Raw genomic sequence first — 54,942 nt, forward strand, 5'->3', positions numbered from 1 at the left:
TGTTCAGCACTTTGATGCCGTTGAAGTCGGTCTGCGACGTTACGCGGTTGATCTCTTCCATACGCTGGTTAACTTCAGCCTGGATGGAGTCGATGTCTGAGGCCGAGTTCGAGCTGTTCTGCGCCTGCACGGTCAGGTCACGCACACGCTGCAGGTTGTTGTTGATCTCGGACAGCGCGCCTTCAGCGGTCTGTGCCAGAGAGATACCGTCGTTGGCGTTACGGGCAGCAACGGTCAGGCCGTTGATGTTGGAGGTGAAGCGGTTAGCAATCGCCTGACCTGCAGCATCATCTTTGGCGCTGTTAATACGCAGACCAGAAGAGAGACGCTCAATAGCGGTACCCAGAGAAGCCTGAGACTTGGACAGGTTGTTTTGCGTGGTCAGCGACAATGTGTTGGTATTGATAACGGCCATGATAAATTCCTTGAGGCAATGAGTTGAGATTCTATCGGGCTTTTGGCCCGGGGCCATTCAGCTTGCTTTGGTTATCGTCGGTACCTGAGAAAACCTTAGCTATTTTTTTAAACCCCGAAAACAGGCCCTTATCCCTTCTTTATTTGCCTCATTGTTTTTTTATATTTTGTCTAATATTTTTCCGCTCACTGCCGATACCCTCCTCAGTGATTATCCACCTATAAAGGATTACAACATGGCAAGTGTAAGTAACCTCAATGCTGGTAATAGCCTGGGTTTGAGCGATCTGTATGACCAGCTTGAAACGGCAGAAAAAGCCAACCTGACGCCAATTACAAATCAGCAAACCTCTTATAAAGCCAAGCTGACAGCATGGGGCGTCGTGCAAACGGCACTGGCGAAAGTCCAGACAGCTGCCGCTGCGCTCAAAGACACGTCTGCAATTGCCTCAACAAAAGTCAGTAGCACCAATACCGCGTTCACCGCCACGCTGGCCAATGATGCGGCGGCCGGTAACTTTTCGGTTGAAGTCACCCAACTGGCTAAAGCGCAGTCGCTGCTGTCGAAAAGCGCGACCAGTAAAGATGGCGATTTAGGCGATTCCAGCCTCGCCTCGCGCACCATCACCATTACGCAACCGGGTCAGAAAGACCCAATGACCATCACGCTGAGCAAAGATCAAACCAGCCTGACGGACATTAAAGATGCGATTAACAAACAGCAGGGCAGCGTTACCGCCAGTATCATCAAATCCGATGACAATACCTATTATCTGGCCCTGACCTCGCGTGATACCGGCACCACCAATGAGATGACGGTTTCTACCGATGACAGCGCCCTGGCGCAGTATATTGGTTTTACCAAAGGTGGCAGCAGCAATGGTATGACGGAGCAGGTGGAAGCGGCCGATGCCAAACTGAGCATTAATGGCGTCGCCATCACCCGCAGCAGCAACACCATTACTGATGCGCCGGAAGGCGTCACGCTGAACCTGACCAAAACCAACACCGGCAGCCCGGAGACCTTATCCGTCACCAAGGATAATGCGCCGATGATCGCCGCGGTGCAGGCTTACGTTGACGCGTACAACTCGCTGCAGACCACCATCAGTAACCAGACCAAATACACCGCCGTGGATCAGGGCAGTACCTCGCAGGACTCCAGCAATGGCGATCTGTTAGGTGATGGCACGCTGCGTAACATTCAGACCAGCCTGCGCTCCAAGCTGTCCACCAGTGCCCAAAGCGGCGGCAGTATTTCCCTGCTGTCACAGATCGGCATTACCCAGGATGTGAATGGCAAGCTGACCGTCGACAGCACCAAACTTAACAAAGCGCTGGATGAAAAATCGGCGGATGTGGTCAGTTTCCTGTCCGGTGACGGCAAAACCACCGGCTTTGCGACGCAAACCAGTAACTATCTGGATCAGATTTTAGGCAGCAATGGCTCTGTACAGAACGCCACTGACGGCATCAATAAAACGCTGAAGAAACTGTCTGACGATTACGATCGGGTAAACGCACAGATTACCGCCACTATGGCGCGCTACAAGACCCAGTTCACGAACCTGAATACGCTGGTCTCATCCATGACCCAGACCCAGAACTATCTGACGCAGCAGTTCGCGAACATGAGCAGTTAACAGGAGTTAAATATGTACGCTAAATCGGGAACGCAGGCCTACGCACAGGTCGGTCTGGAAAGTGCCGTGTTAAGCGCCAGCCCACATCAGCTGGTGGTTTTACTGTTTGATGGCGCACTCAGCGCCATGAAGAAAGCCACCATTCTGATGGATCAGGGCGACATTCCCGGTAAAGGCCAGGCGCTGTCGAAAGCCATTAATATCATTACTAATGGCTTACGCGCCGGGCTGAATCATGAAGCCGGTGGAGAGATTTCTGCCAATCTGGATAATCTTTACGAGTACATGACCCGCCGTCTGCTGGAAGCCAACCTGCACAACGATCCGGCAGCGATTGCGGAAGTCGAGCGCTTGCTGAGCAACATTGCCGACGCGTGGAAACAAATTGGTCCACACGCCGTTCAGGAAGCGTAACCATGACTTCAGATAGCGACCTGCTGCAGGGGTATCAGCGTTTGCTCAGCCTGAGTAATCAGATGTTGAAACAGGCACGCCAGGGGCACTGGGATGATTTAGTGGCCAGTGAGGCAGCTTACGTGAGCAGCGTTACGCACGTAGCGCGCGACCGTGATACCTCCGCCCTGCCTGCTGCGCTGCGTGTCCAGTTACGGCCCATGCTGAAGCAGGTGATGGACAATGAGCTTGAGATTAAGCAGTTGATGGCGACCCGCATGGAAGAGCTGCGTTCGCTGGTCCAGCAAACCACGCAGCAACAGAAAGTCACCAACGCTTATGGTCGTTTTTCCAGTCAGGTGCTTTATCCCAGCGATTTATAATCCTCTCTGTCAGGGAGACGCTGTTCTCCCTGGATTTTTACCGCCCCCGCCATGCTAAGCGTTTAATTACCCCCTTAAACTGAGCCTTATTACCGCCTTGAATGATGGCAACTGTGGCACATTTAACGCAGACCTTTTCAGCCTTGCCGGCTGTATTCTCTCTTTATAAGGCAACGACATGCTCGATATCGCGGATTTAAAAGTTTTTTTTCAGGAGCCTGAAATACAGCAGCTCATCGATGACACCTGGGATAAGGTCGGTGATGCTCTGGCACAGGCGCAGGCAGAATTACCGGCAGAACTGGCCATGGCGCGCCGTGAGCTCTCTTTCCATAGCCATGTAAAATGCCTGGGTTATCTTTGCTGGTTACTCGAGCATAATAATGTAGCGGGTGACATCATTGAAATCGGCGTGTGGAAAGGGAAATCGACGGCTTTCATGAATGAGATTTGCCAGCATAAACGTCGCATTATCAGCATCGATCCCATGGAGCTGGCAAATCAGGAAAGTGAGCTGCGCTTTTATCACGAAAAGCTGTTTCCCCAGGTTAATCTCATCCGTGGCTACTCTGAATTAAGTATTGAGCGGGTGCAGGCCCTTAATCCGCGTACCGTATTACTGCATATTGACGGCGGACACGAAGGCCGCCATGTATTGCTCGATTTCCTGTTATATTCGCCCACCCTGGTGCAAGGCGGCTTTATCGTCTTTGACGATTATCGCGATCACCAGTATTCACCGCAGGTCGGTCCTGCTGTGGATTTATTACGCGCGGGTGGCTATTTTAATGGGTTCGATGTGATTGGCAGTTTGCCCGGCTTTGAAAACAGCTATTTATTGCAGAAGCGATAACCGTTCCAGCCTGATGAAATGTCCTCTCCCGCAGCCGGGAGAGGAAGAAAAGCATTTCAGCTCTGTCCTTTATTTCTCTGCCGTGACCGGCCTGAGAATCTGCGGCTCAATATCCTGAATCACCGCGTCGCCAGGACGCTTTGCCACTTCGTCCAGCGCCTGCTGACACTCGACGGTTGGGCGATCCACTTTACGCAGCGTCAGGCCATCGTAGTGCAGCTCACCGTTCTCCAGCGAGAGCGGCATCACGCGCGCCTGACGGTTAACGTTAACCCAGTCATCATCCAGGCGCGTCAGCTTGCCTGGTTTGGCAATCACCCGCTGCCACTGGCGGCAGTCAAGGGTAGTGCCATCAGCGCTGACGATCAGGCTGGCCATAGCCTCGCTGCTGATCAGCTTGCTCTGCGGCCCCATCGTCTGCCAGTTACCCTGCAGTTCCAGCGGTGCCGGGGTTTTTACCGCTTCGTCATAACTGTTGATTTGCGCACAGCCGCTCAGCGCCAGCGCGGCCAGTACCATCCACTTTTTCATCTTCGGTCCCTACACTCGCATCAATGGCGGCTACGTTATAATGTTTTCCCGGCGTGACGCAAGGTATCTGCGGTGGAATCCCCCTTCTCTTTCTCCGGCGCCCTCAAGCTGTTCAACTCTTCGCCGATAACCTGATGTGAAGTCTAAAGCACCTGCACCCATAACAATATTGACGACTTACTCACCCTGGTTTCGGAGAACGCTGTTATGCGATTGACCCTTCGCGCACGTCTGGCTGCGATTGTCAGCCTGCTGTGCCTGTTACTGATTATTGCTGCCGTCTGGGGAATTATCGGCCTGCGCGCTGCCGATCAGCGCGCGCAAAATGCCTATCAGAACGAGCTGCTCCCGCTGCAATACTCTTCACGCCTGTACCGCATGGTGCAGGAGCAATCCGCTACCCTGTTCGATGCGCTGCGCTACTGGACCGACAGCAGTGAAGTGGAAAAACGCCTGGCGCGCATTGCGCAGTACGGTCAGCAAATCAACGCCGATCGCCATACCTGGCAGCAGCTGGCGTTTGATGCGCAGACCAAACCGCTGAGCCAGCGCTTCCTGACCCATCTCGACGGCTGGCAGGGTGCGCTGCATGAAGCCGGTGAGCTGCTTAAAGGCGGTAACCCGTCCGCCGCACTGGTGGTCATTGAAACCCGCCTGCGCAGCGGTAGCCAGTTGCTGCAACAGGACATTGACCAGCTGGATACGCTGATGCGGCAGCATGCGCAGACGGCCTGGCAACAGGGCAACCGCGACTACCTGCTGGCACGCAATAGCCTGATCGCCATCCTGCTGTTGGGTCTGAGTCTGGCGCTGGTCTCCGGCTGGCTGCTGATCCGCTCGATTAACCGTTCCATCGCCCAGGCGCGCGAACTGGCGGATGCCATTGCCGGCGGCGAGCTCAATCACCGTATCGGTACGGTAACGCGCGATGAGATGGGTGAACTGATGCAGGCGCTGCTGCGCATGGATGTGCGGCTGGCGGAGATCGTGCGCGAGGTGGGCGAAAGTGCCCATGCACTGAGCGATGCGGCACGCCAGATGGCGGATGGCAACGACGATCTGTCGGAGCGCACCCATGCGCAGGCCAGTTCGCTTGAGCAGACTGCGGCCAGTATGGAGCAGATGACCGCCACGGTGAAACACAACGCGGACAACGCCGCACAGGCCAACGAGCTGGCAAGCGATGTGCGCCATCAGGCCGAGCGCGGTAGCGGTGTACTGCGCGACGCGGTGAGTGCGATGGAGGAGATTGAATCCTCCAGCAAGCGCATCGCGGATATCAACCGCGTCATTGATGAAATCGCCTTCCAGACCAACCTGCTGGCACTGAATGCGGCGGTGGAAGCGGCGCGCGCCGGGGAACAGGGACGCGGCTTCGCGGTGGTGGCGTCAGAGGTGCGACAGCTGGCGCAGCGTTCGGCCGGTGCCGCACAGGAGATCAAGGCGCTGATCGATGCCAGCGTAGGTAAAGTCGAAGCCGGCAGCGCGCTGGTGCAGCGCTCTGGCGAGATGCTCAACGACATCAATTACGGCGTGGCGCGCATGGTGGATATCGTTGGCGAGATCGCCGTGGCCAGCCGCCAGCAATCCAGCGGCATTGAGCAGGTGAACACCGCGGTAATCCAGATGGACGGTGCCACCCAGCAGAATGCATCGCTGGTGCAGCAGGCCAGCGCGGCCAGCCAGACGGTGAGCCAGCATGCCGGTTTGCTGGTGGAAAAAATGGCGTTCTTCCGCCTGCAGCAGCTATAAGGAGCCGCTATGAAGCGTACCATAATCGCGCTGCTGGCCGCGCTGCCGCTGCTTAGCCAGGCCGCCACTACGCTCAATATCGCCACCATTGCCAATGGTGACATGACCATCATGCAGCAGCTGTCGAGCCGTTACGAACAGCAGCATCCGGACGTGAAACTACAGTGGCACGTGATGGATGATGGCGCCCTGCGTCAGGCGGTGCTGGCAGCCATGAACAGCGGTGATGCAAAATTTGATGTGATTACCGTGGGTACCTATGAAGCGCCGCTGTGGGGTAAAAAAGGCTGGCTGGCGCCGCTCAATAACCTGCCACCAGAGTACGACAGCGACGATCTGCTGACGCCGGTGCGCAAAGCACTGTCCTGGCAGCAAACGCTGTACGCGCTACCGTTTTACGGGGAAAGCAGCATGACCTATTACCGCAAAGATCTGTTTGCGGCGAAAGGGCTGACCATGCCGGACGATCCCGACTGGACCGACATCAAAAATTTCGCGGCGAAACTCACCGATCCTCAGCACGGTATCTATGGCCTGTGCCTGCGCGGCCAGCCCGGCTGGGGCGATAACGTGGCCCTGCTCACCACCATGGCCAACGCCTATGGTGCGCAGTGGTTTGACGATCGCTGGCAGCCGACGCTGAATTCGCCAGAGTGGCGCGAGGTATTGACCGATTATCTGGCGATGGTGAAACAGGACGGTCCGCCAGATACGGCCAGCAATAGCTTTGGCCAGATCCTGCGTCTTACCGCACAGGGAAAATGCGCGATGTGGATCGACAGTACCGTCGCCGCCGGGCTGCTGATTAACCCGCAGATTTCGCTGGTGGCGGACAAGCTGGCGTTTGCACCGGCGCCGGGCGGCATTACGCGCAACGGCTCGCACTGGCTGTGGTCGTGGGCGCTGGCGGTACCGGCTAACTCACCGCAGCGCGCCGCCGCCGTGGACTTCATCAGCTGGGCGACCTCGCGGCAGTATATTCAGCAGGTTGCGGATACCGTCGGCTGGGGAGCAGTGCCACCCGGCAGCCGCAACTCCACCTACCAGCAGCCACACTACCAGCGCCTGGCGCCTTACGCCGCTCAGGTGCGCAGCGCGATTGAATCCGCCACCGTCGATCAACCGACATTGAACACCGTACCTTACACCGGTGTGCAGTACGTCAGTATTGCTGGCTTTGATCAGATGGGTAACGCCGTCGGGCAGAATCTGGCGGCACTGCTGCAGGGCAAGCTGACGGTGGACCAAACGCTGGAAAAAAATCAGCAGGACGTGACGCGCCTGCAGGCCGCACAGCAGTAAACATTCGGGGTTCCTGACAAGTCGCCGTGTGCGGGTTACACTAACGCGCAATTTGACCGGCAGGAACCCCCGAATGAAAACCCCTGAAGAGTATTACGCCCTGGCCCGCAGCCTGTTTTTCACCGCCCACCCTGATTTTCAGTCCGCGCTGGATGAACTGAGTGAGAGTGATGCGCGCACCGCCAATATGTCCCTGCGTGAACTGCGCGCGTGGCACGCCGAGCGCATCTATGCCGCGTTTCTGCGGCAGAAGAAGCTCGACGGCATGCTGTTCTCCATCCAGCTGGCGGAACCGGATAAAGCGGTTGCTGCACAAGCGATTGAAACCTATCTGAAATCTCACGCGGAAGCGCTGGGTATGACGTGGGAAGAGTTCTGTATTAAGAACGAGTTATAAACGATGCACTGATAAAAAGGCGATCGGAGAGAAATTTCCGGGGAAAAAGTTGTACAAGATGGAAAAAGTTGTATAACTTAATAATCACGACGACTGTCGTCGATTGTCCTTGAACGAAAGGTGCTATTGCACCGCCTCTGGAGGTGTTGCTGGATTTCCACCTCCAGAGGTTCGATTTTTTGCGTACGCCCTCTGCTTTTGCCCGCTTTGCTCCCCTGTCGTTGCAACTTTACTCCGCTCTGTTTCACCCGTATGAAAATAATTGCCGCCCTGCCGCTTGTCACTGGTTTTATTTACAGTAATATGACGCTCCCACTTTGATTACTGGAATGCCCTGATGTTTGTGGAGCTGATTTACGACAAGCGCAACGTAGCCGGTTTACCGGGCGCGCGCGAAATGATTTTGCAGGAGCTGGAGAAACGCGTGCAGCGCGTCTTTCCGGATCTGGAGGTGCGGGTTAAGCCGATGGAGCGTAACGCCATCGAAACCGATATGAGTAAAAATGACAAGGCGACGATTGCGCGTATTGTTGAAGAGATGTTCGATGAAGCCGAGATGTGGCTGGTGGCCGATTAGGCCACCAGCAGCCGCGTTTAGCTTTCCTGCTCGCTGTGATTGATGGCGATTTCCAGATCCTGAATCGCCTGATCGATATCATCCAGCAGCTGTCCCTGCTTGTTGATCAGCGCATCAAAACGCGTGGCGTACTCTTTATCCTTATACTCCCCGGCATCAAAGGCCAGCCAGTGGCTGGAAAGCGTCTCAGTGTTGGTCTGCGCATAGTGACGCATCTCTTTTAGCTGTGAGGTGACATCACGCAGGTAGTCAGTTTTGGTTTTGATTGCCTCTGTATCACTCATGCTATTTTCCTTTTTGCTGATAAAGCCAGTTAAAATAACGCCTGAGCAATTAAAGTTAGCAGATAATAGCGAAGCCGCCTGCAGAATTATCTTAACTTAGTCTCCATTCGTGGCTGATTGCGATGAATTGACGTCAGATTTAGCGCTTTTCTTCCGCTACAGACTGTTGCCTTCGCACCTATAATGGCACCCCAGCCCCGATCATCCGGAGAATGCATTGTGTCGACAGAACCTTTTAACCCTGGTTATTACACCGAACATGAGCTGAACAGTTTCGGCTTCAAACACGTCGGCAGGCAGGTCATGGTGGCCAAAAACTGCACCATTATTGGCCTGCACAATATCACTCTTGGCGATCACGTGCGCATCGACGGATTCTCGACCCTCGTGGCTGCCGGCGATGGGTATCTGACGCTTGGCTCCTACATTCACATTGGCGGTTACTGCGCCGTACTGGCGGGTGCCGGTGTGGAAATGGAGGATTTCTCGGGGCTTTCGCAGGGCGTAAAAATCTATTCGAAAAGTGATGACTACAGTGGGGAATTCATGACCAATCCCACCGTGCCTGCCCACCTGACCGGCGTCACCTCGGGGAAAGTGGTGCTGGGCCGACATGTTATCGTCGGTTCGCAATCCATTATTATGCCAGGCCTTACGCTGGCAGAGGGAACGGCGGTAGGCGCCAATTCACTGATAACGCGCGATACCGAAGCGTGGTCGATCTACTTCGGCTCGCCCGCTAAAAAGATTAATAGCCGGCAGCGAAATCCGCTGGAACTGGAAAAGCAGATCACGCGACCGAACGGGTGACCTGGGCATCCCTGCCCGTCTGAATTACAGATACTTCTTCGCCAGCGCAATCAGTTCATCCTTTGCGGCGCTGCCCAGCTTCAGCACGCCCTGTTCAACAAAGCTGAAGGCCTGGACAAAGTCCTTCACCCCGGCGCTGATATCCTGCGCCACCGCATCGCTGGCGGCGGTCGCAGTAACTGGCGCGTCGGGGGCAACAACCGGTGCGGCGGCCTGCGCGTTGCGCACACCAGGCGTGGCGGCCGCTGAGGCGCCTGCGCTAGCCGAGCCGTTCGCCAGCATATCCTGCGTTGCCAGCTGCTGATCGAGATCGACCGGGGCATCCGCATGAAACGGTTGCTCAGCGCTGGCGGGCGCTGCCGGTTGCGCAGCTGGCGTTGCGGCTGCCGGCGGCGTCGCTGGCGGGGCAACGCTTTCCGCTGTGCTGTTAGCGGCAGCCGGCGCGCTGGCCGTTTCGTTGGCAAAACTCTCCAGCGGTGACAATGCCTGTTGCGCCGCAGCGCTGGTTGGATTGATGACAGTTTGATCGCTCATAATTTTCTCCTTATTGCTAAATAAAGACCGCAGTTGCTGCAAACGGACTGCGATCCGCTCGGTAATACGCATCAGGTCCTCCTTAGCGCCGCGGCTGTGGCGCGGTTTGCTGCCCGGCCGGCGGCGTGGAGGGCGTTGAAGTGTGGCTGGCGCTGCGCGGCGGCTGGGCATCCAGCTTTTTCTGCAGCTCAACCAGTTGGCTGGTCAGTTCGGCGACCTTTGCTTCGCGTCGATCGGAGATTGCCCGGTACTGCTGGCGAATCTCCTCCACGCGCCGGTTGGCGTCGTTATTGACGTAAAGAAACAGAATGGTCATCGCCACACACAGCAGCGATAACAGCATCAGCAGGCCACCCAGCATCAAATGACGGCGGTGGCTTCGCACCAGTAGTTCACTGTTTATCTGCACCATCGCGGTTCTCCTCCAGAGTGGTGATCAATTGATTAATCTGGCTGCGAAACTTATCGCTGTGCTCGGCTTCGGTGGTCGCCAGCAGGATACCGAGTGCGTTCTTGATCAAACGCAGATCGGTCTCCAGCGATGAGATACGCCGCAGGTTTTTGTCGTGACGGATACGCAGTTCATCGTTTTCCTGGCGCATCAGCGCATGGCTCTCCTTGAGAAGCAGCACCTGCTCTTTGTAGCTGGTGATGATCTCGCCGCCCGCGCGATTGCTGGTGACGATTGACGCGATCCCCGCCATCAGGGGTTTCCAGAACACCGCTGCCGCGCCACCGCCAAGCAGCAGTGCGCCTACGCTGGTGACCAAACTACTCTCCATGCCCTACCTCTCTCACCTGGCGAGGGTTAGCCGGACACCCCGCTGACCTCCCTCGCCAGTATCACGGCCAGCGGCATATTTAAGTTTACTTTAAATAATGATTTTAAGTATACTTAAGTCAAGCCTGGAGGAGTTGTCAAGATGATGAAAAAAGAATCTGGTGGTGAGCGCATTCGCCAGCGCCGTAAGGCACTGAAATTAACGCAGCAGGCGCTGGCCAATGGCATTGGCGTGTCGCACGTTGCGGTTTCGCAGTGGGAGAAAGAAGAGACGGTGCCGCGTGGTGAGCATCTGCTGCGGCTGGCGGAGTTGCTGCAGTGTAGCGCGGCGTGGATTATTGATGGCGACGGCCAGCCGTTTGCCAGTACGCACGCTTCCCCCGCTCTCACTGCCGTGCCGCTGGTCACGCTGGTGCAGGCCGCGGACTGGCTGGATGAGCAGCGACTGCAGTGGCAGCAGCAGGCCGTCCGCTTTCTTTACAGTGACGAAGCGCTGAGCGACAGTGCGCTGGCGGTTACGCTGGAAGATGACGCCATGAACCCGGCGTATCGCGCCGGCGACCGGTTGATCTTTGATCCGCAACGCGTGCCCCAGCCGGGCGATGTGGTGCTGGCGCGGGTAGACAACGTCGCGATGGTGCGAATTATTCGGATGCACGACGAGCAAATTTTCTCGTTACGGCCGCTGAACGAAGATTTTCCCGTGCAGCAGAGTCAGAAAAGTACGCTGGAACTGATTGGCACGCTGGTGGAAATGCGGCGGCGCGGCAGCCGCTGAAGCAGCAAAAAACCCGCCACGCGGCGGGTCAAATCCAACAAAAGACTACGGCAAAAATCACAACGTGTCGGTGAGATGATCAACGACCACCCTTCCCTCGGGATCGGTTTGCGTTATACGGTAACTGACGCGGTAAGAGCGGCGGTTACTCAGTTTATCGAACAGCGCCACGCTGCCTTTGTGCTCACCGTTGGCACCGACAATGTGCCATTCGGTGACATCTTCCTGTCCCCGGTTATGCAGGCGTGACAAGCTCTGCTCAACTAAACGATCGCTTTCATCAATCTTCAAATAATCACGCAACATCTTTATCACCTCCGGTTAACCCGGCTAACAATACGCTTTTCATTTATCCTTTCAATCGAATTTATTTATCGTTCACGCCGCTGGCCAGCGGTTGAGTAAAAATTCTACCTAACGCGACTCTCTTGCCGCTTCGGTTAAGTCGAATTCCATAAAATAGTTAACGATTACGCGTCTCAGCGCTGGACAGATCCTGCCGTCTGGCTGTTAATGTAAGGCAAAATAACGATAGCGCCGGACAATCTCATGCTGACTACCATCCTTTACCGCAGCCACCTCTATGATCACGTTCCCATCAAAACGCTGGAGGATATGGTTGGCAAAGCCAATAAGAAAAACGAAGTTTCAGATGTCACCGGCATTCTGTTGTTTGATGGGCGACATTTCTTCCAGCTGCTTGAAGGGCCCGATCAGGCCGTTCAGGGCATTTACGACCGTATCTGCCGCGACGCCCGCCATCACAATCTGGTGGAGCTGATGCATGACTTCGCGCCAGCCCGGCGCTTTGGTAACGTCGGAATGGAGCTGTTTGACCTGCGCGAGCACGACAAATCCAGCGTGCTGCAGGCGGTGCTGGATAAAGGCACTTCGCGTTACCAGCTCACCTATGACGACCGTGCACTGCAGTTCCTGCGTACCTTCGTTGAGGCGCGGGAAAAAGAGAACTATTTCGAGATCCCGCCGGCGAATACCTGGGAATTTATTACTGATGCGGAAAGCCAGCGTCAGCTGGAGAGTCTGCAGCACTATGTACAGGATTGCCGGTTTGCGTTTCAGCCGATTGTTGATCCCTTCTCGCGGCGTATTACGGCCTATGAAGCGCTGATTCGCACGCCGGACGGCGGTTCACCTCAGGAATACTTCTCTGCGTTTGGCGGTGATGCGATTTACCACGCCGATATTCAGTCCAAGAGTCTGGCCTTCAACCTGGCGAAAAATCTCGGCCTCGGCGAGCAGACGCTGACCATCAATCTGCTGCCGATGTCGCTGGTCACCGTCCCGAATGCGGTGGATTTCCTGTTACAGGAAATCGCGGCCAACGGTCTGGTACCGGAGCAGATCGTGGTGGAAGTGACGGAGAATGAAATCATCTCGCGTGCCGAAGAGTTTACGGCAGAAGTAAGAAAACTTAAGGCGGCGGGTATCAGCCTGGCGCTGGATGACTTTGGTGCCGGGTTTGCGGGTTTGTCGCTGCTGTCTAAATTCCAGCCGGACAAGATCAAAATCGATCGGGAAATCATCAGTGACGTGCACAAAAGCGGCCCAAAACAGGCGATTGTTCACGCCATCATTAAGTGCTGCGCTTCGCTGGAGATCGCGGTGATTGCTGAAGGCGTGGAGAAAGCCGAGGAGTGGATGTGGCTGGAAGCGGTGGGTGTCAGTCAGTTCCAGGGCTATCTGTTTGCCCGTCCGCAGTTTAATGGTTTCCCGGCAGTGGCCTGGCCGGAGATCAAGTAACTCACACGCTGACCGCCGTAATTACGGCGGTCACGCGCTTAACACTCAGTCTCGCGTGCCGGTTCCTCCAGCCGTTCACTGAGCACCACGTATTTCATCAGCTCAAACGTGCGCTGCGTCATTGGCACCGCGCTGCACGGGCGAAACCAGCCAAACTGCTTCTGGTACAGCCACACTTCCGGATGACGCTCGCCATCTTTAATCCAGTAATAACCATCATTCATAGGTTTGCCCAGCGGCCTGCGCCGCGAATCAGACATTCATGCGTGCCCGATAAAGTGATACGCCCTCTGGCGTAATGAGTAACCCTGCTTGCATGAAAGCTTACTCCAGCTAATTACTGTAGCAGATAAGAGAAGCGACCGGGCACTTAACGCTGGGCTTATTCAGATAATGAACGAGGCGGTAAAAGAATAAATGCCCCTAAGCTAAGGGGCGAAGCAGACAGGCAAGCTAACATCCGTGTTACTGCAATGGAGTGGAGAACAGCAGACACAAGAATTCAGGAGGCAATATCGTCAGGGGTACGCTGAACAATAAGTTCCAGTGCCTGGCGATAAATATCCAGCTGAACCACGTCATGTTCAGACTCTAATCGCTCCAGCAGTGCCAGAATAATATCTTTATTGCTCACACGCAGTTTCACTGCTGCCAGCTGCTTATAAATCAGCGCAATGATCTCTTTTTCACTGGCATATTCTGAATCCGCGTGCTGGAAATATTCTGACAATTGAGACTCTGTTGACGCCAATGCATTCTGTTCCATAACAAGCCTCATCGGGTGAGCTGCAGTGCAAACTGCAGTGATTAATCGGTTACTCAGGTTAAATTTTTGAATCAGCACAGGTAAAAAAGCAGCCTCTGAAAGTGGAAATCCACAACACCTTCAGAGGCGATGCAAAGCATCATTCGTTACGTGTGACTGACTGCCACAACCGAGAAGTTATACAAAGATGGAAAACTTGTACAACAATTCCGTTAGCATTTCGTGTGGTCAGAGGAGATTTGCACAACAATTTCGCCATTCTTTCCCACAATAAATCGTCATTTTCACAGGAAAAATCATGCAGTTAACCTGAATAAAATATCAGACCCTGTGCTAACCCACTCTTTCTGCTCAACAAAATTTTTTTCTCCCCTCGCTGACTCGCTCACTTCTATACAGCCCCCACAAACTTGTACAACTTTGCAAAACTGTACAATTTAGCCGTTCTGCGTGTAGAGTGTGAAAACGATTACGGCCGCCAGAAACGGCCAGCGATCAGCTAAAATTCATCACAATAAAACCCCTGCTGGAGAGAGAGATGAAACAACACGAAACCAATAAGGAGCGTAAAAACGAGGGCGAGGTGCACAAAGGTTTACCGGAAGCCGCACCGCATGCAGGTAATGCTTATGAAGAGGATGACCATCCAGCCCAGGATGACGCTCGTGAGCACGGTGAAATCCCGCGTACGCGCGATGACAGTCAGGATGACAAAAAAGATCCTTATCAGGATCAGTAAATTGCCTTCGATGATATCTGGACCGACCCACCGGATGTTATTTTCGCGGCCGCTGACTGCTGGCGTTAATAAGCGAAGCGGCAACCGAGATTGATCATTGAGTTTAATTAAGACATTATTTTGCGGAAATTAGAGAAGGCGTGCCTTCATTCATTTCTGGAGAGCACTAATGGAAACGGGTTTTTACTGGGTAGGCAGCAGCACAACTGAGCCTGAGGTATGGTACTGGGATGCTGGACGCGGCTTTTATCGCCCGATGGAGCCGATACCGCTTTCTCTGCCTCGTTTTAAATCTGCCGGTTTTAAACTCCTGAGTGGCAAACTGACGCCACCGGAAGAGTCACACTCTGCTTAAGTTTTCGTCTGCAGGTGAGAATATTGTCAGTTACGCTGTTAAGCGCAGCGTAGCTGAACTATATTCCTGTGAGGAGGACATGATAATGCAGGAAGGATTTTATTGGGTACAGCGCGGCGATGAAGAACCCGAAATCTGGTTTTTCTCTATCCGTGAAGACGGTGCCTGGTTTGAACCCACCAAAAACGATGCCATCAGTCAGCAACGTTTTGCTGAACAAGGCTACAGGGCGATCAGCGAGAAATTGTCACTGTCCTGACCCTGACGAAACCGCCTCTTTCAGGCGGTTTTTTATTGCGCGCCGCTAGACCTGCATGCTCATAATCTCGCTATAGGCATTGACCAGCTTGTTACGCACCTGAATTCCCATCTGCATCGAAATCGACGATTTCTGCAGATCGACCATCACATCATTCAACTGGATGCCCGGTTTACCCAGCTCAAAATCCTGCGCCTGACTGCGCGCAGCGGTCTGGGTGGCGCTGATTTTATCCAGCGCGGCTTTCATGGTGGCACCAAAATCGAGCTGACTGGCGGACTCGGTCGGTTTGCCACTGGCCTGCAGTGACGTCAGCTGCAGCTGCTGCAGTACGCCATCAATTGCCTGAATTGACATTGCCTGTACCTCATAGATGAAGGGTTCTTTTTTTCACGGAGGAAAAGTTAACACACTGTCAATAGGACAAAGGCGCTAAATGACTGCAAAAAACCCGGCTTATCCAGCCATCGAAGTGACACGATTCATCAAATAATGCCAGGCATTAGATTGGAATTTCATTTTTTCCCCTACCCCGTCGGCCAGCAACACGGCATCAACGGGCGGGGATGCGTATCAGGGAGTCAGTTTTGTCACCTACATACACCCGGTCAATTATGTCAGGCAGGAATTGGTCATGAATGCGAGTGCAGCCGCCACACAGGATACAGCAAAGAAAGGCTTTAATGACCTTCTCGCCCGCCTGCGCGCAAATCCGCGTATTCCATTAATCGTTGCTGCCGCGGCCGCTATCGCCGTGGTTCTGGCGCTGGTGCTGTGGGCCAAAGCGCCCGACTATCGCGTTCTCTATAACAACCTCTCTGATGAGGATGGCGGCGCGATTGTTACCCAGCTCACCCAGATGAACATCCCTTACCAGTTCGCTGAAAACGGCGGCGCCCTGATGGTGCCCGCCGATAAAGTGCATGAGCTGCGTCTGCGTCTTGCCCAGCAGGGACTGCCGAAAGGGGGTTCAGTAGGCTTTGAGCTGATGGATAAAGAGAAGTTTGGTATCAGCCAGTTCAGTGAGCAGATTAACTACCAGCGTGCGCTGGAAGGTGAGCTGGCGCGCACCATCGAAACGCTTGGACCGGTGAAGAGCGCGCGCGTGCATCTGGCGATGCCAAAACCGACGCTGTTCGTGCGCGAGCAAAAATCCCCGTCGGCCTCAGTAACGCTGAACCTGCAACCGGGCCGTGCGCTGGATGAAGGCCAGATTCAGGCGATTCAGCACATGGTCTCCAGCAGCGTAGCCGGTCTGCCACCAGGCAATGTAACCGTGGTCGATCAGGCAGGTCGCCTGCTGACGCGCTCCGACAGCGAAGGCCGCGATCTTAACGATGCCCAGCTGAAATATGCCTCTGAAGTGGAAGCACGCTATCAGCAGCGCATTGAAGCCATTCTGAATCCGATTCTCGGTCAGGGTAATGTGCATGCGCAGGTGACCGCGCAGATTAACTTTGACCGCAGCGAGCAGACGGACGAGAAGTATCAGCCGAATGCGAACCCGAATAACACAGCGATTCGCTCACGCCAGACCAGCACCAGCGATCAGAACGGCAGCCCGTATCCGGGCGGCGTGCCGGGTGCGCTGTCGAATCAGCCTGCGCCGGCCAATACCGCGCCGGTCACCAACCCGCAGCAGCAGAACAATAACAACGCTAACGGTCAGCAGAACAACAACAACGCGCAGAATGCCGGCACCTCGACCAGCACCGCGCAGAGCAGCGGCCCGAGCAGCTCCAGCCGCAACGACACGGTGAACTACGAGCTGGATCGCACCATTCGTCACACCAAACTCAACGTCGGTGACGTGCAGCGCCTGTCGGTCGCCGTGGTGGTCAACTACCGCGATGACGGCAAAGGCAAAGCGGTGGCGCTTAACGATCAGCAGATCAAGCAGATTGAAGATCTGACCCGCGAAGCGATGGGCTATTCGCAAACGCGTGGCGACAGCGTCAACGTGGTGAACTCGCAGTTCAACACTACCGAGCCAACCGGCGGCGACCTGCCCTTCTGGCAGCAGCAGTCGTTCTTTGATCAGCTGATGACGGCCGGTCGCTGGCTGCTGGTGGCACTGGTTGCCTTCATCCTCTACCGCAAAATGGTGCGTCCGCAGCTGCTGCGTAAGCGTGAAGCCGAGAAAGCCGCCGCCGAAGCCGCCGCTGCCCGTGCTGCCGCGCGTGAAGAAGAAGCCGCTTACAGCGTCCAGATCAACAAAGACGAGCTGGACCAGGAGCGCAAATCTAACAACCGCATGAGCGCCGAGGTGATGAGCCAGCGCATCCGCGATATGTCTGAAAACGATCCGCGCGTTGTGGCGCTGGTTATCCGCGAATGGATGAGTAACGAACTATGAGTCTGACCGGTACTGAAAAAAGCGCCATTCTGATGATGACCATTGGCGAAGAGCGTGCAGCGGAGGTGTTTAAACACCTCAACCAGCGTGAGGTGCAGCACCTCAGCGCCGCGATGGCCAGCATGAAACAGATTTCGCACAAGCAGCTGACCGAAGTGCTGCGCGAGTTCGAAACCGATGCCGAACAGTTTGCTGCGCTGAGCCTTAACTCCAACGACTACCTGCGTTCGGTGTTGATCAAGGCGCTGGGCGAAGAGCGCGCCTCCAGCCTGCTGGAGGACATTCTCGAAACGCGCGAAACCACCAGCGGCATGGAAACCCTCAACTTTATGGAACCGCAGGCGGCGGCGGATCTGATCCGCGACGAGCACCCGCAGATTATCGCCACCATTCTGGTGCACCTGAAGCGCGGCCAGGCGGCAGATATTCTGGCGCTGTTCGACGAGCGTCTGCGCCACGATGTGATGCTGCGTATCGCCACCTTCGGCGGCGTACAGCCGGCGGCGCTGGCGGAGCTGACCGAAGTGCTCAATGGCCTGCTGGATGGCACCAACCTCAAGCGCGCGAAGATGGGCGGCGTGAGAACCGCAGCGGAAATCATCAACCTGATGAAAACCCAGCAGGAAGAAGCGGTTATCGAAGCAGTACGCGACTTCGATGGCGAGCTGGCGCAGAAGATCATCGACGAGATGTTCCTGTTCGAAAACCTGGTGGAAGTGGACGACCGCAGCATCCAGCGCCTGCTGCAGGAAGTGGAGTCCGAGCAGCTGCTGATTGCCCTGAAAGGCGCCGAGCAGCCGCTGCGCGAGAAATTCCTCAAAAACATGTCGGCGCGCGCCGCCGATATCCTGCGCGACGACCTCGCCAACCGTGGCCCGGTGCGTATGTCCGCGGTGGAGAACGAACAGAAAGCAATCCTGCTTATCGTGCGCCGTCTGGCGGAAGCAGGCGAGATGGTAATTGGTGGTGGCGAGGAAACCTATGTCTGATGCCTTTTCCGCCCGTGCATGGCAGCGCTGGCAGCCTGAAGATTTAGGCGCGCCGCAGCCGCCTGAGCCTGAACTGCTGCTGGCAGAGGAGCCGGACAGCGACCTCGTGCTGAGCGAGGAAGATGAACAGCAGCAGCAGCTGGAACGTCTGCAGCAGCAGATGCGTAAAGATGCGCAGACGCAGGGCTACAGCGAAGGTTATCAGAAAGGCTTCGCCGAAGCGCAGCAAAACGGCTATGACGCCGGGTTCCAGCAGGGACTGGCCGATGCCCAGCAGCAGCAGGCTCCGCTGCAGGCGCGTATGCAGCAGCTGGTCACCGAGTTTCATCACACGCTGGAAGCGCTGGATAGCGTGATTGCATCGCGCCTGATGCAGCTGGCGCTGGAAGCGGCGCGCACGGTGATTGGCCAGGCGACGCAGGTGGATGGCAGCGCCCTGCTGCGCCAGATCCAGCAGCTGATTCAGCAGGAGCCAATGTTCAGCGGCAGACCGCAGCTGCGCGTGCACCCGGACGATCTGCAGCGCGTTGAACAGACGCTGGGCCCAACGCTCGATTTACACGGCTGGCGTTTGCTGGCCGACAGTTCGCTGCATCCCGGCGGCTGTAAACTCAGCGCCGAAGACGGCGATCTGGATGCCAGCGTCGCCACGCGCTGGCAGGAGCTGTGCCGTCTGGCGGCACCGGGAGCATTTTGATGACGTCACGCCTTTCGCGCTGGCTGGGCGCGCTCGACAGTTTTGAAGACCGCATCAGTCAGGTGCAGACGGTGCGCCGCTACGGCCGCCTGACGCGCGCCACCGGTCTGGTGCTGGAAGCCACCGGCCTGCAGCTGCCGCTGGGCGCCACCTGCATTATTGAGCGCCATGACAACGGCACGATTACCGAAGTGGAAAGCGAAGTGGTCGGCTTCAACGGCCAGAAACTGTTTCTGATGCCGCTGGAAGAGGTCGATGGCATTCTGCCCGGCGCGCGCGTGTATGCCCGCGTGCACGGCGATCACAGCGGTAAACAGCTGCTGCTGGGGCCGGAGCTACTCGGCCGCGTGCTGGACGGCAGCGGCAAACCGCTGGATGGCCTGCCCGCGCCGGAAACCGGCTACCGCGCGCCGCTGATCACCGCGCCGTTCAACCCGCTGCAGCGTACGCCGATCCACGATGTGCTGGATACCGGCGTGCGGGCGATCAACGCCCTGCTCACCGTGGGCCGCGGCCAGCGTATGGGGCTGTTTGCCGGCTCCGGCGTGGGGAAATCGGTGCTGCTCGGCATGATGGCGCGTTACACCAAAGCCGACGTCATCGTGGTGGGCCTGATTGGTGAACGTGGCCGCGAAGTTAAAGAGTTTATCGAGAACATTCTTGGCGCCGAAGGGCGCGCGCGCTCGGTGGTGATCGCCGCGCCGGCCGACGTTTCGCCGCTGTTGCGTATGCAGGGAGCCGCTTATGCCACGCGCATCGCCGAAGATTTCCGCGATCGCGGTCAGCACGTGCTGCTGATTATGGACTCCCTCACCCGCTACGCCATGGCGCAGCGTGAGATCGCGCTGGCGATCGGCGAGCCGCCGGCCACCAAAGGCTATCCGCCATCGGTGTTCGCTAAGCTCCCAGCGCTGGTAGAACGCGCCGGCAACGGCATTCACGGCGGCGGTTCAATCACCGCGTTCTATACCGTACTGACCGAAGGCGACGACCAGCAGGACCCAATTGCCGACTCGGCGCGCGCTATTCTCGATGGCCACATCGTGCTGTCGCGTCGCCTGGCCGAGGCCGGTCACTATCCGGCCATTGATATTGAAGCGTCGATCAGCCGTGCCATGACCTCGCTGATTGATGAAACCCACTATGCGCGCGTGCGCCAGTTCAAGCAGTTGCTCTCCAGCTTTCAGCGTAACCGCGATCTGGTGAGCGTCGGCGCTTATGCCGCAGGCAGCGATCCGATGCTGGACCGGGCCATTAAGCTCTATCCGCAGATGGAAGCTTTCCTGCAGCAGGGCATTTTTGAACGCAGCGATTATGACGATGCCTGTCTGCACCTGCAGGCGATGTTCGGCTAACGCCGCCCGACTTGAGGTAACGCGATGAAGACAGCCAATGCGATTGATACGCTGCGCGACCTGGCGGAGCAGGATCTGGAACAGGCGGTGATCCACCTCGGCGACATGCGTCGCGGTCAGCAGCAGGCCGATCAGCAGCTCAGCATGCTGCTCGATTACCAGGAAGAGTACCGTAATAAGCTCAATCAGGATATGTCCGGCGGCATCGCCAGCACGCGCTGGAGCAATTATCACCAGTTTATTCAGACGCTGGAAAAAGCCATCGAACAGCATCGCCAGCAGCTTAATCAGTGGAACCAGCGGCTGGAACAGGCGCTGAGCAACTGGCGTGAAAAGCATAAGAAGCTGAATGCCTATCAGACGCTGATTACCCGCGCGGAAGAGAACGCATTACGACAGGAAAGCCGTCTCGATCAGAAACGGATGGATGAATTTGCCCAACGGGCCGCATTGAGGAAAGGCGAATGAACACGCTGCCAACACTGCTGACACAGCTTGCTAAAACCGGCAAAGCACAACCTTCATCGGCAGTGGACAATCTGTCCGCTGCTGACACCCTGCCGCAGGGATTTATTACTGAGCTGGGCAACCGCCTGCTGACGCTGGTTAGGCAGCAGGGAAATGGCGCGCAATCCGCTGATCTGGCGGCAGAAATTGACGCGAAAAACGTCACAAAAGCGTCATTAAGCGCCCTGCTGCAGGCACTGGACAAACCAGAGGCGTTAAACGCACTTTTACAGCCGGAAAACACTAAAGCCGGACTGAAATCAGCCGATGATAATGACAAGCGCGCAGCAAGTTCGTTAACTGCCAGCGACTTACAGAATGTGCAGGCACTGTTTGCCATGTTGCCAGCGGTGGTCGAAAACCGCAGCAACCCGCCAGCGGATAACAGCACCGCGCTGGAAACCCGGGGTGAGGCGCGCACCAGCTTAAACGCTGCGTTACTTAACAGTTCGCTGCAAAGTGCGCTGAAAGAGGAACAGGCGAAGCCGGATAGCCAGCCATCTAAAGGCAGCGATGTGCTGACCAGCCAGACCGGTGTCAGCCATAGCCCGGTGCAGAGCGCGGCCGCCAGCGGCACGTCGGCCAGCAACAGCGGTATGACGCTGGATGAGAGTTTTCAGCAGGTGCTGAGCACGCTGAGCAAACCGGAAGAGCGGCGCGAGATGCTCAGCAGCCATGACAGCAGCGCGCCGGCCATCAGCAGCCCGCTGAGCAGTACCAGTCCGCTGGTCAGCACCACGGCCAGCACCAGCAGCGCGCCTTCCACGCCGATGCTGAATGCGCAGCTGGGCAGCAACGAGTGGCAGCAGGCGCTGAGTCAGCAGATTGTGATGTTCAGCCGTAACGGCCAGCAGAACGCCGAATTACGTCTGCATCCGGAAGACCTCGGCGCGATACAGATCAGCCTGACGCTGGATAAAGATCAGGCACAGTTAACAATGGTTTCCAGCCACAGCCATGTGAGGGCCGCGCTGGAAGCGGCGCTCCCACAGCTGCGTACGGCGCTGGCGGAGAGCGGCATTAACCTGGGACAGAGTAACGTCAACAGCGACGCCTTCGCACAGGGCCAGAGTTATCAGGGCCAGCAGGAAGGACGTCGCGACGGCCAGTACGGCAGCTTTACCCTCTCCCAGGACAGTGACAACGAGATAACGCCTATTGCCGTCCCGGCAGCCCTCCAGGCGCGCGCGACCGGCAACGGCGCTGTCGATATCTTTGCCTGACAGCGACTAAACGCTGAAGGTAAGCGTAAAACCCGCGTCTTTTCTTCCCATTGTTTGACTTAAGACGCGGGATAATCTGTCCAGGTAAGCCGAGAGGCTTGCCCATAATTCACAGGAAGTAACTGCAAACATGTCTGATAACGCGAAAGCTAAAGGCCGCAAACGTTCATTACTAATTCCGGTGTTACTGATTGTAACGCTGGCCGCTTGCAGCGTGGCAGGCTATGCAGTCTGGCGAATGATGAATAAACACGAGGGTGACAAGCCGGAGGCTGCCAAAGTGGAGCCGCCGCCCGCCCCGGTATTTTTTGCAATGGATACGTTTACGGTTAACCTGGTCAATCCCGACAACGATCCCGATCGCGTGCTGTACGTAGGCTTTACCCTGCGTCTGCCGGATGAGGATACCCGTCGTCGGCTGAATGACTACCTGCCTGAGGTGCGCAGCCGTTTGCTGCTGCTGCTTTCACGTCAGAGCGCCAGCGCGCTGGCAACCGAGCAAGGCAAACAGGCCCTGGTTGAACAGATCAAACAGGTGCTGGCGCCACCGCTGGTAAAAGGTCAACCTGCGCAGGTAGTCAGTGACGTGCTGTTTACCGCCTTCATTTTGAGGTGACTTAATGGGCGATAGCATTCTCTCCCAGGCTGAGATTGACGCGCTGCTCAATGGCGACAGTGACAGTGCGGAAGTAGAGAACAGTTCCAAAGGGGCCGATGGCGATATCCGCCCCTATGATCCCAATACCCAGCGTCGCGTGGTGCGCGAGCGTCTGCAGGCGCTGGAGATCATCAATGAGCGTTTTGCCCGTCATTTCCGTATGGCGCTGTTCAACCTGCTGCGCCGCAGCCCGGATATCAGTGTTGGGGCAATCAAGATTCAGCCGTACCATGAGTTTGCCCGCAACCTGCCGGTGCCAACCAACCTGAACCTGATTCACCTGCAGCCGCTGCGGGGGACTGCGCTGGTGGTGTTCTCGCCGAGCCTGGTGTTTATCGCCGTGGATAACCTGTTTGGCGGCGACGGTCGTTTTCCGACCAAAGTGGAAGGCCGTGAGTTCACCCACACCGAGCAGCGCGTGATTCGCCGCATGCTCAAGCTGGCGCTGGAAGGCTACAGCGACGCATGGAAAGCCATTTATCCGCTGGAAGTGGAATACGTGCGTTCTGAAATGCAGGTGAAGTTCACCAACATCACCACCTCACCGAACGATATCGTGGTCAACACGCCGTTCCAGGTGGAGATTGGCAACCTGGTGGGTGAGTTCAATATCTGTATTCCGTTTTCGATGATTGAGCCGCTGCGCGAGCTGCTGGTCAATCCACCGCTGGAGAACTCGCGTCAGGAAGATAACCACTGGCGCGACAATCTGGTGAAACAGGTGCAGCACTCGGAGCTGGAGCTGATTGCCCACTTCGCCGAAACGTCGCTGCGTCTGTCACGTATTTTGCAACTGAAACCTGGTGACGTCCTGCCCATTGAGAAGCCGGACCGCATCATTGCCCACGTCGACGGCGTACCGGTACTGACGAGCCAGTATGGCACGCTCAACGGCCAGTATGCGCTGCGTGTAGAACATCTGATTAACCCGATTTTGAATTCGCTGAATGAGGAACAGCCCAATGAGTGACAGCAAAAAACCGTCCGATGATATCTCTGCGGACGATCTGTGGGCTGAAGCGATGAACGAGCAGGCGGCGACCAGCAGTGCGGCGGAGCCAGGCGATAACGTATTTAAGTCGCTTGAGGCCAGCGCCGCCAGCGGCTCGCTGCAGGACATCGATCTGATCATGGATATCCCGGTCAAACTGACCGTGGAACTGGGCCGTACCAAGATGACCATCAAAGAGCTGCTGCGCCTGACGCAGGGTTCGGTGGTGGCGCTTGACGGCCTGGCCGGCGAGCCGCTGGACATCCTGATCAATGGTTATCTGATCGCGCAGGGTGAAGTGGTGGTGGTGAACGACAAATATGGCGTGCGCATCACCGACATTATTACTCCGTCCGAACGTATGCGTCGTCTGAGCCGCTAATCATGTTAAAAAACGCGCAAACCGTTCAGCCCGCTCACGCCCAGCCGGTGGTATCCACCAGTTCGGTTGTTGGGCAAGTCAGTAGCGTGCTGGCGGTGATCGTGCTGCTGATTCTGGCCTGCGGCTGGCTGGCGAAACGCCTCGGCTTTGCGCCGAAAGCGGTGAGCGGTCAGGCGCTGAAAGTCAGCGCCAGCGTGCAGGTTGGCCGTCAGGAGCGGGTGGTGATTGTTGATACCGCCGATGCGCGTTTAGTGCTGGGCGTCACCGCTCAGCAGATCACCCATCTGCACTCGCTGCCGCCGCTGCCACCGGAAGCGTCGCTACCTGTCAGCGCGGCGCCGCAGGATTTTCGTCAGCTGTTTCAGAACCTGGTTAAACGTCCCGGAAAACCCCAATGATGCGTCGATTGCTCCCTCTTCTGCCGCTGCTGATGCTGCTGGCACCGGCTGCCCATGCGCAGCTGCCGGGTTTGATCAGCCAGCCGCTGGCCAATGGCGGCCAGAGCTGGTCGCTGCCGGTGCAAACGCTGGTCTTCATTACCTCGCTGACCTTTATTCCGGCGGTGTTGCTGATGATGACCAGTTTCACCCGCATCATTATTGTGTTTGGTCTGCTGCGTAACGCACTGGGTACGCCGTCCGCGCCGCCGAATCAGGTGATGCTGGGTCTCGCGCTGTTTCTGACCTTCTTTATCATGGCGCCGACCTTCGACAAGATTTACACCGATGCCTATCTGCCGTTCAGCCAGGACAAAATCAGCATGGACGTGGCGATCGACAAAGGTGCCCAGCCGCTGCGTGAGTTCATGCTGCGCCAGACGCGCGAAGCCGACCTGGCCCTGTTCGCCCGTCTCGCCAACAGCGCGCCGATTCAGGGTCCGGAAGCGGTGCCGATGCGCATTCTGCTGCCCGCCTATGTCACCAGCGAGCTGAAAACCGCTTTCCAGATTGGTTTCACCGTCTTTATCCCGTTTCTGATCATCGACCTGGTGGTCGCCAGCGTACTGATGGCGCTGGGGATGATGATGGTGCCGCCGGCCACGATTTCGCTGCCGTTTAAGCTGATGCTGTTCGTGCTGGTGGATGGCTGGCAGCTGCTGGTGGGATCGCTGGCGCAAAGTTTTTACTCCTGAGTGGCTTTCCGCCCTCACCTTTCTCTCGACAGGAGCGCAACATGACACCGGAATCGGTAATGGTAATGGGCCAGGAAGCGATGCGTATCGCCCTGATGATGGCCGCTCCGCTGCTGCTGGTGGCGATGGTGAGCGGTTTGCTGATCAGTATTCTGCAGGCGGCAACGCAGATTAACGAACAGACACTGTCGTTTATCCCGAAAATTCTTGCCGTTGCGGCCACTGCCGTGGTGGCCGGACCGTGGATGCTCAACCTGATGCTGGACTACATCCGTACCCTGTTCAGCAACCTGCCTTACATCATCGGCTAATGGTCACCCTCGACAGCAGCCAGCTGGTGCACTGGGTGGCGCAATTCTTCTGGCCGATGGTGCGTTTGCTGGCGCTGTTTGCCAGCGCGCCGCTGCTGAATGAACGTTCGATTCCAAAACGGGTCAAAATTGGACTGGCGGTAGTCACCACCTGGATTCTGATGCCGCTGCTGCCGCCGGTCGAAGTAACGCTGTTTACCCCGGCCGGTTTCTGGATGCTGGTGCAGCAGCTGCTGATTGGCGTGGGGATTGGTCTGACCATGCAGCTGGCTTTTTCTGCCGTGCGACTGGCCGGTGAGATGATTGGTCTGCAGATGGGGCTCTCTTTTGCCACCCTGCTCGACCCGAACAGCCGGATCAACATGCCGCTGCTGGCACGTTTTCTCGACATGCTGGCGATGCTGCTGTTCCTGACCTTCAACGGTCACCTGTGGTTGATCTCGTTACTGGTGGACAGTTTTCACACATTGCCGATTAACGATCAGCCACTCAACGCCAACGCCTTCATGGCGCTGACCAAAGCCGCCAGCTTAATTTTCCTTAATGGCATGATGTTAGCGCTACCCTTAATAATTCTGCTCCTCACGCTAAACCTGGCACTAGGTTTGTTAAACCGCGTTTCACCTCAGCTGTCGGTTTTCGCCATCGGCTTCCCAATCACCTTAACGGTAGGGATCCTGAGTCTGGGTATGATGATGCCGTTGCTTGCACCTTTCTGTGAACATCTGTTCGGTGAAGTCTTTGATTTACTCGCGCAGTTTGTATCAGAACTTTCCCCTGCCCGTTGATTAACGATACTGTTAACCTTCTTATACGATAGTTAAGTAATCAAAAACATTCTGTGCATTTTTCGAACCATATTTTTCAGAAATCAACTGAGGATATTCTGATAAATGCGCATTTATGGTGAAAATTATTCTTATTAAACGGCGCTTCGCGTATTTTAGTCAGACGATTCCTAAGCTGGTTAAGCCGGTGAATCGGTTGATAAAATGCTCAAAGGGCTGTTTTTAAACAAAAAAAATATTACAGCGATTTTTCTTGTCTAAATCCCTTTTTTCCGGCATTGTCAACACTCGCTGAAACGTCACACTTTCGCGATTCAAATGTTTTTAAGAATTGTCCTATCAGATTTGTCTGTGACTTGCGCGATAGTGACAGGGCTCTCAAAACAGAGCGAAAGAAACACATAAACCAAATTCCCGGCGATTCCCACTATCGCGGGGACAAGAGTGACGTGGAAGTAACACAATAAACTTCGCAGAACGGGTCAGGGACGAGTCAAGATGGCGCAGGAATGCATTACGCCAGTCTGCCGAGCAGAATAAAAAAGTGTCTTTGGAAATCTCTCTCGTACCGCAAACGCGTATTCATCGTTGATTTAAACGGATAACAAATTGGTGAGGGTCGCTATAATGCCAACGATTATTATGGATTCATGTAACTACACACGCCTGGGTTTGTCAGACTATATGTCGGCAAAAGGAGTCAAAAAGAAAAATATTACTTCCGTGTCTGACATCGAACAATTGCAACAACGGTGTGAGCAATTAAAACCGGGCGTAGTATTTATTAACGAAGAATGCTTTATTCATGAATCCGATTCCAGCGATCGCATTCGTTCTATTATCATGCAGCATCCGGATACGCTATTCTTTATTTTTATGGCGATCTCGAATATCCATTTTGAGGAATACCTCTACGTTCGTAAGAACCTGATTATTACGTCAAAATCGATAAAAACATCGACGCTGGACTCCCTGCTGGGCACCTACCTGCAAAAGAAACTCAATGCGTCACCGCGCATTTCTGCCGGGCTGGATATTCATCCACTGACATTGAGCCAGACTGAATCGAATATGCTGAAGATGTGGATGTCAGGTCATGACACCATTCAGATTTCGGATAAGATGCAAATCAAAGCGAAAACTGTTTCGTCACATAAAGGCAATATTAAACGCAAAATTAAAACCCACAATAAACAGGTTATTTATCATGTGGTGCGCCTGACAGATAATGTTACCTCGGGCATTTATGTCAACGTGCGATAATTTCACCCAACGATAATACGCTTTGTGGTCAAGGCCAGTCCCCGCGACTGGCCTTGATTATTTTTGAGCGTTTTGCGAGCGCGATCCCACTTCCCCGCTAAGCCTTTATCCCCTGCTGCCGATGCTTGTTTTCAGAACCCCTTACCACTATGAGAGCAAGGAAATGAAAACAGCATCGATAGATGAGCAACATAAGCTCAGCATCTGGCAAAACCTACGCCTGATGCCTCTGTTCAGTATGATCTTTGGTGGCATTCTGCTGCTTTTTGCCCTGTGCATTGGACTCGCCAGCTACTTTCTGATTCAGAGTAATAATTCCCTCAATGACGCCACCGATGAGATTCAGGTGCGCATGGGCATTTCTAACAGCTCAAACCATCTGCGAACCGCACGCCTGAACGTGCTGCAGTCGGGCGCGGCGGCGCGCATCGGTGAAATGGATGGCTATCGTGCCGATCTGGCGCGCACCGAAACGCGCATTAAGCAGGCGCGCGAGGGCTTCAAAATTTATATGGATCGCAAAATGAAGACGCCGGCTGACCTGGCGCTCGACGGTCCGCTCACCACCAGCTTCAATGCCTATATTGATAAAGGCCTGAAGCCGATGATCGAGTCGGCGAAACAGGGCAGCTTTGAGGGGATTGTCGCGCAGGAGACCGATGTCACGCGCAAGCTGGATGATGCCTATAATGCCGTGCTGCTGAAGGCGATTAAGATCCGCACCGAGCGCGCCGAAGCGATTAACGCCGAAGCGGCGCATCAGTCGCGCGTCGGTTTTATCGCGATGGCTGCGGCTTTTGCCGCCGCGCTGCTGCTGGTGCTGCTCACCTTCGTGTTCCTGCGCCGCGTGGTGATCAATCCGCTGCGCCTGTCGGTGGGTCGCATTGAGCGCATCGCGCAGGGCGATCTCACCGCCCCCGAACAGGCCTATGGTCGCAACGAAATTGGCAGCCTGCTGCACAACCTGCAACTGATGCAGGCGTCGCTGGTGCGCACTGTCGGCACCGTCCGTGAAGGTGCGGTGGCGATTTATCAGGGCTCCAGCGAGATCTCCGCAGGTAACACCGATCTGTCATCACGCACCGAGCAGCAGGCTTCTGCGCTGGAGCAGACTGCCGCCAGCATGGAGCAGCTTACCGCCACGGTGAAGCAGAACGCCGAAAACGCCCATCACGCCAGCCAGCTGGCCGCCGATGCGTCTGGCAAAGCGCGCAGCGGTGGTGAACTGGTGAGCGGTGTGGTGAAAACCATGAATAACATCTCCGGCAGCTCGAAGAAAATCGCCGAGATCACCAACGTCATTAACAGTATCGCCTTCCAGACCAATATCCTGGCGCTGAACGCCGCGGTAGAAGCCGCACGCGCCGGGGAACAGGGCCGTGGCTTCGCCGTGGTCGCCAGTGAAGTGCGCAATCTGGCGCAGCGCAGCGCGCAGGCAGCGAAAGAGATTGAGTCGCTGATTGCCGAGTCGGTGGATTTGATCAGTAACGGCTCGCATCAGGTCGGCGAAGCCGGCAGCACCATGAGCGAGATTGTCGAGGCGGTGCGCCGCGTTACCGACATTATGGCCGAGATTGCGGCAGCGTCTGATGAGCAGAGCCGTGGCATTCAGCAGGTCAGCCTGGCGGTGACCGAGATGGATAACGTGACGCAGCAGAACGCTTCGCTGGTAGAGGAAGCCTCTTCAGCTGCAGCTTCGCTGGAAGATCAGGCCGGTAAACTGACGCAGGCGGTGGCGGTGTTCCGCCTGAATGATACGCCGGCTTCGCTGGTGTCTGCTGCGCCACAGCCAGCGCTGAAAGCGCCTGCGCTCGCTCCACGTCCGACGCTGGCTGCAGCGGGCAATGATAACTGGGAGACGTTTTAAGAGGAGTGAGGTGGGGTGCGGTATTTTTCCCTCACCCCATCCCTCCCCCGCTTGCGGGAGAGGGGGCTGTCCGTGCGGCGATTGAATATCGTCTTCACTTAACGCCATGCAAACAATGTATTTTAATCATCCGCACTGAACGGTTCCCTCTCCCGCGTGCGGGAGAGGGTTAGGGTGAGGGCAACCTGAGAGCAATCTAATCGCAAAACCAGACTACCCTTCCCCCGCATACGGCTCGACAAACACGCCTTCGGCGTGATCGCTCTCATTAAAGAACCAGATCCCCAGCGGGTAATCCTCCAGCGCCACCAGATACATGGTGCCCTCATTAAAGCCTTCCACAGCCAGCACAGTACCGACGCGACGTGGGCCGCCGTCGGTTTTTACCGTTACCCGGTCATTGACCTTCATTGATTTCTCTCCAGAAACAGTCCTGCGCATAGTGTAACGGAAGATAGTCAGCGCTGCCTGATCGCGATCAGCGTCGGGCGATTACCCACACCGCATGCACGATGCCGGGGATGTAACCACACAGCGTCAGCAGAATGTTGAGCCAGAAGGCGCCGCCGAAGCCGACCTGTAAAAATACGCCCAGCGGTGGCAACAGAATGGCAATAATGATCCGAATTAAATCCATACTAACTCCCTGATAACCATAATAATCAACCAGCTGTAAGCATAGCTGCTTTACGCCAGAATGGGGAATGCAACGGGTAAAGAAGTGTCAAAGCCGGGCTTTTCACTTTCTTAACGTTTCCCGGAAAGACTTTTGACGCGGCACCCTCGTACACTTGTCAGCACTGCACCAACCCCAAAGGGGCAGTCAACCTAAAAGTAACAAGGATTTTTGCCCGCGCAGCGCGGGCTTTTTTTTGCCCGTTTCCCGTCCACGTCCCTCGCCCGCTGTCACCGTCTATACTTGTCAGGAATCCGTTTGCCTCCGGGAGGCTGTCATGGCTACAGCAAAAGAGTACAGCGATAACGTGCAGCGCGAAGTGAACATCGACGTGGACGCGCTGCTGGAAGCGATTCAGAAAAAAACGTCAGGTGAAGTGCAGGAGTTTATGCAGGCTGAAGATGCGCATCGTGTGAAGGTGAATGGCGAAGCGTTTGACTCCTACACTGAACTGGCCGAGGCGTTTGAACTCGATATTCGTGATTTCACCATCACTGAAGTGAACCGCTGAAATCGATTTCAAAAAAAGACCCGGCACGCTGGCCGGGTTGAAAAAAGAATAAATTCGTTACACCAGGAAAATCTTAACACCGCTTCAGAGTACGCCTTAGCTGAAGTAAGACAAGTCTCAATTCTGCACGCAATTCGAACAAATCTGCATAATCATGCACTGCTGTTACCGAAAACATCGCGCTACGGCTGACATTCTGCATGCACAAAACGTGCAGCCGCTTCGGTATCCGGGCGGTGTTTTAAGAATTATCCTGGATAGTGGCCGCGCCGGCGGCAAGGAAAAGTGTGATCGTGATTACGCTATTATACTGATTACACGTCGCTTTACGGATGCCTTTGGGCGTAAGGAGTGTATTGATGATCCCGTTAGATTCCTCCCTGCTGATCGTGACCGATCTCGATGGTTCGCTGCTCGATCATCATGATTACAACTGGCAGGCCGCCAGCGAGTGGCTGGCGCGTCTTAAGCAGCAACAGATTCCGCTGGTGATTTGTTCGAGTAAAACCGCAGCCGAAATTATTCCGCTGCAGAAGCGGCTGGGCATTGCCGGTGCGCCCTTTATCGCGGAAAACGGCGCCCGCGTTGCCTTTAGCGGGGAAGCGCAGATTGCCGAAGAGCCCGGCGCCGATTATCTTGCGCTCTGCGCCGCACTCAGCACCCTGCAGGCGGATTTTCGCTTCACCGGCTTTCATGACTTTAGCGACGCAGAAGTGGCCCGTTTCACCGGCCTGACGCTGACGGAAGCCAGCCAGAGCCGACTGCGCGATGCGTCTGAAGTCATCGTATGGCGCGATGATGAAACGCGGCTCGACGCCTTCCGCGCGGCGCTGGCGCAGCATCAACTGGCCCTGACGCAGGGCGGACGCTTCTGGCATGTGATGCCGGCGGGCAGCGGTAAAGGCGTGGCGCTGGAACAGTTATTGCAGCAGTTGCAGCAGCAGGAAGGCACGAAGCGCACCACGATTGGTCTGGGCGATGGCCCTAATGATGCGCCGATGCTGGAGCGCGTCGATTATGCCGTGGTGATTAAAGGTTTCAGTAAAACCCCGGTGGTGCTGCAACGCAGCGATCATCACAACGTTTACCACACCGCTCACGTTGGCCCTGAGGGCTGGCGCGAAGGTCTGGATTACTTTCTTGCCCAACCTGAATAACGGCAGCTGACCAGAAGGATGAGACGATGAGTGATTTTTACCAGAACGGCGTAATTACCAACTTTCATAATCTCACCCACCGCAACGTGGAGTCGCTGGAAAAAGAGATGGTGCGCTTTGCGCGCAAGCGCAAAATGGGGCTGATTCTGCCCTCGCTGTTTTCCGAGCTGGAAGGCCCGGCGCTGGATAATATCGTCAACGAACTGGCGAAAGTGCCCTATCTGGAGGAGATTGTGATTGGCCTCGATCGTGCCGATCGCGATCAGTTTCTTTTCGCGCGCGAGTTTTTTTCGCGCCTGCCGCAGCGCCACCGCATTTTGTGGAACGATGGCCCGCGGCTGAAAGCGCTGGACGCCGAGCTGGATAAAGAGGGCCTGTCGCCCAGCCAGCCAGGCAAGGGGCGCAACGTGTGGTTCTGCACCGGCTACACGCTGGCCTCCGACCGCTCGCAGTGCGTGGCGCTGCATGACTGCGACATCGTGACCTATGAGCGCGGCATGCTGGCACGTCTGCTCTACCCGCTGGCCAACCCGGCGTTTCAGTATGAATTCTGCAAAGGTTTCTATGCGCGCGTTGCGGACGGCAAGCTTAATGGCCGCGTCGGGCGTCTGCTGGTGGGCCCGCTGCTGCGCTCGCTGCAGAAAGTCTACGGCCATTCGGAGTATCTCGACTATCTCACCAGTTTCCGCTATCCGCTGTCCGGCGAGTTTGCCATGCGCACCCACGTGCTGAACGGCATCAAAATCCCTGGCGACTGGGGGCTGGAGATTGGCGTGCTGTCAGAGATTTATCGCAATTACACCACGCGGCAGACCTGCCAGGTGGAAATCGCGGACAACTACGACCATAAGCATCAGCCGCTGGCAGAAGAGGACGGCACCGGTGGCCTGAAACGCATGAGTAACGATATCGTGCAGTCGCTGCTGCGTAAGCTGGCGACAATGGGCGTGCCGCTCACCAGCGACTCGTTCCGCGTGCTGAAGGCCACCTATTATCGCAACGCGCTGGACATGATGGAGATCTACAACCACGAAGCCACCATGAACGGACTGAAGTTTGATCAGCACATTGAAGAAGCGGCGGTCGAGATGTTCACTCAGGCGATTCTCGACGCCGGCCAGTCGTTCATCGAGCGGCCAAACGAGAAACCGTTTATCCCCAGCTGGAGCCGCGTGCAGTCGGCGTTCCCCGATATCCTGCAGCGCATCTATCAGGCGGTAGAAGAGGATAACGAGGGCAAAGTCTAACCGGCCGCGCACACCCGATTGCGACCGCCGCTTTTCGCCAGATACAGGCGGCGGTCCGCTACCGCCTGCAGACTTTCTGCATGGTAACTGCCCTGCTCAGTACTGCAGCTGACACCTGCCGACAACGTAACGCTAAAGGTGGTGCTGGCGTTGACCAGAATGGTTTTGGCCGCCAGCCGGCTGCGGATACGCTCCGCCACGCCCTGCGCCTCAGCCAGCGTGGTGTGCGGCAGCACGATGCAAAACTCTTCGCCGCCGATGCGTCCGGCTACGTCGTAAGGGCGCAGCGTATGTTTGATGACGCCGGCCACGCGCATCAGCGCCTGATCACCCGCGTGATGGCCCCAGCTATCATTGACCTTTTTGAAATGATCAATATCGAGCTGGATCACCGCCAGCGGCTGTTGCTGCTGTTCGCAGCGCCGCGCCAGCGCGATAAACTGGTCGAAAAAGGCGCTGCGATTAAGCAGGCGCGTCAGGCCGTCATAATTAGCGCGCCAGGCCAGTCGCGCCGAGAGGTCTTCCAGTCGCCTCACCAGGCGGAAAATCACCTGATGCGCCAGCGCCAGTAACAGCACGAATAACAGCCACATGCCCAACAGAAACAGCGCTACCCGCCCCAGCTCCTGCGCCAGCCCCTGGCGCAAGCTCTGCACGTTGATTAGCCAGGCATCGACATTTTTTAACTTAATCCAGCTGGCCAGCTGACTGCCCAGCCACAGTGTTCCGGCCGGCTGCAGGTGAATCGCCTGCATCAGCTGGCCGCGCTGCGCGGGGGTCAATGCCACATCGTGCGGTGCCGGCAGCCGGGTGATCTCGTTGAGTGCGCGATCTTCGAGCACCAGCTTGCCCTGCAGCACGCTGTGACGCGACTGGTGCAGCAATGCATTTATTCGCTGCTGGGTGAAGTCCATCGACAACACGCCGTACCAGTGCTGATGAGCGATCACCGGTGCGCTCACCGTCAGCATCAACCCTTCGTTGAACTCCCCCTGATAGGCTTCGGTCCAGTGCCATCGTGTCTGCGGCGCCCGGCCCGGCTGCTGGTCGCGAAAATAGGGTCGCTGCGTCATGGTGGCGTAACTTTGTGCCAGCTCCTGCGCGTCGCGCGGCGGACGTGAGCTGATGTAATAGCCCGCGCGCGAGGTGTACCAGAAGCGTGAATGAAAGTCCTGCGCCTCATCGCTGAACTGCATGATAAAGCTGAACTCCAGCGCAGCGCGCAGCTCGGGCAGCAGATAAGTATCATCGCGCTGCAGCAGCGCATCACGCTGCAGCCATTCGTCGCTGACGCCGTTAATCGGCATGCTGCGCAGGTTAGCGATCTGCAACTGCCACACCGGCTGATGGCGCAACTGCTGAAAACGCTGCAGGGCGTGCTGACCATAATCGGCATTCAGCGGGTGCGTCAGCGCGTAGCTGAGCATCCGCTGATAGTAATTAAGCTCGTCCAGACTCTCCTGAAAGCGGCTATCGAGGCTGCGCTGGATCTCGGACAGCTGGGCGCGCTGCCGCTGCTGATAGTTATTTTTTAATTCCAGCGCTTCATGGACGGTGAGAAAAAGTGAAAAGAGAAAGACCGCCAGAAAACAGAGATGCACGCGCAGCGCAGGCGTCATGCGGCGTGATGACAGTGGCGAGATTGGCATCAGTAGCCAGGCTCCGGATAACAACGAATTGAAGAAGTGTAGTCAGGTGGGAAAACGGCGTACAGGCAGAGATCAGGAAAAACGTGAAAAGTGACAATGACATCGGGACGGCGCGCTGACCGTCCCGAGGGGCTCAGCTGGCCAGCTGGCGCGCGGCCGACAGATGCGTCAGCTCATCACTGCGGAACGCTTCGCGGCGTACACTGTAGCCATCATACCAACGACACTCTACCATTCCGCTGGCATAGCCGGTCACCACCATGGTGGGTCCGCCCTGTTTGTGCTGAACTTCGTCACTGATTGCAAAGGTCATACCGCGCCCTCCCTTCTCACCGTTGATTGAACGGATTAAGGTATAGCAGCTGTGCGCGTTTTTTGCCTATAGGATATTGCTATTACTGTGACAAATTCGGAATAAGCAGTGAAAAATGCCGTAAATAAACAAAGCCGATAAAAGTTATTATCGGCTTTGAATGATTTTCCCGGGTGGGAAATCAGATTTTGCAGCCTTCGCAGTCGGCTTCGTCGCTGATATCTGCCGGCACTTCACTGGCTTTTTCTGCCGCTTTGGCTTCCGCCTGCTCCAGCTGTGCATCGATATCAAATTCAAACATATCGTCGTTCATCATCGTTCTCCTGACCCGTGATTAGAAATTTCCTGCGCTTTATACCGATTTACCGCGCAGCTTCGCAACCAGATTTACCACTAACAGCACAATCGACCCAACGATAAAGCCCAGCACCAGATTCGCGCCGTTGCTCAGCAACATGGAAACCACGCCCGGGAAGCCGCTGCTGTACTCTTCAATAGCATGATGCAGCGGCGCGATACCGTGCACGATAATGCCGCCGCCTACCAGGAACATCGCGACGGTGCCAACCACCGACAGGATTTTCATCAGCCACGGAGCCAGCGCCAGCAGCGCGCCGCCGGTGGCCTGCGCCAGCGTGGAGGACTTCTCACGCAGCCAGTAGCCGAGATCGTCAATCTTAACGATCATCGCCACAATACCGTACACGCCGATGGTCACCAGAATGGCAATACCGGCGAGGATTAACACCTGATTGAGCAGCGGCGCATCCGAAACAATGCCCAGGGTAATCGCCACGATTTCAGCCGACAGAATGAAGTCGGTGCGCACTGCGCCTTTCACCTTATCTTTTTCGAACTGGCGCGGGTCCTGCTGCGCCAGATTATCCAGCCGCTTTTGCCGCGCTTCCGGACTCTTCTCCGCTTTGTCGTGGTGCAGGCTGTGCAGCACTTTTTCCACCCCTTCAAAGCACAGATAGGCGCCGCCAATCATCAGCAGCGGCGTAATCAGCCAGGGCGCAAACGCGGAGATCAGCAGCGCCAGCGGCACCAGGATCAGTTTGTTGATAAACGAGCCTTTCGCCACGCCCCACACCACCGGGAGCTCACGATTGGCCTTCACGCCTGTCACCTGCTGCGCATTGAGCGACAGGTCATCGCCCAGCACGCCGGCGGTCTTTTTTGCCGCCACTTTGCCCATGACGGAAATGTCGTCGAGCAGCGTGGCAATATCATCCAGAAGAGTCAGTAAGCTGGTTCCTGCCAAAATGTCATTCCTTATTCCGGTTCGTGATCCTGACAACAGGGGCACCGCTCAATCGCCGTCACCGTCATATCGGCGATGCCCGCACAGTCCCATTCGACGCGTAACGTTTTCCCGTGCAGATCGTCGGCGTGCAGATACTTGCTCACCGGACTTTCTGTCATGCCGCTTATCTCCTCGGTGGCCACCAGCGTATCATCCAGGTAAATGCGCGCCGTGGCATGGGCATTGACCATGCGCTCATCGCGCAGTTGATACAGGCGTCTGACCGTCAGTTTGATGCTGCTCATGGTGGTGTTCCGCGTCCCAGAGAAAACGCTGATCTAAACTGTTATGGCAGGTAAAAGCAATCACCCTGCCTTAATCCGCCCGATAGTGATGCAATCCCTGATGATCGATCTCGCTGCTGTGCGTGGCAGCCAGCAGCCACTCTTCCAGCCGCTCCACCAGCGCCTCATCTTCCAGCCGCAGTTTGCCGCGCAGCGCGCATTCCCAGACGATCAGCACCTTCCAGCCACTTTCCTGCAGCTGCTGCACATAGCGCCGGTCACGCTCCACGTTACTGTTGATTTTGCCGCTCCAGAATTCGGTACGCGTGGCCGGCATTTTGAACAGATAACAGTGATGACGATGCCAGAAGCAGCCGTGCACAAAGATAATGGCTTTGTGCTGCGGCAGCACAAAATCCGGCCGGCCCGGCAGCGCTTTGTCCTGTACACGAAAACTAAAGCCGCGATCTTTCAGCAGCAGCGCAATACGCTGCTCAATCGCCGTATCCTGATTGCGAATGGCGCGCATATTTTTGCTGCGAATATCATGCGAGTGGACGTCTGCCATGGCGTCTCCTTTTTTCCGGGCTTCTTCAACTTTAGCGCGTTGAGGCGAAAGCGAAAGTTTGTGCAGAGCAGATTGCGAGACGCTGCGCAGCCATCGTTAATTTCCACGCCGCGCCAGGAGTGGTAGCATAGCCACTTCACTGTTAAGGAAAAACGCATGCTTGCACTCGATCCCGCCGCGACGGCTTCGCCCTCCCCGCACTCCGCTGATGATGACGCCACCGCGTTACTGCTGCAGGTACTGGATATCTACGCGGCCCGCGATCTGGTGGTCATCCTGAGCGAGGCCGGCGGCCGCGACTGGAGTATCACGCAGCTTAACCGTATTCGCGCGGGAAAAAGTGCCGCGCCCGCGCTGTCCGCGGCGGAGGTCGCCCGTCTGCAGGCGCTGCTGCCGTCGCGACCGGCGCATTATGACAATCCCCGCTTTCAGTTTATCGATCTGTTTGCCGGCATCGGGGGTATTCGCCGCGGCTTTGAGCAGATTGGTGGCCAGTGCGTATTCACCAGCGAGTGGAATAAAGAAGCGGTGCGCACTTACAAAGCCAATCACTACAGCGATCCCGCCCGGCATCAGTTCAACAGTGATATCCGGCTGATTACCCAGCCGGCCGGTTTGTCGGATGAGCAGGCGATTTATCAGCATATCGATAAGACGATTCCCGACCATCAGGTGCTGCTGGCCGGCTTTCCCTGTCAGCCCTTTTCGCTGGCCGGCGTCAGTAAGAAGAATGCGCTGGGTCGCGCGCACGGTTTTGAATGTGAAGCCCAGGGCACGCTGTTTTTTGATGTGGCGCGCATCCTCGCCACCAAAAAACCGCCGTTTTTCGTGCTGGAGAATGTGAAGAACCTCAAGAGCCATGATAAAGGCCGCACCTTTGCCATTATTATGGCCACGCTGGATGAGCTGGGTTACGACGTCGCTGACGCGGCTGACGACTTATCGCCGGATGCCAAAGTGGTCGATGCGCGTCACTTCCTGCCACAGCACCGCGAGCGCATCGTGCTGGTGGGGATCCGGCGCGATACCGGCCTGAGCGAGGGTTTTTCGCTGCGCGCGCTGGCGGCGCTCTATCCGCCTGAAGTTCCGCCGCTGCACAGCCTGCTGGAGCCGCAGCCGCCGGCAAAATATACCCTGTCGCCCACGCTGTGGCACTATCTCTACCAGTATGCGAAGAAGCATAAAGCCAAAGGCAACGGTTTTGGCTTTGGCCTCAACGATCCGCGCAATCCGCACTGCTGCGTACGCACGCTGTCAGCGCGCTACTATAAAGACGGGTCGGAAATCCTGATCGATCGCGGCTGGGATCACGCGCTGGGCGAGCAGGATTTTCAGCAGGCCGCGAACATGGCGCGCCGCCCGCGCCGCCTGACGCCGCGTGAATGTGCCCGCCTGATGGGCTTTGAAGCGCCGGGCGAAGCGCGCTTCCGCATTCCGGTCTCCGACACACAAGCCTACAAACAGTTTGGTAACTCGGTGGTGGTGCCGGTGTTCGCCGCCGTAGCGAAACTGCTGCTGCCGCTGATTGAGCAGCACGCGCATCAGCGCCGCTGAAAACGCAGCCGCGCTTCACGCCCCGGTTTTCCGCCCCGCAATTTGCTTTAGTAACGCGCGATGTGCTGTTTTGCCGCACATCGCGCGCACTGTCACCGGACTGTCACGCATCAAACCAATACTGCGTTTTATTTTTTGCGGAGCTGTTTGATGTCTCTCCTGTCTGTAATCTCCCTGCCGCTGCGGCTGCGACCTCGTTTTACCCTGCATCTGCCCGTCTGGCTCTCCAGCCTGCGCAGCCAGTTCATGCTGTTTATTGTGCTGTTTTGTCTGCTGCAGTTTGCCGGGGTGCTGTTGCTCAACCAGCACGTGAATCAGACGCAACACTCATTGCAGCAGGCCAGCCAGCTGCGCGAACGGCTGGCCCTGCTGGATAAAGCACGCATTGAGTTACTCACCGCCAGCGACAACAGCCATCGTGCCGGTATTTATCTGATACAGGACCAGCAGAGCGGTTCGGTCGACAGCTGGAAAAGCCTGGCGGCGGCCGCCACTACCTCATTGCAGCAGGCGCAACAGCTGTTTGCTGCCTATCAGGCGAAAAGCGATAGCCCGCTGGCACAGGGATTCGTGCTACTGGCCGGCGGGCTGCAGGAGCAGCTGAAAGGGCTGGCAGCCAATGATATCAACGCTTTTTTTATGGTGCCGATGCAGGCTTTCCAGCAGCAGTTCAACGATGCCTGGTTTAGCGAAATCGAACAGGCCAATCAGCAGCTCGGCAGCGTCAACCAGCATTCGCTCAGCACGCTCAAGCAGAGCCGCAATCTGGCGCTGGCGATTGCCGCGTTATTAATGGCGCTACTGCTGCTGGCCGCCGCGCTGCTGATGCGCGGCGTGTTGCTGCCGCTGCGTCACGCCAACGCCCAGCTGGCACAAATCGCGACGGGCGATCTGGTCGCCAGCCCGGCACCGACGCGTCGTCAGTCGCTGGAAACGCGCCAGCTGCTCCTGTCCATCGATACCATGCGTCAGGGTTTGCAGCAGATCGTCAGCGACATCACGACGGTAGCAACCCGGGTGGCGGCCGGCGCTGACGAGATGCAGCAGCATAATCAGCAGGTGATGCAGCAGCATCAGGCGCAAAATGCCAGCTTCCATCATCTGTCGCAGCGGCTGCATCGCGTGTCAGAAGAGGTGGAAAAAGGTGCACACTTCTCGCAACAGGCGACGCACGACGCGCAGTCCGCGGATGCGCTGATGCGTCACTGCGCCCATGAAGTCGACAATATGGAACACCAGATGCAGCAGATCGTCGCGGCCGCCGGCGATATCGCTGGCATCGTCGGCATGCTGGACAGCCTGTCGATGCAGACGCGTCTGCTGTCGCTTAATGCGGCGATAGAATCTGCGCATGCTGGCGCTTACGGGCGCAGTTTTTCGGTCGTCGCCAAAGAGATGGGATTGCTGTCGCAGCAGAGCGGCGCATCCACGCGGCAGATCGACGGTTTAATCCAGCACACGCAGCAGCACGTTCAGGATGGCTTTGCGAAGGTGCAGGCGCTGGAAGTGCTGTTTGCGCGGATTGGCCAGGCGGTATCGGGCGTAGTCAGCCAGCTGAATGAACTGCAGGATAACAGTACGGCGCAGAGCCATCGCGTGAGCAAAATTGCCCGGGAAGTGGTGGAAATGAGTCTTCAGCTCCAGCAAAACGAAGCCCTGACTGACCAGCAGGTGCAGGCAGCGGCGCAGCTGAGTGAACTTTCAGCGCGACTGACGCAGCGCGCGCAGCAGTTCCGCGTTAGCTAAGGTGCAGAAAGAAAAAACCCGTCAGCGACGGGTTTTGGTGTTATTTCTTTTTCTTACTTTTCTTCAGCAGTGCACGCACCTGCTTCAGCTCGGCGGCGCTCAGTTGATCGCCCGCCTCTTCGGTATGCAGACTGTCGACGACCGGTGGCTCAACGGTATCTAAACTGGCCTGCAGGCGGTTAGCGATCTCCTGACTCATGGAGATTTGGTTATCAGCGGCTAACTGTTTAATGTGCTCTTTCAGCGCCGGGTCAATTTTAATGGTTAAGTTAACGGTCTCGGTCATCTTCACACTCCCTCTTGATTTACAACAACGTAGCGGAAGCAGATGAAAGTTAACAGACTGTCATAAAAATTTAATATTGTGCCGGTATGGGACTGAAATCGCGTAACACGGACTCATCAATATCGGTCAGATTACCCTGCAGTTCGGCGCACAGCTTTGCCATATAGCGGACGAGAAAATCGGCGTTGTGTTCCGCCAGCAGACGGCCGGTTTCCGTCTGCATGGTCTGCGGCAGGCTCAGCAGTTTCTTCTGGAAATGATCCAGCGTCCACTTTACGTCATCCAGTTCACGATCTTTACCCAGCGGATCGTCGCTGTCGAACAACGGCCGTCCCAGCGCACCCGCGGTATAGAAAACGCGCGCAAGGCCAATCGCGCCTAATGATTCGAGACGATCGGCGTCCTGAACGATCTTCGCTTCTAACGTTTTTGGCGTAATGCGGGCGCTGAAACTGTGGGCCTGCACCGCATGCGCCACGCTGTCCAGCAGCGCTGAGGGGAAATCCGGAAAATCCTGTTGCAGAATGCGGCGCGTCTCTTCCGCCGCGTAAGTCGAAGCCAGATGGCGCTCCGGATGGTTTTTCGGCAGGTTCACCACATCGTGGAAATAGCAGGCGGTCAGCACCACCAGCGGATCGGCATTGGTGTTTTGCATGATGCGGGCCGCGCTCATCCAGACGCGACGCAGGTGCGCGATATCATGGGCTTTATCATCGTGCAGCCAGTTCAGCTGCAGCCAGCTTTCGTAACGGTGTTGCCAATGGGTCAGTGACATCGTGCTTCTCCTGTTATTGCTATTATTTCGCACCGGGTAGGGCTTGCGCCCATCATAGCGGCCCGGTGATGACACTTTCTTTACACCCTTCCCGGATGTCCAGCGCAAAAAAATGCGATCCCGATCATGTTATAGCGCTGTTAAAGCCGCTTGCCCAGTTGCGATGCGGTTTTCAGTATTTCCTTAACCTGTTTTAGTTAAGCCACTCTGTTTAATTTCGGTGATGCATTTTCCGCTGGGTGAATTTTCAGCATCGCCAAAGGTCCAGTTTAGCCTGTCGCAACCCCAGCATTAAAACGCCCCTTTGCATAGCGACATAATCTGAAAAGATTCCCATTGCGACCGTTATAACGTACTGTATAGGGGAAATTTACGGCTCTCACCTGTACCCGGAGCCTTCGTCAGCACACTGTTTGCTTATGAGCCATTTTTAATACCGGAAGCGGCAGTTATTGCCCGATAATAAGGCGACAAATTATTAAGCAAATTGATTCAAACCCATTATGCTAATGCTCTCATCCGAGGATACGGATGTTTCGTCGAAGTTCTCCGGGTACGTGATACAACATGAGGTACATAATGAAAGAACGGCCGATTCTTTTTTCCGAACAGCGGGTGCGCGCCCTGCTGGTTGGCCAGCAAACTCAGACCCGGCGCATTATGAAAACTCAGGCGTTTGGCCCGGGACAGGATCATCATGAAGGCGTGCACGCGTTTGATGTCAGCGCTAATCATCTGCATGGCTATAAGCTGATGTCGATGGCGGACATTGGCGCCCAGTGCCCGTTTGGCCAGGTCGGCGATCGCCTGTGGGTGCGTGAAACCTGGCGGGGTCCGATTGTGCCTGAGGCGCAGCTGGCGGAATACGAGCGCGATCCGCTGCCGTTCCGCAATCCGGCATTTTGCCAGTATCGCGCCGACAGCCATGAACTTGGACAACAGGAAGAAAATCAGCAGGTCGCCGAGCAGTTTGGCTGGCAGACCGCCATCCATATGCCGCGCTGGGCCAGCCGCATCGATCTGGAAATCACGGCGGTACGCGCGGAGAAAATTCAGGACATCAGCGAAGACGACATCATGGCGGAAGGCGTGCAGACCGATTCGCACTTCCTCAATAATTTCTTCACTATGAACATGAATTCCGAATCGCCGAAAGAAGCTTACCGCAAGGCGTGGCAGAAGCAGTATGGCGCCACCAGCTGGGAGGTGAATCCCTGGGTTTGGGTCATCGCATTCCAGCGTGTGGAGCGTGAAGGCTAACCGTTTGCCCTCTTCCGCACGGAAGAGGGCGTCATCTTTTGCGCGATTCAGTGAATCACCAGCCCTTGCCCCCTCGCCGGCGGCACAGCGCGCCCCCTTTCCCACCTTGCCAGTTTGCAATCCCTGTCACAGACAAATCCGCCGCTAACAGGTTGAATAAGCGGCTTTGATTCCACGCTGGCAATTTATCGTCTGCCGCGTCAGGATATGATTTCCGCCCTGCAGAGTGAGTGACGCAATGATCAAATGGCCGTGGCGTGCACAAAAAGATGCTGCCGTGACTGCCCTGCCCTGGCAACAGGCGCTGGGGCAGCCGATCTTTTCTCTGCTGAACAGCGACGAACAGCAGGCACTGGTGGCGCTGGCGCAACGCTTCCTGCTGCAGAAAAAAATCACCCCGCTGCAGGGTCTGGAACTCAGCGAACTGCGCCTGACTCGCCTGTCGTTGCTGTTTTGCCTGCCGGTATTGAAGCTGGGTCTGGAATGGCTCGACGGCTTCCACGAAGTGCTGATCTACCCGGAGCCGTTCAGCGTTGACGATCGCTGGGAGGACGACAGCGGCCTGGTGCACCACGCGCCGGCCGTGCATGCCGGCCAGAGCTGGACGCAGGGACCGGTGGTGCTGAACGCGCTGGACATCCAGGACTCATACGATCTCTCTGGTTACAACCTGGTGATCCACGAAGTGGCGCACAAGCTCGACGCGCGCGGCAGCGGTTACACCAGCGGCATCCCGGCCATCGCGCTGCGCGATGTGGCCAGCTGGGAGAAAGATTTACTGCAGGCGATGGCCGAGATTGAAGCGGAAGTGGAGCTGGTGGGTGAACAGGCCGCGACCCTCGATCCTTATGCCGCCAGCGATCCGGCGGAATGTTTTGCCGTGCTGTCGGAGTACTTTTTCAGCGCCCCCGACCTGCTCGCCAGCCGTTTTCCGGCCATGTATCGCCACCTTCAGCAGTTTTACCATCAGGATCCGCTGGCGCGGCTGGCGCAGCAGGCACCGGAATCTGCTTAAATCACGATCGCTTTGCCGCTTTGCTAGCCAGTTGAATACAAATGTGTTTTTAGCGGTTGACACCCACAGGGGCTGCCATTAATATTCGCCTCGTTCCAACGATTCCTCTGTAGTTCAGTCGGTAGAACGGCGGACTGTTAATCCGTATGTCACTGGTTCGAGTCCAGTCAGAGGAGCCACTTTCAGGTCAGCAGACGTTTCATAACGTCTGCTTTCCGCTTTTCAGTCAGGCAGTTATCCCTTCCCCCACGTTCCACCACGTCCGATAAAGTACGGCACCATCCCCCCTCATTTCATGGTACATTTGCTGGTACATCCGGTTCGATCTGTTTAATACCATCAGACGGAGGGCTGTCCTGTGGCGCTTACTGATATAAAAATAAGAAATACAAAGCCTTCCGGGAAAGCCGTCAAACTTACAGACGGCTTCGGTATGTATCTGCTCATACACCCTAACGGCTCAAAATACTGGCGCATGCAGTACCGTTTTGGCGGTAAGCAAAAAACTCTGGCACTTGGCGTTTATCCTGCCGTCTCTTTATCTGATGCAAGGCAACGCCGTGACGAAGCGAAAAAGTTGCTGGCAAAAGGAACCGACCCTGTTGTGAAGAAGCAGGACGACAAACGGGAAAACGGCGGCACTTTTTCGTTTGAATCGGTCGCCAGACAATGGCATGCGGGTAACAAAAAATGGTCAGAAGAATACAAAGGGAAAATTCTGCGCACGCTGGAAACCTATCTTTTTCCGATAATCGGCAATCGCCATATCGCAGAACTAAAAACCCGCGACCTGTTGGTGCCGATAAAAGCGGTGGAGGATAAAGGTTTTAATGAAGTGGCTATGCGTCTTCAACAGCGTACCACCGCCATTATGCGTTACGCCGTTCAACAGGGCATTCTTGATTATAATCCTGCTCAGGAAATGTCAGGTGCGATTACCACAGGTAAACGCGCTCACCGTCCCGCCCTGCCCTTTGAACGATATCACGAGTTTTTAGAACGCATTGACGGTTATCGTGGACGATTACTTACCCGGCTGGCAGTGAAACTCACCCTGCTGACCTTTATTCGTTCCAGCGAACTCCGTTTTGCACGATGGTCAGAAATTGATTTTAAAAAATCGCTCTGGACGATACCAGGTGAGCGTGCAGCACTTCCGGGAGTAAAAAACTCACATCGTGGAGCCAAAATGAAAACCCCGCACCTGGTTCCACTCAGCAGGCAGGCTATTGCCATTCTGAAAGAAATACAGGAAATCAGTGGCGACCATAACTTCATCTTTATCGGCGACCACTATGCCGACAAACCCATGAGTGAAAACACGGTCAACAAGGCACTACGTACTATGGGCTTCGACACGCAAAAAGACGTCTGCGGGCATGGTTTTCGCACAATGGCATGCAGTTCACTTATTGAGTCGGGTAAATGGTCTAAGGATGCCGTTGAACGCCAGATGAGCCATCAGGAACGCAATAATGTCCGCGCTGCTTACATCCATCAGGCCGAACATCTGGATGAGCGCAGGCTTATGCTGCAATGGTGGGCTAATTTTCTGGATGCCAACCGGCAAAGTGTGGTCAGACCGTTTGAGTTCGCTCAGGGATAATTTTAAAAGACCTCAAAAGACGTTATCCGGTTTAGTAATTGGATGTATTAGCTCAGATTTACCTGACACACCTATGGCATAGAGCCAATTTGACAAGCAGTTCTGTGTCAGCGGCAGAAGTAGCGTAATAGCTGTTATGATAGATTTGAACGTCCGGCATGATCACTGAGGGGATAAGCAGAATGCTTCTTGATAAGCTCAAATTGCTCGAATGCCGCCTTCACGGTGATAGGCGCAATGATCGGGAGTGGATTGAGCAGCTTCTCCACCCTGAATTTAGGGAGATCACCCGTTCAGGCGTGATGGTTGGCCGTTCAGAAACGATCTCGTCACTATTAAGCGAGAAAACGGCATCTCTTATTTTAAGCAGCGATTTCCGGCTCACTGAAATGGGGGGCGGCTGGGCTATTCTTCACTACCGGACGCCTTGTGCTGACGGCAGCCGTCCTGCATTACGCTCTTCCTACTGGTTGTATTCGGAGGAAGGCCAGTGGACTCTGTTTTTTCATCAAGGTACGCCAGCAGCATGTGGTGCCTAGGATTGTTATCGAACTTTATACTGGCCGGCAGGGTCATCAAACGCTGCCCGGTTATTTGTTATTTTAGAATAGCCGTGAGGAGGCTGCTGAACACAGAACCCGTTATGAAAGTGCGCTCCGTCGTGACTTAATCTTTCAGTATGTCCGTGCTTAGCGAGGGCATTTTGAGCATTGGCGGCTTAGTTGGGCTGATTTTTCTAAGTGAGATATTTCAAGGGTGGCAATATGCTGACCCTTTTTCGTCCGTGCTCCTTCTCTGTTCCACTTTTAATATTGAGAACAATAAATTCCTACCGCACCCGTTGGGTTTGCTCAACCCTTCTCTGTCCGGAAAATTCCCGGACAGCTCAGCGTTATAGATTTAATGGAATCATTAACTGATGTAAATTTCATATTAGAACGTAAAGCTGTGCTGATAGGTATTGCGTCAGTGAAAAGCAATGGAAGCACTACTATAATAAAAGATAACCCTTAACATCTCTCTACTTCATGGGCAGATCGACCAGAACAGATCTGACATTATTTTCTATTCCTTCTGATAGCTTAACTTTTTTACATTGTTGTAATGCTCTGGACAACTTTTCATAAAACCGCTGACTTGAATAAATCTGAGCGAGATCTCTACTCGACATCGTCATTCTGTTTCTAATGTTTTTTCTGTAATTTTTAATAAAATTTTCAATGTCAACTTTAAAATCTTCATTAAAGATATTTTCAAATTCAGATGTAGCGATTTCTGGATAACAATCAGATAGAATGGAGAACAGAAAAAAAGCCATGTGATCTGTTGCAGCCGCGATAACCTCATCGTTACTTTCTATACCTTCCAGTGTAAGTTCATTCATTTTTATTTTTCTTCTCTGCCAGTTTCTTTTCAAGCATTGCAGAAAAAGTGTTATTAAGCTGCATTGTTTTATTTTTTTCAGTATATTTTATCATTGCATCAGGATGAGTAACACTTTCCGATTCATGATGTACCTTAGCATCATTTTTTTCACAATCTGTTTTTTTAATGTAATTTTTGCTTTTTTGCTCTTTTCTCAGATTTTCATTCTCTCTGGCTCTGGCCCCGTTACTTAACCAGGTTTTTCGTTGTACATCTGTCGAACTGGCGAAAGTTAGAAGAAAACCAACTAACATATCATGATTAATATCCAGCCCCAGATACTTTGCTACTTCACCACCTAATACAATTTTTCTATGTGTTGTTTCTTTTCGTGTCAGGGACTTTTGTTTTGTCGTTAATCTGTTCAGTTCCTGCTGTGCTGATGCAAGTAGTTGCTGTAAATTTTTTCTTTCCATTAAATTTCTCCTGTAATATTAAACCCGATCACCAGGCACCAAAAACAGTATTGAGGCCCAGTAATATCATTGTACTTTCATTAAAACCACTAAGGGTTTGATCATCATATAGCTTTTCTTATCCAGCAATCCATTTATTAGTAAAACAAAGGGATATATCTTTTTATTTTTTATTATCATTTAGTGGCGGCAACCAGAACGTCGAGACGGCTTTTTATCGCTTCATATTGTTGCCCGGCATTAATCACGCCATTAAAACAGTCGAACAGCATTGATTTTTCATACTGCTGTATACTAAACCACCCGCCTTTCCTGTCTGCTCGCCTACTATCTGATGCAAAGGAAGATAAAATCACCTCTCGTTTAACCGAAAGGCCAAATAGCTGCCTGATGACTTCTCTGGCGGTAGCATATGTACTGTCGATGCTGAAATAATTCAGGAAAATACCCGTTACAATGATAATCAGCTCCTGCATGATGCTTCTTTTAAGTGAAGAGACAGCATTACCATACCGCCCTGACAGGGTTCTGAAACGGGTTTGCTCGCTGGCTTCCAGCAGTTGAGGTTCATATTCGCTGCGGATAGCAGTAAAGGCTTCTTTAACCTTGTTTTCTTTTAATCTGATGCGCATACTTTCGCTGTTGTCGCTGTAATCAATCAGAAACCATTTTGTTTCCAGATCGCCATCTCCATTCTCATTGTTAATGACATTTATTATTTTATTCATTTTTAACTCTATTGTTGTCTTAATCTGAATAAAACAATTATCACATATTTTTTATTTGGCAAATTTTACAAAAATTAAATACCGGGTTATATTATTAATATAAGCAACAAGGAAACATCCCTTCTTCGATTTATATCCCTTTACCCCAAGCTTACGCGCCTCTTCTTTCGGCGCTTAGATCCAGAGAAAAACTTGACCATTGTTTTATTTTGATTCGGCGTAAGCTGAATAAAAAATGAATACAATGCCCACTTATACATTGCTTCGCAACGTGTGGGCCTGCAGGGGCCTTAAAGTCAAAACATAAGTTTTTCTTGCGAAAAACTAAAAGCAGCAAAGGTCAACACCTTAAAACAAATTAAAACCAGCAAGGAGTATTTTGTAGTATGGCAATATTTCATTTATCGTTTAGCATGCTAAAAAGATCCGCAGGAAAATCGTCCTGTTATCTTGCCGCATATAACGCAAGAGAAAGAATAGAAGACGTGAGAACAGGAGACGTGTACGATTATTCATATCGTTCCGACCTGTTCCACCATTGTATTCTTGCACCAGAACACACACCTTTGAATATTGTGGAAAACTCGTCTGTTTTGTGGAATGAAATAGAACAAATCGAAAAAAGAAAAGACGCCCAACTCTCACGTTATTTTGATATCGCTATTCCTGTTGAACTGGATAACGATGCCAAAATCGCGTTAGTGAAAAACTACTGTAAGCGCAATTTTGTCAGTAAAGGAATGATTGCCGATATCTCTTTCCATGACCTTGACGGTCATAATCCTCATGCTCACGTTATGCTGACGCTGCGCGAGATAACACCACAAGGATTTGGCAACAAGAACAGAAGCTGGAACGAGCATGATTTAATGGACGAGTGGCGTGCATCATGGGCCAGAATGTCCAACCGTGCTCTCGAACGCACTGGTTCTGCGAATCGCATTGATCACCGTTCCCTTGCAGCACAGCGTGAAGAAGCCATTGCTCTTGCGAATGCAGCACAGGAAACAGGAAGACAGAATATCGCTAATGAACAACTGGCTAAGGCCATTGAGCTAAATCGCCCCGCGCTTACCAGGATAGACCGCAAATCATGGCACACTAAAAGAGCCAAAACCCTACGTGCCGCAGAACAGGTGCAGGCAGCACAGACCAAACAAGCTGCTAACGATTTCAGGCAGTTGTTTAATAGTGATGTGGGTCATCTCATGATCCTTAACCTCAACACCTTCCATATTGAAGGTCTGAAAGCGAAACCAGCACCACAACATCCGATACAGCGTTCGCCAGAATCTGCTCATCTACCTGAGCTGGTTGTTCACGAAAGAAAACGTCGCTTCAAGCCTGTCCAAGCGAAGCAAAGGGATATGTCCCTTTACTATGGTGTTGCGTCAAAAACAGAAAAACAAAAGCTATTAAGGCGCAAGCGTAAGATCAATCTGCACAAGCTATATGATTTTATTAAAATTTTTATGAGTGTGTTGGTTAAACGTCCTGTTCAGAAAGCAGAAAAACCTATTGGCAGCACAGCACCAAAACCTACGATGCCTACCGTAGCTGATGCGCTGCAAGACGCAAAAATCCTAACGGATATTTCGCTGGATGAGATTATGATTGACCCAGTTACTAAATTGAAGATAACCCGCAGGCAGTGGGAGTCGATGAGGACTACCAGTAAATCAGCAGACGTTTCCGTACCTCCGGACGCCAACTACAACCACGAGCCTGAGAAAAAACAAAAGCCAGACAAAACAAGCGAAGCAATTTTCTTTCCACCGTTACCAAAGGAAAAGAAAGTTTATACAAAATCAAAAGGTTTCACGCTGCCAAAACTTCGCTTTGGTTCTAGCAAGCGCAAAGATGAATAATTTTTAATCAAAACAATCAATTTAGAGTGATTAATAATCGTTTGATAAGCTCGTAACAACAGGAACTTTAAGGCAAAATAGATCAATCCTCCGTATCTGGAAAATGACCGCAATGGCTAGAAAACTCAAAGAAATCAAAACAGACCCGTTAGAGGTCATCCTGTGGAAAGCGGCTGACAAGCTGCGTAAAAACATAGACGCTGCTGAGTACAAGCATGTGGTACTAGGCCTGATTTTCCTCAAATACATTTCAGATTCTTTTGAATCGCATTACGAATTGCTAAAAGATGGGAAAGGCGAATACGCGGGAGCGGACCCGGAAGACAAAGACGAGTACACGGCTTACAACGTATTCTTTGTTCCTGAACTGGCACGTTGGAGTTACCTGATATCAAAGGCTAAACTCCCCGAAATCGGTAAGTTGGTAGATGATGCGATGGAGCTTATCGAAGCGGGTAACCCACAGCTAAAAGGTGTGTTACCGAAAGTCTATGCCCGCCAGAATCTTGATGCCACAGTGCTGGGTGAACTGATAGATCTGATTGGCAATATTGCATTAGGTGATGCCAAAGCACGTTCTGCTGACGTTTTAGGCCACGTATTCGAATACTTCCTCGGTGAGTTTGCATTGGCAGAAGGTAAACAAGGCGGTCAGTTCTATACGCCAAAATCCATTGTAAGCCTGCTTGTTAACATGCTTGAACCCTATAAAGGCCGAGTTTTTGACCCCTGCTGTGGTTCCGGTGGTATGTTCGTTCAATCAGAGAAATTCGTTGAAGCCCATCAGGGTAATATCGAAGATATTTCCATTTACGGTCAGGAATCGAACCAAACCACATGGCGACTGGCAAAAATGAACCTGGCTATCCGAGGAATTAACTCTGAGCACGTTCGGTGGAACAGTGAAGGCTCTTTCCTGAATGATGCCCATAAAGATTTAAAATCCGATTATATCATTGCTAATCCACCCTTTAACGTTTCCGACTGGTCCGGCGAACAACTTCGTGGTGATGCCCGTTGGCAATGCGGGATCCCTCCTGCTGGCAACGCTAACTTTGCCTGGATGCAACACTTCCTGTATCACCTGTCGCCAAAAGGTCAGGCTGGCGTTGTGCTGGCAAAAGGAGCTTTAACCTCTAAAAGTTCGGGTGAAGGTGATATACGTGCAGCGCTGGTCAAAGATGTCAATGTGATTGACTGTATTGTTAACTTACCCGCAAAACTATTCCTGAACACCCAGATCCCGGCGGCATTATGGTTTATGCGCCGTGATCGTGAAAATAGCAGCTTGTATCGAGATCGCAGCAAAGAAATTCTGTTTATTGATGCTCGAAATCTTGGTCATTTAATCAACCGCCGTAGCAAAGTGCTTTCTGACGAAGATATCAAAACCATTGCTGATACATACCATAACTGGCGTAACAAAGGTGGCAACTATGAAGACGTTGCAGGTTTCTGTGCGTCTGTCGATATCAATGAGATTGCTAAACTCGATTATGTACTGACTCCAGGCCGTTATGTTGGCCTTGCTGACGAAGAAGACGATTTTGACTTTAAAGAACGCTTTACGGCTCTTAAAGCTGAGTTTGAAGCACAACTGGAAGAAGAAACTCGTCTTAATAAAGCTATCGCTGAAAATCTTGCGAGGGTGGTTTTATGACTACTAAGAATTTAGTTAAGCTTGGTGATTTTATCACCATAAAACATGGATACGCTTTTTCCGGTGAATTCATTACGTCACAGGAAACTAAAAACATATTGGTAACACCCGGAAATTTTAATATAGGTGGTGGTTTTAAGTCTTCTAAATTTAAATACTACGCAGATGAAAACTATCCAAAACAATATAAACTCAACGGTGGTGATCTGATCGTAACAATGACTGATCTCAGTAAAGAAACTGATACACTAGGTTATGCTGCATTAGTACCCAGTAATAATAAAATTTTCCTTCACAATCAACGTGTAGGGCTTGTGCAAATTTCAAACAACGCTTTAGATAAAATGTATTTGTATTGGAAGATGCGAACTCGTGAGTATCAAGAGTTCATTGCAAATTCAGCAAGTGGTACTTCTGTTATGCATACATCCCCTAAAAAAATATATGATTACGAATTTTCATTACCTCAAATCACAGAACAAAAAGCCATCGCCTCTGTGCTGTCCTCTCTCGATGACAAAATAGACCTGCTTCATCGCCAGAATAAAACGCTGGAATCTATGGCTAACACCCTGTTTAGGCAGTGGTTTATTGAGGAAGCACAAGACGATTGGGTGGAAGGAACATTAAGCAGTATTGCTTCCAACGTAAGAGAGAATGTCACCAAGCAGAACATTTCTTCCGAAGCTCTGTATGTAGGCTTAGAACACATTGATCGCCGCAATATTGCTCTACTGAAAAATGGTAATGGAAGTGATGTAGACAGCAATAAGTCCAAGTTTTCAACTGGCGATATTTTGTTCGGCAAGTTACGTCCTTATTTTCATAAGGTGTGTACAGCCCCGTTTGATGGTATTTGCTCGACAGACATATTAGTAATCAGACCTAAAAATCATAATTTACAGTGTTTTTGTTTATTTGCATTTTTCCAGGATGAAGTAATTGAATTTGCAAACATAGCATCAGGTGGCACAAGAATGCCGCGCATTGACTGGACTTCACTAGCAAACTATCCGATCTCTTTACCCCCAGACGATAAACTCAATGAGTTTGAGAAAATCGTTTCTATACAGGTGAGAAGAATAAATTTTAATGTCCATAAAATAAAAAATTTAGAAAATCTCCGCGATACCCTTCTTCCCAAACTGATGAGTGGTGAAGTACGGGTTCAGTATGCAGAAGAAGCAATCGCGTCAGTAGCATAAAATAATTAAGCGGCAATAAGGACAGTACGCATGGCAAAGATGACCGAATCCGATATTGAAGTAATGGCAATTGAGCACCTGCAAAGTTTGGGCTATGAATATGTTTATGGCCCGGATATAGAACCTAGTGGAATCAGTCCGTTACGTAGCTATCAGCAGGTTATCCTTGAAGATAAAGTGCGTACTGCTCTGCAACGACTGAATCCTCACCTTAATGAACAGAAGTGTGAGGAAGCCTTGAAACAGGTGATGCAGATCAGCACACCTGATCTTATGGCAAACAATCTAGCTTTTCATCGCCTATTGACCGAAGGGATCAATATCGAAATCAGCAAAGACGGGAATACTCAGGGAGAACTAGCCTGGCTCATCGATTTTAACGATCCGACCAATAATGAATTTTTGGTTGTGAACCAGATAACCATCAAAGAAGGCAACCATACCCGACGACCGGATCTTATTTTGTTCATCAACGGCCTGCCATTGGTCGTTATTGAACTCAAAAATGCCGCTGACGAAAATGCTACGGTATCAGGTGCTTATAACCAGATCAAAACTTATCAGAACCAAATCCCCGGCCTGTTTACCTACAATGCGTTTAATGTGGTTTCTGACGGACTGGAAGCCAAAGCGGGGACAGTTTCGGCTGATTTCAGTCGTTATATGACATGGAAAACCGCGAATGGCAAAACGCAAGCAACCAGTACCCAGCCACAGCTCGAAGTTTTATTACAAGGGTTGCTTAATCCTGTAACGCTGCTGGATATGATCCGCCACTTTATCGTGTTTGAAGCCAGCAAACATGAAGACAACAAAGGGATTATCAGTATCCGTACTGTTAAAAAAATGGCGGCTTATCACCAGTACTACGCGGTCAATGCAGCAGTACTTTCCACTATTCGTGCATCGGCGGTAAATGCAGACTCCCCCTCTGCCGAAGTGGCAGTCCGCCAACAGGGACGTAACAGTAAAGATCTCGTTAATGCACAAAAAACCGGAGATCGCAAAGCGGGCGTAGTCTGGCATACCCAGGGGTCCGGTAAATCGCTTTCGATGGTGTTTTATACAGGGAAGATTGTACTGGCGCTGGATAATCCAACAGTGGTAGTGATTACTGATCGTAACGACCTGGATGATCAGCTATTCGGTACATTTTCTTCCGCTACCCAGCTACTGCGACAGACACCGAAACAGGCTGATAACCGGGATGAACTCAAAGAATATTTACGGGTCGCCTCTGGTGGTGTGGTGTTTACCACTATTCAAAAATTCCAGCCTGATGATGGCAGCAATATCTATCAGTTGCTGTCAGGCAGAACCAATATTGTCGTTATCGCTGATGAAGCCCACCGATCTCAATACGGTTTCAGCGCCAAAGAAGTTGACGTGAAAGACAGAGAAGGCAACGTAACAGGCAAACGCACCGTTTATGGCTTTGCCAAATATATGCGTGATGCCTTACCCAATGCTACCTATCTGGGCTTTACCGGAACCCCCATAGAAAAAACGGACGTTAACACACCTGCTGTTTTTGGTAACTATGTCGATATCTACGATATCTCACAGGCCGTAGAAGATGGTGCCACCGTGCGTATCTTCTATGAAAGCCGTTTAGCGAAAATTGCCATCAGTGATGAAGGTCGACAGCTTATCGAAGAGTTTGACGACGAGTTTAATGAGGACGAGCTGACACTTACCCAGAAAGAACGTTCTAAATGGGCCAGAATCGAAGGTCTGATTGGCAGTTCAAAACGTATTAAAGCGATTGCGGCGGATATGGTACAGCACTTTGAGCAGCGTTTGAAATCAAATGCGGATCATGGCAAGGGTATGATTGTTGCCATGTCCCGCCGTATTGCAGCTGAACTGTATAAAGAAATTATCGCACTTAAACCTGAATGGCACAGTGAGGATTT

Annotated in this window: 63 protein-coding genes, 1 tRNA gene and 1 pseudogene (1 of these 65 only partly in view); 42 read left to right on the forward strand and 23 right to left on the reverse strand. The window is 53.7% G+C overall.

Annotation, left to right across the window (positions count from 1 at the left end; genetic code table 11):
* Positions 1-415 (reverse strand): annotated as a pseudogene (locus F3I21_RS06815) (flagellin FliC); the annotation flags it as partial.
* A 235-nt stretch (positions 416-650) separates the two neighbouring features.
* Between F3I21_RS06815 and fliD the strand changes: the two are divergent.
* The 4 genes from fliD to F3I21_RS06835 all read left to right on the forward strand — a co-directional run bounded on the left by fliD (position 651) and on the right by F3I21_RS06835 (position 3,686).
* On the forward strand, positions 651-2,057 hold the full coding sequence (gene fliD / locus F3I21_RS06820) for a flagellar filament capping protein FliD (protein ID WP_021509890.1): 1,407 nt from the start codon (positions 651-653) through the stop codon (positions 2,055-2,057).
* Positions 2,058-2,069: 12 nt separating this feature from the next.
* Entirely contained in the window at positions 2,070-2,471 is a 402-nt protein-coding gene (fliS, locus tag F3I21_RS06825; RefSeq protein ID WP_021509889.1) for a flagellar export chaperone FliS, read from the forward strand.
* Positions 2,472-2,473: 2 nt separating this feature from the next.
* Entirely contained in the window at positions 2,474-2,833 is a 360-nt protein-coding gene (fliT, locus tag F3I21_RS06830; RefSeq protein ID WP_104093187.1) for a flagella biosynthesis regulatory protein FliT, read from the forward strand.
* A 178-nt stretch (positions 2,834-3,011) separates the two neighbouring features.
* The gene (locus F3I21_RS06835; RefSeq protein WP_058757411.1) at positions 3,012-3,686 is read left to right on the forward strand and encodes a class I SAM-dependent methyltransferase; all 675 of its coding nucleotides are present in this window, start codon (positions 3,012-3,014) and stop codon (positions 3,684-3,686) included.
* Positions 3,687-3,755: 69 nt separating this feature from the next.
* Here the strand turns inward: F3I21_RS06835 and yedD are convergent, their stop codons facing one another.
* The gene (gene yedD, locus F3I21_RS06840; RefSeq protein ID WP_058757410.1) at positions 3,756-4,217 is read right to left on the reverse strand and encodes a lipoprotein YedD; all 462 of its coding nucleotides are present in this window, start codon (positions 4,215-4,217) and stop codon (positions 3,756-3,758) included.
* A 207-nt stretch (positions 4,218-4,424) separates the two neighbouring features.
* Here yedD and F3I21_RS06845 point away from each other — a divergent pair, with 207 nt between their 5' ends.
* The 4 genes from F3I21_RS06845 (at position 4,425) to F3I21_RS06860 (ending at position 8,245) form a co-directional block, all read left to right on the forward strand.
* Positions 4,425-5,969 (forward strand): methyl-accepting chemotaxis protein, encoded by a 1,545-nt coding sequence (locus F3I21_RS06845; protein ID WP_150058579.1) that lies wholly within the window; start codon positions 4,425-4,427, stop codon positions 5,967-5,969.
* 9 nt (positions 5,970-5,978) lie between these two features.
* Positions 5,979-7,271, forward strand: coding sequence for a sugar ABC transporter substrate-binding protein (locus F3I21_RS06850; RefSeq protein WP_150058580.1), 1,293 nt, complete (start codon positions 5,979-5,981; stop codon positions 7,269-7,271).
* A gap of 73 nt (positions 7,272-7,344) precedes the next feature.
* Positions 7,345-7,668 carry a DUF6388 family protein gene (locus F3I21_RS06855; RefSeq protein WP_150058581.1) on the forward strand — a complete coding sequence of 108 codons (324 nt, stop codon included), beginning with the start codon at positions 7,345-7,347 and terminating at the stop codon, positions 7,666-7,668.
* 337 nt (positions 7,669-8,005) lie between these two features.
* Positions 8,006-8,245, forward strand: a complete 240-nt coding sequence (locus tag F3I21_RS06860) for a DinI-like family protein (protein WP_021509882.1) — start codon at positions 8,006-8,008, stop codon at positions 8,243-8,245.
* Positions 8,246-8,262: 17 nt separating this feature from the next.
* Here the strand turns inward: F3I21_RS06860 and F3I21_RS06865 are convergent, their stop codons facing one another.
* Complete coding sequence (locus F3I21_RS06865; RefSeq protein ID WP_021509881.1) at positions 8,263-8,529, reverse strand: hypothetical protein; 267 nt, start codon at positions 8,527-8,529, stop codon at positions 8,263-8,265.
* A gap of 183 nt (positions 8,530-8,712) precedes the next feature.
* On the opposite strand from F3I21_RS06865, the gene F3I21_RS06870 reads away from it, so the two are divergent.
* On the forward strand, positions 8,713-9,339 hold the full coding sequence (locus F3I21_RS06870; protein ID WP_150058582.1) for an acyltransferase: 627 nt from the start codon (positions 8,713-8,715) through the stop codon (positions 9,337-9,339).
* Positions 9,340-9,363: 24 nt separating this feature from the next.
* Here the strand turns inward: F3I21_RS06870 and F3I21_RS06875 are convergent, their stop codons facing one another.
* The 3 genes from F3I21_RS06875 to F3I21_RS06885 all read right to left on the reverse strand — a co-directional run bounded on the left by F3I21_RS06875 (position 9,364) and on the right by F3I21_RS06885 (position 10,655).
* Complete coding sequence (locus F3I21_RS06875) at positions 9,364-9,873, reverse strand: hypothetical protein (RefSeq protein ID WP_150058583.1); 510 nt, start codon at positions 9,871-9,873, stop codon at positions 9,364-9,366.
* 82 nt (positions 9,874-9,955) lie between these two features.
* A complete protein-coding gene (locus F3I21_RS06880; RefSeq protein WP_127834273.1) occupies positions 9,956-10,285 on the reverse strand; it encodes a hypothetical protein in 330 nt (109 codons plus the stop codon).
* A complete protein-coding gene (locus tag F3I21_RS06885; RefSeq protein ID WP_031280179.1) occupies positions 10,266-10,655 on the reverse strand; it encodes a hypothetical protein in 390 nt (129 codons plus the stop codon). The genes F3I21_RS06880 and F3I21_RS06885 overlap by 20 nt, the downstream gene beginning before the upstream one ends.
* Positions 10,656-10,796: 141 nt before the next feature.
* Here F3I21_RS06885 and F3I21_RS06890 point away from each other — a divergent pair, with 141 nt between their 5' ends.
* Positions 10,797-11,432 (forward strand): helix-turn-helix domain-containing protein, encoded by a 636-nt coding sequence (locus F3I21_RS06890; RefSeq protein ID WP_150058584.1) that lies wholly within the window; start codon positions 10,797-10,799, stop codon positions 11,430-11,432.
* Between the two features lie 57 nt (positions 11,433-11,489).
* On the opposite strand, the gene F3I21_RS06895 is transcribed toward F3I21_RS06890, so the two are convergent.
* On the reverse strand, positions 11,490-11,738 hold the full coding sequence (locus F3I21_RS06895; RefSeq protein WP_150058585.1) for a hypothetical protein: 249 nt from the start codon (positions 11,736-11,738) through the stop codon (positions 11,490-11,492).
* A gap of 243 nt (positions 11,739-11,981) precedes the next feature.
* Here F3I21_RS06895 and F3I21_RS06900 point away from each other — a divergent pair, with 243 nt between their 5' ends.
* Positions 11,982-13,193 carry a diguanylate phosphodiesterase gene (locus tag F3I21_RS06900; protein ID WP_058757401.1) on the forward strand — a complete coding sequence of 404 codons (1,212 nt, stop codon included), beginning with the start codon at positions 11,982-11,984 and terminating at the stop codon, positions 13,191-13,193.
* Positions 13,194-13,231: 38 nt separating this feature from the next.
* Here the strand turns inward: F3I21_RS06900 and F3I21_RS06905 are convergent, their stop codons facing one another.
* Together F3I21_RS06905 and F3I21_RS06910 are read right to left on the reverse strand one after the other, a co-directional pair.
* Positions 13,232-13,417, reverse strand: a complete 186-nt coding sequence (locus F3I21_RS06905; RefSeq protein WP_022548626.1) for a hypothetical protein — start codon at positions 13,415-13,417, stop codon at positions 13,232-13,234.
* Between the two features lie 278 nt (positions 13,418-13,695).
* On the reverse strand, positions 13,696-13,959 hold the full coding sequence (locus F3I21_RS06910) for a biofilm/acid-resistance regulator YmgB/AriR (protein WP_031280177.1): 264 nt from the start codon (positions 13,957-13,959) through the stop codon (positions 13,696-13,698).
* A gap of 538 nt (positions 13,960-14,497) precedes the next feature.
* On the opposite strand from F3I21_RS06910, the gene F3I21_RS06915 reads away from it, so the two are divergent.
* Both F3I21_RS06915 and F3I21_RS23170 read left to right on the forward strand, forming a co-directional pair.
* The gene (locus tag F3I21_RS06915) at positions 14,498-14,698 is read left to right on the forward strand and encodes a hypothetical protein (protein ID WP_021312831.1); all 201 of its coding nucleotides are present in this window, start codon (positions 14,498-14,500) and stop codon (positions 14,696-14,698) included.
* 440 nt (positions 14,699-15,138) lie between these two features.
* Positions 15,139-15,312 (forward strand): hypothetical protein, encoded by a 174-nt coding sequence (locus F3I21_RS23170; protein ID WP_021509872.1) that lies wholly within the window; start codon positions 15,139-15,141, stop codon positions 15,310-15,312.
* A gap of 45 nt (positions 15,313-15,357) precedes the next feature.
* Here F3I21_RS23170 and fliE read toward each other — a convergent pair whose 3' ends face one another.
* Positions 15,358-15,669, reverse strand: a complete 312-nt coding sequence (gene fliE, locus F3I21_RS06920) for a flagellar hook-basal body complex protein FliE (protein ID WP_021509871.1) — start codon at positions 15,667-15,669, stop codon at positions 15,358-15,360.
* A gap of 277 nt (positions 15,670-15,946) precedes the next feature.
* On the opposite strand from fliE, the gene fliF reads away from it, so the two are divergent.
* The 15 genes from fliF to F3I21_RS06995 all read left to right on the forward strand — a co-directional run bounded on the left by fliF (position 15,947) and on the right by F3I21_RS06995 (position 29,831).
* Positions 15,947-17,668, forward strand: coding sequence for a flagellar basal-body MS-ring/collar protein FliF (gene fliF, locus F3I21_RS06925; protein ID WP_058771155.1), 1,722 nt, complete (start codon positions 15,947-15,949; stop codon positions 17,666-17,668).
* The gene (gene fliG / locus F3I21_RS06930) at positions 17,665-18,657 is read left to right on the forward strand and encodes a flagellar motor switch protein FliG (protein ID WP_021509869.1); all 993 of its coding nucleotides are present in this window, start codon (positions 17,665-17,667) and stop codon (positions 18,655-18,657) included. The genes fliF and fliG overlap by 4 nt, the downstream gene beginning before the upstream one ends.
* On the forward strand, positions 18,650-19,354 hold the full coding sequence (gene fliH, locus F3I21_RS06935) for a flagellar assembly protein FliH (protein ID WP_150058586.1): 705 nt from the start codon (positions 18,650-18,652) through the stop codon (positions 19,352-19,354). The genes fliG and fliH overlap by 8 nt, the downstream gene beginning before the upstream one ends.
* Positions 19,354-20,709, forward strand: a complete 1,356-nt coding sequence (gene fliI / locus F3I21_RS06940) for a flagellar protein export ATPase FliI (protein ID WP_021509867.1) — start codon at positions 19,354-19,356, stop codon at positions 20,707-20,709. The genes fliH and fliI overlap by 1 nt, the downstream gene beginning before the upstream one ends.
* A 24-nt stretch (positions 20,710-20,733) precedes the next feature.
* Positions 20,734-21,177, forward strand: coding sequence for a flagellar export protein FliJ (gene fliJ, locus F3I21_RS06945; RefSeq protein WP_141495291.1), 444 nt, complete (start codon positions 20,734-20,736; stop codon positions 21,175-21,177).
* The gene (locus F3I21_RS06950; RefSeq protein WP_141495290.1) at positions 21,174-22,439 is read left to right on the forward strand and encodes a flagellar hook-length control protein FliK; all 1,266 of its coding nucleotides are present in this window, start codon (positions 21,174-21,176) and stop codon (positions 22,437-22,439) included. The genes fliJ and F3I21_RS06950 overlap by 4 nt, the downstream gene beginning before the upstream one ends.
* 130 nt (positions 22,440-22,569) lie before the next feature.
* The gene (gene fliL, locus F3I21_RS06955; RefSeq protein WP_021509864.1) at positions 22,570-23,055 is read left to right on the forward strand and encodes a flagellar basal body-associated protein FliL; all 486 of its coding nucleotides are present in this window, start codon (positions 22,570-22,572) and stop codon (positions 23,053-23,055) included.
* Positions 23,056-23,059: 4 nt separating this feature from the next.
* Positions 23,060-24,067, forward strand: coding sequence for a flagellar motor switch protein FliM (gene fliM / locus F3I21_RS06960; RefSeq protein ID WP_021509863.1), 1,008 nt, complete (start codon positions 23,060-23,062; stop codon positions 24,065-24,067).
* On the forward strand, positions 24,060-24,470 hold the full coding sequence (gene fliN / locus F3I21_RS06965; RefSeq protein ID WP_021509862.1) for a flagellar motor switch protein FliN: 411 nt from the start codon (positions 24,060-24,062) through the stop codon (positions 24,468-24,470). The genes fliM and fliN overlap by 8 nt, the downstream gene beginning before the upstream one ends.
* 2 nt (positions 24,471-24,472) lie before the next feature.
* The gene (gene fliO / locus F3I21_RS06970) at positions 24,473-24,868 is read left to right on the forward strand and encodes a flagellar biosynthetic protein FliO (RefSeq protein ID WP_058757392.1); all 396 of its coding nucleotides are present in this window, start codon (positions 24,473-24,475) and stop codon (positions 24,866-24,868) included.
* A complete protein-coding gene (gene fliP / locus F3I21_RS06975) occupies positions 24,868-25,602 on the forward strand; it encodes a flagellar type III secretion system pore protein FliP (RefSeq protein ID WP_031280176.1) in 735 nt (244 codons plus the stop codon). Before fliO ends, fliP begins: the two co-directional genes overlap by 1 nt.
* Positions 25,603-25,643: 41 nt before the next feature.
* Positions 25,644-25,913, forward strand: a complete 270-nt coding sequence (gene fliQ, locus F3I21_RS06980) for a flagellar biosynthesis protein FliQ (protein ID WP_010618647.1) — start codon at positions 25,644-25,646, stop codon at positions 25,911-25,913.
* Positions 25,913-26,701, forward strand: coding sequence for a flagellar biosynthetic protein FliR (fliR, locus tag F3I21_RS06985; protein WP_021509859.1), 789 nt, complete (start codon positions 25,913-25,915; stop codon positions 26,699-26,701). The genes fliQ and fliR overlap by 1 nt, the downstream gene beginning before the upstream one ends.
* A 627-nt stretch (positions 26,702-27,328) precedes the next feature.
* A complete protein-coding gene (gene rcsA / locus F3I21_RS06990) occupies positions 27,329-27,964 on the forward strand; it encodes a transcriptional regulator RcsA (protein ID WP_021509858.1) in 636 nt (211 codons plus the stop codon).
* 163 nt (positions 27,965-28,127) lie between these two features.
* Positions 28,128-29,831: a methyl-accepting chemotaxis protein gene (locus tag F3I21_RS06995; RefSeq protein WP_141495289.1), complete on the forward strand. Its 1,704-nt coding sequence runs from the start codon at positions 28,128-28,130 to the stop codon at positions 29,829-29,831.
* A 213-nt stretch (positions 29,832-30,044) separates the two neighbouring features.
* Here the strand turns inward: F3I21_RS06995 and dsrB are convergent, their stop codons facing one another.
* Both dsrB and F3I21_RS07005 read right to left on the reverse strand, forming a co-directional pair.
* Positions 30,045-30,242, reverse strand: coding sequence for a protein DsrB (gene dsrB / locus F3I21_RS07000; protein ID WP_010618650.1), 198 nt, complete (start codon positions 30,240-30,242; stop codon positions 30,045-30,047).
* 67 nt (positions 30,243-30,309) lie between these two features.
* Entirely contained in the window at positions 30,310-30,468 is a 159-nt protein-coding gene (locus F3I21_RS07005) for a YqaE/Pmp3 family membrane protein (RefSeq protein ID WP_021509855.1), read from the reverse strand.
* A gap of 316 nt (positions 30,469-30,784) precedes the next feature.
* Here F3I21_RS07005 and F3I21_RS07010 point away from each other — a divergent pair, with 316 nt between their 5' ends.
* From F3I21_RS07010 to F3I21_RS07020, 3 genes are all read left to right on the forward strand, one after another.
* On the forward strand, positions 30,785-31,018 hold the full coding sequence (locus tag F3I21_RS07010; RefSeq protein ID WP_058757390.1) for a YodD family protein: 234 nt from the start codon (positions 30,785-30,787) through the stop codon (positions 31,016-31,018).
* Positions 31,019-31,377: 359 nt separating this feature from the next.
* Positions 31,378-32,175, forward strand: coding sequence for a mannosyl-3-phosphoglycerate phosphatase-related protein (locus tag F3I21_RS07015; RefSeq protein ID WP_150058587.1), 798 nt, complete (start codon positions 31,378-31,380; stop codon positions 32,173-32,175).
* 26 nt (positions 32,176-32,201) lie between these two features.
* Entirely contained in the window at positions 32,202-33,422 is a 1,221-nt protein-coding gene (locus F3I21_RS07020; protein ID WP_021509852.1) for a glycosyl transferase, read from the forward strand.
* Here F3I21_RS07020 and dgcQ read toward each other — a convergent pair.
* The 6 genes from dgcQ to F3I21_RS07045 all read right to left on the reverse strand — a co-directional run bounded on the left by dgcQ (position 33,419) and on the right by F3I21_RS07045 (position 37,482).
* Positions 33,419-35,071: a cellulose biosynthesis regulator diguanylate cyclase DgcQ gene (dgcQ, locus tag F3I21_RS07025; protein ID WP_150058588.1), complete on the reverse strand. Its 1,653-nt coding sequence runs from the start codon at positions 35,069-35,071 to the stop codon at positions 33,419-33,421. The genes F3I21_RS07020 and dgcQ overlap by 4 nt on opposite strands.
* Before the next feature lie 133 nt (positions 35,072-35,204).
* The gene (locus tag F3I21_RS07030) at positions 35,205-35,384 is read right to left on the reverse strand and encodes a YodC family protein (RefSeq protein WP_010618657.1); all 180 of its coding nucleotides are present in this window, start codon (positions 35,382-35,384) and stop codon (positions 35,205-35,207) included.
* Positions 35,385-35,565: 181 nt separating this feature from the next.
* Positions 35,566-35,700 carry a hypothetical protein gene (locus F3I21_RS23500; protein WP_254919505.1) on the reverse strand — a complete coding sequence of 45 codons (135 nt, stop codon included), beginning with the start codon at positions 35,698-35,700 and terminating at the stop codon, positions 35,566-35,568.
* A gap of 36 nt (positions 35,701-35,736) precedes the next feature.
* Positions 35,737-36,648: a DUF808 domain-containing protein gene (locus tag F3I21_RS07035; RefSeq protein WP_058757386.1), complete on the reverse strand. Its 912-nt coding sequence runs from the start codon at positions 36,646-36,648 to the stop codon at positions 35,737-35,739.
* An 11-nt stretch (positions 36,649-36,659) separates the two neighbouring features.
* Positions 36,660-36,935, reverse strand: coding sequence for a hypothetical protein (locus F3I21_RS07040; protein ID WP_021509848.1), 276 nt, complete (start codon positions 36,933-36,935; stop codon positions 36,660-36,662).
* A gap of 70 nt (positions 36,936-37,005) precedes the next feature.
* Positions 37,006-37,482, reverse strand: coding sequence for a very short patch repair endonuclease (locus tag F3I21_RS07045; RefSeq protein WP_058757385.1), 477 nt, complete (start codon positions 37,480-37,482; stop codon positions 37,006-37,008).
* Positions 37,483-37,638: 156 nt separating this feature from the next.
* On the opposite strand from F3I21_RS07045, the gene dcm reads away from it, so the two are divergent.
* Both dcm and F3I21_RS07055 read left to right on the forward strand, forming a co-directional pair.
* Positions 37,639-39,036, forward strand: a complete 1,398-nt coding sequence (gene dcm, locus F3I21_RS07050; protein ID WP_150058589.1) for a DNA (cytosine-5-)-methyltransferase — start codon at positions 37,639-37,641, stop codon at positions 39,034-39,036.
* 150 nt (positions 39,037-39,186) lie between these two features.
* Positions 39,187-40,782 carry a methyl-accepting chemotaxis protein gene (locus F3I21_RS07055; RefSeq protein ID WP_150058590.1) on the forward strand — a complete coding sequence of 532 codons (1,596 nt, stop codon included), beginning with the start codon at positions 39,187-39,189 and terminating at the stop codon, positions 40,780-40,782.
* A 40-nt stretch (positions 40,783-40,822) separates the two neighbouring features.
* Here the strand turns inward: F3I21_RS07055 and F3I21_RS07060 are convergent, their stop codons facing one another.
* Positions 40,823-41,068 carry a DUF6364 family protein gene (locus F3I21_RS07060; protein WP_150058591.1) on the reverse strand — a complete coding sequence of 82 codons (246 nt, stop codon included), beginning with the start codon at positions 41,066-41,068 and terminating at the stop codon, positions 40,823-40,825.
* Positions 41,069-41,138: 70 nt separating this feature from the next.
* A complete protein-coding gene (locus F3I21_RS07065) occupies positions 41,139-41,843 on the reverse strand; it encodes a phosphohydrolase (protein ID WP_058757381.1) in 705 nt (234 codons plus the stop codon).
* 579 nt (positions 41,844-42,422) lie between these two features.
* Between F3I21_RS07065 and F3I21_RS07070 the strand changes: the two genes are divergently transcribed.
* From F3I21_RS07070 to F3I21_RS07090, 5 genes are all read left to right on the forward strand, one after another.
* Positions 42,423-43,103, forward strand: coding sequence for a hypothetical protein (locus F3I21_RS07070; RefSeq protein WP_058771148.1), 681 nt, complete (start codon positions 42,423-42,425; stop codon positions 43,101-43,103).
* Between the two features lie 238 nt (positions 43,104-43,341).
* On the forward strand, positions 43,342-44,118 hold the full coding sequence (gene mtfA, locus F3I21_RS07075; protein ID WP_058757379.1) for a DgsA anti-repressor MtfA: 777 nt from the start codon (positions 43,342-43,344) through the stop codon (positions 44,116-44,118).
* A gap of 103 nt (positions 44,119-44,221) precedes the next feature.
* Positions 44,222-44,297: transfer RNA gene (locus tag F3I21_RS07080), tRNA-Asn, on the forward strand.
* A 179-nt stretch (positions 44,298-44,476) separates the two neighbouring features.
* On the forward strand, positions 44,477-45,724 hold the full coding sequence (locus F3I21_RS07085; RefSeq protein WP_150058592.1) for an integrase arm-type DNA-binding domain-containing protein: 1,248 nt from the start codon (positions 44,477-44,479) through the stop codon (positions 45,722-45,724).
* Positions 45,725-45,906: 182 nt separating this feature from the next.
* Complete coding sequence (locus F3I21_RS07090; protein WP_150058593.1) at positions 45,907-46,263, forward strand: DUF4440 domain-containing protein; 357 nt, start codon at positions 45,907-45,909, stop codon at positions 46,261-46,263.
* A 482-nt stretch (positions 46,264-46,745) separates the two neighbouring features.
* On the opposite strand, the gene F3I21_RS07095 is transcribed toward F3I21_RS07090, so the two are convergent.
* The 3 genes from F3I21_RS07095 to F3I21_RS07105 form a co-directional block, all read right to left on the reverse strand.
* Entirely contained in the window at positions 46,746-47,108 is a 363-nt protein-coding gene (locus F3I21_RS07095; RefSeq protein WP_150058594.1) for a hypothetical protein, read from the reverse strand.
* Positions 47,101-47,565 (reverse strand): conjugal transfer protein TraD, encoded by a 465-nt coding sequence (gene traD / locus F3I21_RS07100; protein WP_058701667.1) that lies wholly within the window; start codon positions 47,563-47,565, stop codon positions 47,101-47,103. The genes F3I21_RS07095 and traD overlap by 8 nt, the downstream gene beginning before the upstream one ends.
* 176 nt (positions 47,566-47,741) lie before the next feature.
* Positions 47,742-48,293, reverse strand: coding sequence for a hypothetical protein (locus F3I21_RS07105; protein WP_150058595.1), 552 nt, complete (start codon positions 48,291-48,293; stop codon positions 47,742-47,744).
* A gap of 386 nt (positions 48,294-48,679) precedes the next feature.
* Here F3I21_RS07105 and mobQ point away from each other — a divergent pair, with 386 nt between their 5' ends.
* The 4 genes from mobQ to F3I21_RS07125 form a co-directional block, all read left to right on the forward strand.
* Entirely contained in the window at positions 48,680-50,161 is a 1,482-nt protein-coding gene (gene mobQ / locus F3I21_RS07110; RefSeq protein WP_150058596.1) for a MobQ family relaxase, read from the forward strand.
* Positions 50,162-50,273: 112 nt separating this feature from the next.
* Positions 50,274-51,821 (forward strand): class I SAM-dependent DNA methyltransferase, encoded by a 1,548-nt coding sequence (locus F3I21_RS07115; protein WP_150058597.1) that lies wholly within the window; start codon positions 50,274-50,276, stop codon positions 51,819-51,821.
* Entirely contained in the window at positions 51,818-53,026 is a 1,209-nt protein-coding gene (locus tag F3I21_RS07120) for a restriction endonuclease subunit S (RefSeq protein WP_150058598.1), read from the forward strand. Before F3I21_RS07115 ends, F3I21_RS07120 begins: the two co-directional genes overlap by 4 nt.
* 30 nt (positions 53,027-53,056) lie before the next feature.
* Positions 53,057-54,942, forward strand: partial view of a type I restriction endonuclease subunit R gene (locus F3I21_RS07125; protein WP_150058599.1) — the 5' portion only. The gene runs 1,363 nt beyond the window's last position; only the first 1,886 of its 3,249 coding nucleotides appear in the window; its start codon is at positions 53,057-53,059; the stop codon falls past the right edge of the window.

It is taken from the genome of Pantoea sp. B_9 (genome assembly GCF_008632015.1).
Classification (GTDB): Bacteria; Pseudomonadota; Gammaproteobacteria; order Enterobacterales; family Enterobacteriaceae; genus Pantoea; species Pantoea dispersa.

Coding starts and splice junctions, on each gene's coding strand:
- fliD (WP_021509890.1), top strand. CDS start 651: ATGGCAAGTGTAAGTAACCTCAATGCTGGTAATAGCCTGGGTTTGAGC.
- fliS (WP_021509889.1), top strand. CDS start 2,070: ATGTACGCTAAATCGGGAACGCAGGCCTACGCACAGGTCGGTCTGGAA.
- fliT (WP_104093187.1), top strand. CDS start 2,474: ATGACTTCAGATAGCGACCTGCTGCAGGGGTATCAGCGTTTGCTCAGC.
- F3I21_RS06835 (WP_058757411.1), top strand. CDS start 3,012: ATGCTCGATATCGCGGATTTAAAAGTTTTTTTTCAGGAGCCTGAAATA.
- yedD (WP_058757410.1), bottom strand. CDS start 4,217: ATGAAAAAGTGGATGGTACTGGCCGCGCTGGCGCTGAGCGGCTGTGCG.
- F3I21_RS06845 (WP_150058579.1), top strand. CDS start 4,425: ATGCGATTGACCCTTCGCGCACGTCTGGCTGCGATTGTCAGCCTGCTG.
- F3I21_RS06850 (WP_150058580.1), top strand. CDS start 5,979: ATGAAGCGTACCATAATCGCGCTGCTGGCCGCGCTGCCGCTGCTTAGC.
- F3I21_RS06855 (WP_150058581.1), top strand. CDS start 7,345: ATGAAAACCCCTGAAGAGTATTACGCCCTGGCCCGCAGCCTGTTTTTC.
- F3I21_RS06860 (WP_021509882.1), top strand. CDS start 8,006: ATGTTTGTGGAGCTGATTTACGACAAGCGCAACGTAGCCGGTTTACCG.
- F3I21_RS06865 (WP_021509881.1), bottom strand. CDS start 8,529: ATGAGTGATACAGAGGCAATCAAAACCAAAACTGACTACCTGCGTGAT.
- F3I21_RS06870 (WP_150058582.1), top strand. CDS start 8,713: ATGGCACCCCAGCCCCGATCATCCGGAGAATGCATTGTGTCGACAGAA.
- F3I21_RS06875 (WP_150058583.1), bottom strand. CDS start 9,873: ATGAGCGATCAAACTGTCATCAATCCAACCAGCGCTGCGGCGCAACAG.
- F3I21_RS06880 (WP_127834273.1), bottom strand. CDS start 10,285: ATGGTGCAGATAAACAGTGAACTACTGGTGCGAAGCCACCGCCGTCAT.
- F3I21_RS06885 (WP_031280179.1), bottom strand. CDS start 10,655: ATGGAGAGTAGTTTGGTCACCAGCGTAGGCGCACTGCTGCTTGGCGGT.
- F3I21_RS06890 (WP_150058584.1), top strand. CDS start 10,797: ATGATGAAAAAAGAATCTGGTGGTGAGCGCATTCGCCAGCGCCGTAAG.
- F3I21_RS06895 (WP_150058585.1), bottom strand. CDS start 11,738: ATGTTGCGTGATTATTTGAAGATTGATGAAAGCGATCGTTTAGTTGAG.
- F3I21_RS06900 (WP_058757401.1), top strand. CDS start 11,982: ATGCTGACTACCATCCTTTACCGCAGCCACCTCTATGATCACGTTCCC.
- F3I21_RS06905 (WP_022548626.1), bottom strand. CDS start 13,417: ATGAATGATGGTTATTACTGGATTAAAGATGGCGAGCGTCATCCGGAA.
- F3I21_RS06910 (WP_031280177.1), bottom strand. CDS start 13,959: ATGGAACAGAATGCATTGGCGTCAACAGAGTCTCAATTGTCAGAATAT.
- F3I21_RS06915 (WP_021312831.1), top strand. CDS start 14,498: ATGAAACAACACGAAACCAATAAGGAGCGTAAAAACGAGGGCGAGGTG.
- F3I21_RS23170 (WP_021509872.1), top strand. CDS start 15,139: ATGCAGGAAGGATTTTATTGGGTACAGCGCGGCGATGAAGAACCCGAA.
- fliE (WP_021509871.1), bottom strand. CDS start 15,669: ATGTCAATTCAGGCAATTGATGGCGTACTGCAGCAGCTGCAGCTGACG.
- fliF (WP_058771155.1), top strand. CDS start 15,947: ATGAATGCGAGTGCAGCCGCCACACAGGATACAGCAAAGAAAGGCTTT.
- fliG (WP_021509869.1), top strand. CDS start 17,665: ATGAGTCTGACCGGTACTGAAAAAAGCGCCATTCTGATGATGACCATT.
- fliH (WP_150058586.1), top strand. CDS start 18,650: ATGTCTGATGCCTTTTCCGCCCGTGCATGGCAGCGCTGGCAGCCTGAA.
- fliI (WP_021509867.1), top strand. CDS start 19,354: ATGACGTCACGCCTTTCGCGCTGGCTGGGCGCGCTCGACAGTTTTGAA.
- fliJ (WP_141495291.1), top strand. CDS start 20,734: ATGAAGACAGCCAATGCGATTGATACGCTGCGCGACCTGGCGGAGCAG.
- F3I21_RS06950 (WP_141495290.1), top strand. CDS start 21,174: ATGAACACGCTGCCAACACTGCTGACACAGCTTGCTAAAACCGGCAAA.
- fliL (WP_021509864.1), top strand. CDS start 22,570: ATGTCTGATAACGCGAAAGCTAAAGGCCGCAAACGTTCATTACTAATT.
- fliM (WP_021509863.1), top strand. CDS start 23,060: ATGGGCGATAGCATTCTCTCCCAGGCTGAGATTGACGCGCTGCTCAAT.
- fliN (WP_021509862.1), top strand. CDS start 24,060: ATGAGTGACAGCAAAAAACCGTCCGATGATATCTCTGCGGACGATCTG.
- fliO (WP_058757392.1), top strand. CDS start 24,473: ATGTTAAAAAACGCGCAAACCGTTCAGCCCGCTCACGCCCAGCCGGTG.
- fliP (WP_031280176.1), top strand. CDS start 24,868: ATGCGTCGATTGCTCCCTCTTCTGCCGCTGCTGATGCTGCTGGCACCG.
- fliQ (WP_010618647.1), top strand. CDS start 25,644: ATGACACCGGAATCGGTAATGGTAATGGGCCAGGAAGCGATGCGTATC.
- fliR (WP_021509859.1), top strand. CDS start 25,913: ATGGTCACCCTCGACAGCAGCCAGCTGGTGCACTGGGTGGCGCAATTC.
- rcsA (WP_021509858.1), top strand. CDS start 27,329: ATGCCAACGATTATTATGGATTCATGTAACTACACACGCCTGGGTTTG.
- F3I21_RS06995 (WP_141495289.1), top strand. CDS start 28,128: ATGAAAACAGCATCGATAGATGAGCAACATAAGCTCAGCATCTGGCAA.
- dsrB (WP_010618650.1), bottom strand. CDS start 30,242: ATGAAGGTCAATGACCGGGTAACGGTAAAAACCGACGGCGGCCCACGT.
- F3I21_RS07005 (WP_021509855.1), bottom strand. CDS start 30,468: ATGGATTTAATTCGGATCATTATTGCCATTCTGTTGCCACCGCTGGGC.
- F3I21_RS07010 (WP_058757390.1), top strand. CDS start 30,785: ATGGCTACAGCAAAAGAGTACAGCGATAACGTGCAGCGCGAAGTGAAC.
- F3I21_RS07015 (WP_150058587.1), top strand. CDS start 31,378: ATGATCCCGTTAGATTCCTCCCTGCTGATCGTGACCGATCTCGATGGT.
- F3I21_RS07020 (WP_021509852.1), top strand. CDS start 32,202: ATGAGTGATTTTTACCAGAACGGCGTAATTACCAACTTTCATAATCTC.
- dgcQ (WP_150058588.1), bottom strand. CDS start 35,071: ATGCCAATCTCGCCACTGTCATCACGCCGCATGACGCCTGCGCTGCGC.
- F3I21_RS07030 (WP_010618657.1), bottom strand. CDS start 35,384: ATGACCTTTGCAATCAGTGACGAAGTTCAGCACAAACAGGGCGGACCC.
- F3I21_RS23500 (WP_254919505.1), bottom strand. CDS start 35,700: ATGATGAACGACGATATGTTTGAATTTGATATCGATGCACAGCTGGAG.
- F3I21_RS07040 (WP_021509848.1), bottom strand. CDS start 36,935: ATGAGCAGCATCAAACTGACGGTCAGACGCCTGTATCAACTGCGCGAT.
- F3I21_RS07045 (WP_058757385.1), bottom strand. CDS start 37,482: ATGGCAGACGTCCACTCGCATGATATTCGCAGCAAAAATATGCGCGCC.
- dcm (WP_150058589.1), top strand. CDS start 37,639: ATGCTTGCACTCGATCCCGCCGCGACGGCTTCGCCCTCCCCGCACTCC.
- F3I21_RS07055 (WP_150058590.1), top strand. CDS start 39,187: ATGTCTCTCCTGTCTGTAATCTCCCTGCCGCTGCGGCTGCGACCTCGT.
- F3I21_RS07060 (WP_150058591.1), bottom strand. CDS start 41,068: ATGACCGAGACCGTTAACTTAACCATTAAAATTGACCCGGCGCTGAAA.
- F3I21_RS07065 (WP_058757381.1), bottom strand. CDS start 41,843: ATGTCACTGACCCATTGGCAACACCGTTACGAAAGCTGGCTGCAGCTG.
- F3I21_RS07070 (WP_058771148.1), top strand. CDS start 42,423: ATGAAAGAACGGCCGATTCTTTTTTCCGAACAGCGGGTGCGCGCCCTG.
- mtfA (WP_058757379.1), top strand. CDS start 43,342: ATGATCAAATGGCCGTGGCGTGCACAAAAAGATGCTGCCGTGACTGCC.
- F3I21_RS07090 (WP_150058593.1), top strand. CDS start 45,907: ATGCTTCTTGATAAGCTCAAATTGCTCGAATGCCGCCTTCACGGTGAT.
- F3I21_RS07095 (WP_150058594.1), bottom strand. CDS start 47,108: ATGAATGAACTTACACTGGAAGGTATAGAAAGTAACGATGAGGTTATC.
- traD (WP_058701667.1), bottom strand. CDS start 47,565: ATGGAAAGAAAAAATTTACAGCAACTACTTGCATCAGCACAGCAGGAA.
- F3I21_RS07105 (WP_150058595.1), bottom strand. CDS start 48,293: ATGAATAAAATAATAAATGTCATTAACAATGAGAATGGAGATGGCGAT.
- mobQ (WP_150058596.1), top strand. CDS start 48,680: ATGGCAATATTTCATTTATCGTTTAGCATGCTAAAAAGATCCGCAGGA.
- F3I21_RS07115 (WP_150058597.1), top strand. CDS start 50,274: ATGGCTAGAAAACTCAAAGAAATCAAAACAGACCCGTTAGAGGTCATC.
- F3I21_RS07120 (WP_150058598.1), top strand. CDS start 51,818: ATGACTACTAAGAATTTAGTTAAGCTTGGTGATTTTATCACCATAAAA.